Origin of the sequence: Dactylosporangium sp. CA-092794 (assembly GCF_050948465.1) — a bacterium.
In the GTDB taxonomy this organism is placed as follows: Bacteria; Actinomycetota; Actinomycetes; order Mycobacteriales; family Micromonosporaceae; genus Dactylosporangium.
In genome coordinates, this window is the sequence record NZ_CP192044.1 from 743,190 (window position 1) to 800,860 (window position 57,671).

The following is a 57,671-nucleotide window of genomic DNA, read 5'->3' on the forward strand; positions in this document are numbered from 1 at the left end:
TGTTCATGGTCTGCGCGGTCTCCGCCACGGAGAACCCGTGCAGGAACCGCAGCACGATGCACTCCTGCTGCTCGGGGTTGAGCTGTTTGACGGCCTTGAGCAGGTCCACGTTGGTGATGTGGTCGATGACCGCCGCTTCCGGGCTGCCCTCCGGCCCCCGGTCGGGGCGGTCGGCGTCGAGCACATCACCGGTGGTGACCTCCAGCCGGTACCGGCCGGACTTGAAGTGGTCGGCGACGAGGTTGCGGGCGATGGTGACCAGCCAGGCGCCGAGGTCGCGGCCCTGCCACGTGAAGCTGCCGATGCGCTTGAGCGCGCGCAGGAACGTGTCGGCGGTCAGGTCCTCGGCGAGCTGGCGGTTGCCGACCCGGAAGTACACGAAACGGAAGACCGTGTCGAAGTACCGGTCGTAGAGGAGCCCGAATGCCGCACCGTCTCCGGCCTGGGCGCGCTCGATGAGCGCCCAGACCTCCGAGGCCGGGTCGCCGCGCTCCGGGCGGGTCGGCTGCGGCGGGACGGGCTCGCGCGGGCCGGTGTCGGTCAGCGTGTCCGTGCCGCCGCGCAGCGCCTCGGTGTCCGTGCCGCCGCCGAGCACCTCGGCCAGCGGCGGGATCGGCACCGTCTCCTCGCCGAGCAGCCCCGCGCCGGCGCCGCCGGCGGGCTTGCCGTTCATCCCGGCGTTGGGTCTCGCGTTGGGCGCCGGGCCGGGTCGGGTCGGTGCCTCGTTGGTGTGGGGGCGTCCGCGCGTGCGCGGGACGCTGTTTCCCTCGCCACGGATCACCGTGCTGAACATGTCGCGCATCGAGTCGCGCAGCATCCCCAGCCCACCGGCGAGTGCGTGCTCGGCGTCGAACACGTGCTGGTAACCGCTCATATGTCGCAAACCACTACGGACACGGCGATCACGGGCACTTCGGCCTCCTCGGGGTGAGGGGTATCAACTCGCAACAAATGGGGTGAGTCGACTTCGGTGATAATAGGTCCGGCCTCACCCGCGTGTGAGCGGCTCTCGGCGTGAGGGCACATTCTCTCCACGGATCAGCGTCCGTCCGGCGCACATGCTGTCCGTCACCTCGCCGCAACACGCCGTACGACACGCCGGAAATCCGGACGAAATCGGACGTATTGGCAATGCTGTTGCTGAGGTGAGACACGGGCATTGCACACGAACGAGTGGACCATTACTCAGTCGGCGTGTCGGCCGGCGTGCACGCCCACGCCGACCGCAGGAGGCACCTTGCCACGCGACAGTGTGATTGGTGACGGGTGATATTTCCGGAGCCGCGTCCCCACCCGCGGGCGGTGCGTGCCGAGCGGGGCGCTGTGCGACACTCGGCGACCGTGCAGGAAGTTTCCAACGTCGCCGACCTGGTCCGGCGCGCCGCTTCCGACGGCGGCGCGCGCCCCGCCCTGCGATCGCACGACACCGTGCTCAGCTGGGCCGAGCTCGACCGCCAGGTCGACGCGGTCGCCGCCGGCCTGACCGCCCTCGGCCTGCCCGAAGACGGCCGCGGCCGGCCCCGGGTCGCGATCGCGCTGCCCAACGTGCCCGAGTTCGCCGCCGCCTACTTCGGGGTGCTGCGCGCCGGGCTGGTCGCCGTACCGGTCAATCCGGCCTATACCGCCCGCGAACTGAGCCACGTCCTCACCGACTCCGGCGCCGCCGTGCTGGTCGCGACCCGCCCGGTGCTGGACGCGCTCGGCGACGACGCGCCGGCGGTGCGGTACCAACTCGGCGAGAACCTCGGCGAATTACTCAATGGCGACGCGAAGGTACTTACGGTCGGCGGGGGCGAGGACCTCGCGGTGCTGCTGTACACGTCCGGGACGGCCGGCCCGCCGAAGGGTGCCATGCTGCCCCACCGGGCGCTGCTGGCCAACCACGAACAGCTCGCCGCGATCGACCCCGCGCCGGTCACCGGCGACGACGTGTTGCTGCTGGCCGTGCCGCTGTTCCACGCGTACGGCCTCAACTCCGGCCTCGGCGCCGTGGCCTACCACGGGGCGTGCGGGGTGCTGGTCGAGCGGTTCGACCCGGCCGACTCGCTGGAGGCGATCGAGCGGCACGGCGTGACCGCGGTCGTCGGCGTACCCCCGATGTTCATCGCCTGGTCGCTCATGGGGGAGCGGCTCGCCCGGGCGTGGGCCGGCGTGCGGCTCGCCGTGTGCGGCGCCTCGCCGCTGGACGCCGCGGCCGAGCGGCGCTTCGCCGAGACCACCGGCCGCCCGGTGCAGCAGGGCTACGGGCTGACGGAGGCCGCACCGGTGCTCACCAGCACTCTGGCCAGCCCGTCGGTGAAGCCGGGCTCGATCGGCCGGCCGATCCCGGGCGTGGAGGTGCGCCTGGTCGACGCCGACGGCGAGGACGTGGTGCCCGACGAGGAGGACGGCACGAGCGATCCCGGCGAGATCGTGGCGAGGGGTCGCAATTTCTTCCGGGGGTACTGGCCGGACGGCGCCTCGGGCCCGGGCCCCGACGGATGGTGGGCCACGGGCGACGTGGCCTACGCCGACGAGGACGGCGACCTGTTCATCGTGGACCGGCTCGGCGAGCTCATCCTGGTCAGCGGGTTCAACGTCTATCCGCACGAGGTCGAGTCCGTGCTCGCCGCGCACGAGGCGGTCGTGGAGGCGGCGGCACTGGGGGTACCACATCCATACACCGGGCAGACCGTGAAAGCCCTCGTGGTGCGTAAGCCGGGCTCGCACGTGACCGCCGAGGAGCTCATCGCGCACTGCGAGCGCAACCTCGCCCGCTTCAAGTGCCCGACGGCGGTCGAGTTCGTGGCGGAGCTGCCGCACTCGGCCACGGGCAAGGTCCGCAAGGGAGCGTTGCAGTGAGACTGGTGCTGTACACCCGGCCCGACTGCCACCTGTGCGAGGACGCCAAGGCGGCCCTGGCCCGGGTCGAGGCGGCGACCGGCGAGGCGTGGGCCGAGATCGACATCACCGGCGACGACGACCTCGAGGAGGAGTACGGCTTCCGCATCCCGGTGCTGCTCCTCGACGGCAAGGAGCACGGCTACTGGCGGGTCGAGGAGGAGCGGCTGCTGAACGATCTGCGGCTATCCTCACCCGGGTGAAGCACCTGGTTTGGGACTGGAACGGAACCCTCGTCGACGACCTGAAGCTGGTCGTCGACGCCACGAACGTCTGCCTGGCCACCGTCGGCGGCCCGGTCATCACCGCGGACGAGCACCGCCGCGACTTCCGCCGCCCGATCGCGGACTACTACGCGCACGTGCTGGAGCGCCCGGTCGACCAGGTCGAGTTCCAACTGCTCGACGACGCCTTCCACGACGCCTACCGGCGCGGCATCGCCGACCTGCGGCTGGCGCCGGACGCTCTCGAGGCGATGGGGAAGTGGCCCGGCACGCAGTCGCTGCTGTCCATGTTCTTCCACGACGAGCTCCTGGTGGAGGTCGAGCGGCACAGCCTCGGCGCCCACCTGGTGCGCGTCGACGGCCTCCCCGGCAAGATCGCCGGCCAGCGCAAGGGCGCCTACCTGGAGCGGCACCTGGCGGCCCTGTCGATCGACCCGACCGACGTGGTGCTGATCGGCGACTCGGTCGACGACGGTGACGCGGCCCGCTCGGTCGGCGCCTCGGCGGTGCTCTACGCGGGCGGCTTCACCGACATCGCCCTGCTCAAGGCCACCGGCCTGCCCGTCGCCCACTCCTTGGTCGAGGCCGTGGACTTCGCCCTCTCCGACTGACGCGATGGCCAGCCCCTGTTCCGATGGCGTTAAATCGTGAAATGTCCGATAAGTCCGGCGCCGGAGGTGCCGGACTTATCGCGGTCGCGGTCGCGGTCGCGGTCGCGGTCGCGGTCGCGGTCGCGGCGGTGGCCGGTGCCGGTGGTAGTGGTCGGGGTGGTCGGTGGCGGGTGGCGGGTGGCCAGCGGTGGTGGCCGGCGGCGGCGGGTGGCTGGCGGTAGTGGTGGCCGGTGGCCTGGGCCGCGGCCCGCGCCGCCGTCGCTGCCGGAGCGACCGCCGGTCGGGTCGCTCTGCGCATCCAGGGCGGGCCGGGCGCGGAGCGGTCCGCCGTCAGGTCCGCGAAAGTCACCGCCGGCAGTTCGCGGCGGCGGCGTGCCCGCGGCTTGACCGTCGGCATGCGCTGGGACGATCCGCCGGATGTTTCCGTGATCATGCTGGATCGGCCGCGTGCACCACGCGTTTTTCATGATCGCGGAAGATGGATGTACGCCTGGGTACCGTATGTCTCCGGGATCATGGCGAACCCGGGGTATCGGTGTGGCGGCGTGCATGATCGCGGAGAGTTGTCGTCGCCAAATCGGATATATGCCCTGTCAGGGTATAAATCCGAAAAGTCGTGGCGCGGAGCGCCCAACTTTTCGGGACCGCGGCGGGTGGCGGCGTGGGGCTGGCAGCTCGGGCGGTGGTGGAGGCGGCTCAGCCCTGGAGGTAGGTGAGGACGGCCAGGACGCGGCGGTGCTGTTCGTCGTCGGGGTGCAGGTCGAGCTTGGTGAAGATGTTCTTCACGTGCTTCTCGACCGCCCCGTCGGTGACGACCAGCTTGCGGGCGATCGCCGTGTTGGAGCGGCCCTCCGCCATCAGGCCCAGCACCTCGCGCTCGCGCGGGGTCAGGCTGCGCAGCGGGTCGTCCCGCCGGCGGCGGACCAGCAGCTGGCCGACCACCTCCGGGTCGAGCACGGTCGCCCCTTTCGCCACCCGCCGCACCGCGTCGAGGAAATCCGCGACGTCGGCGACGCGGTCCTTCAGCAGGTACCCCACCGCGCCGGCCCGGTCGGCGAGCAGATCGTCGGCGTAGGAGACCTCGACATACTGCGACAGCACCAGGATCGGCGTCTTCGGCACCAGCGCCCGCGCCTCGACGGCGGCGCGCAGGCCCTCGTCGGTGTGTGACGGTGGCATCCGCACGTCGACGATCGCGACGTCCGGCCGGTGCTCGACCACCGCCGCGACCAGGCTCGGCCCGTCTCCGACCGCGGCGACGACGGTGTGCCCGCTCTCGCCGAGCAGCCGCACCAGCCCCTCGCGCAGCAGTACCGCATCATCGGCCACGACAACCCGCACGCGCCGATCCTAGGCTAGCCGAGAACGGGTGCGAGGCGCAGAAAGGTGCCGCGCTTGCGCGGCATGGGGGGTGTGGGGTGGGAACCCCCCACCGCGCCGCGCCGAAAGGCGCCGCTAGCCAGGAATCGGCAGGATGGCGACGAGCCGGGTGCCGCCGTCGGCCGGGCTGGTGAGGGTCAGCTCGCCGCCCGCGGCGCGCACGCGGTCGGACAGCCCGGTCAGGCCGTGGCCCTTGGCCAGGCTGGCGCCGCCGACCCCGTCGTCCTCGACGGTGACCAGCATGCCGTAGGCGGAGCGCTGCAGCGTGACCTTGCATTCGCTCGCGTGGCTGTGCTTGGCCACGTTGGTGAGGGCCTCGGCGACCACGAAGTACGCGGTCGTCTCCGCGGTCGCCTCCAGCCGCTCCATCTCGGGCAGGTCCAGGTCGACCGGCACGATGGAGCGGGCCGCCAGCGCGGTCAGCGCCGCCCGCAGGCCGCGGTCGACGAGGATCGGCGGGGCGATGCCGCGCGACAGCGCGCGCAGCTCGTCGAGCGTCTCGCGGGTCTGGGCGAGCGCCTCGGCGACCGTCGCGCGGGCCGCCGTCGGGTCGTTGTCGAACTGCAGGTCGGCGCGGCCCAGGTCCATCGCCAGGCGGACCAGGCGCTGCTGCGGGCCGTCGTGGATGTCGCGCTCCAGCCGGCGCAGGGCGGTCGTCTCGGCCGAGACGGCGGCGGAGGTCTGCGCCCGGGCGCGGTCGCGGCTCGCCTCGGCCACGATGACCCGCTCGCGCAGCTCGCTGACGCCACTGAGCAGGGCGCGGGCGAACCACGCCTCCAGCAGGGCCACGCCGCGCACCACCGGGAGCAGCGTGAGGGCGAAGATCACGCCGATGCCGGTGTTGAACAGCACCCGCACGGTGTCGCTGGAGCCCAGGCCCAGCAGCTCCGGCAGGTCCTGGTCGTCCGGGCCGCGGGGGATGGCCCAGTCCCACAGCACCGTGGTGAGGCCGCCCAGCGTGCCCGCCCACCAGGTGACCACGAAGGCGAAGGCGATCGTGCTGGGGATGATCCGGAAGACCGCGTGCACCAGGTCGAGCCACGACTGCCCGTCGGTGAGCGGGACGAACGTGCGCCGCCAGAAGCCGGCGCCCCGCTCGGCCCGCTTGTAATACGGGTGCGGGAGCCGGACGCGCAGCACCGGGCCGATCCGGGCGCGCTCCAGGGTGGCGAAGCCGCGGGCCTGGTACACCGTGACGAAGAGGATCGGGAAGCCGACCACCGTCACCACGAGCCCGACGCCCAGCGCGAACCCGGTGACGCACAGCACCATGGTGATGATGCCGAGGGGGAACCCGAGCAGCGCGAACTGCGTGTCGATGCCCAGCTGGCGGAAGATGCGGGAGAACCGGCCCGGACCCAGCGGGGTGATGGTCGTCGTCATGTCATCGACGCTAGGCACGACGCCCGCCGCCTCCCATCCCGCGCTCCGGCCACTTGATGGTAGGGGCAGCCCTACCGGCAAAAACGGGTAGTGTCGCTACATAAAGCGTGTCGGGTGCGTGAAATGCCTGGATTGCGGTGATACTAGCCACAGCGCCCGCCCGCTGCCGACCGCGTCGGAGAAAGGGGGCACCACGTGCCGCGGGGGCTTTTCTCGCGAGCGCGATCCGCACGGGCGGGCGCTGACCTCCACCTGGTCGGTGCGGAGCCTTCAAGATCGCGATTTGTGCACGGCTTCACAAGCGCCTACTCTGTTGCAACGACGAACCCCGCTAGCACAGGCGGCAACCGGCCCCACCAGCGGCCCGGCCACCGGCCCGGCGAGCGGACTCGCAAACCGTCGTCGTCTCGGAGACTCATGAGCCAGCAGCGCACCGGCCCCACGGACGGACCGGAATTTCCGGACCTTCCGGAGGCGACCGTCGCCAGGCTTCCGGAGTACCTGCGCGCCCTGCACCACCTCTCCGAGGAAGGGCACGACACGGTCTCCTCGGAGGGTCTGGCCGCGGCCGCGGGCGTCAACTCCGCCAAGCTTCGCAAAGACCTGTCCCACCTCGGCCGCACCGGCACGCGCGGCGTCGGCTACGACGTCACGCTGCTGATCGACCAGATCGAGCAGGTGCTCGGCCTCACCCACCGGCGGGCCGTCGCGCTCGTCGGCGTCGGTAATCTCGGTCACGCCCTGGCCGGCTACGCCGGGTTCGGCAGCCGCGGGTTCCGCATCGCCGCCCTCTTCGACGCCGACCCGGGCCGGGTCGGCGAGCAGATCAACGGCCTGGTCGTGCGGCACGTCGACGAGCTGCCCGAGGTCGTCGACCAGGAGCAGATCTCGATCGCGGTCATCGCCACCCCGGCACACGCCGCCCAGCACGTGTGCGACCGGCTGGTGGCGGCCGGCGTCACGAGCGTCCTCAACTTCGCACCCTGCGTCTTGAGTGTCCCCGATGGCGTCGACGTGCGTAAGGTCGACCTGGCCATCGAGTTGCAGATCCTGTCCTTCCACGAGCACCGTAAGTCGGCGTTGACGGCGCTGCCGGCGGTGCAGAAGCCCGGGCGGGTCGGCCAGGATCTACAACGAGCCAACCGGCTCGGCGGGGAGGCGGTCGGATCATGAACCTGCTCGTCGTCGGACTCTCCCACCGCACGGCCGGCGTGCCCCTGCTGGAGCGGCTCGCCCTGACCAACGGCGAGGCGTCGGAGATGCTCGCCGACCTGATGGCCCAGCCGTATGTGGACGAGGCCGTGGTGCTCTCCACCTGCAACCGGGTCGAGGTCTACGCCGCCGTCACCGCGTTCCACGGCGGCCTGGCCGACATCGGCGGGGTGCTGGCCACGCGGGCCGAGCTGCCGGTCAACGAGCTCGCGCCCCAGCTCTACGTGCACTACGAGGTCGACGCGGTCCGCCACGCCTTCCGGGTCGCCGCCGGGCTGGACTCGATGGTGGTCGGCGAGGCGCAGATCCTGGGCCAGCTCCGCGACGCCTACGGCATCGCCGGCGAGCAGGGCAGCGCCGGCCGCGTGCTGCACGAGCTCATGCAGCAGGCCCTGCGGGTCGGTAAGCGGGTGCACGCCGAGACCGAGATCGACCGCGCCGGCCAGAGCGTGGTCAGCGCCGCGCTCGCCTACGGCCAGGGCGCGACCGCGCCGGTGGCCGGGCGGCCCGCGCTGGTCATCGGCGCCGGGGCGATGGGCGCGCTGTCGCTGGCGACGCTGCGCCGGGCCGGGGCGGCGCCGCTGTTCGTCACCAACCGCAGCCACGCCCGGGCCGAGCGTCTCGCCGAATTGCACGGGGCGGAAGCGGTACCGTTCGCCGAGCTGCCGTCGCTGCTCGAGCGGGTCGACGTGGTGGTGAGCGCGACCGCGTCGCCCGGGGCGGTGCTCGACGCGCCGCTGCTCGCCGGGGCCGGCCGCGACCTGCTCGTGCTCGACCTCGCGCTGCCCCGCGACGTCGCCCCCGAGGTGCACGACCTGCCCGGCGTGACGCTGGTCGACCTCGAGCTGCTGTCGGAGTCGCTGTCCACCACCGCCGAGGCGGAGGAGCGGGCCGGCGAGGAGATCGTCGCCGCCGAGGTCGAGGCGTTCCTGACCTGGCTGCGCGGCGCCGATGTGGCGCCGACGGTGGCCGCGCTGCGGGCCCGGGCCGACGAGGTCGTCGAGGCCGAGCTGCGCCGGCTCGCCCAGCGCTGCCCGGAGCTCAGCGACACGGCGCGGGCCGAGGTGTCGCACAGCATCCACCGCATCGTCCAGCGGCTGCTGCACCAACCGACCGTTCGCGTGCGGCAACTGGCCGCCTCGCCGGGTGGCGAGGCCTATGCTCAGGCGCTGCGTGAGCTGTTCGACCTGCAGATTCCGACTTCCGAGATCAATCCGGCCGACGCTTCCGAGGTGCACCCGTGACGCTGAGGCTGGGAACCCGCGGCAGCGCGCTGGCGATGGCGCAGTCGTCGATGGTCGCCGACGCCCTGCGCGAGCGCACCGGGCGCGACGTCGACCTGGTCGAGATCGTCACGACCGGCGACCGCTCGAGCGCGCCGATCCAGCAGCTCGGTGTGGGCGTGTTCGTCTCCGCCCTGCGCGACGCGCTGCTGGCCAAGGAGATCGACTTCGCCGTCCACTCCTACAAGGACCTGCCGACCGGGCCGGCCGAGGGGCTGGTGGTGGCCGCCGTCCCGCTGCGCGAGGACCCGCGCGACGCGCTGGTCGCCCGCGACGGGATGACGCTCAACGAGCTGCCCGACGACGCCCGGATCGGCACCGGGGCGCTGCGCCGGATCGCCCAGATCAACGCGCTGGGCCGGCGGCTTTCCGCGGTACCGTTGCGAGGGAACGTAGACACCCGTCTGCGCAAGCTGGCCGATGGCGAGTTCGACGCCATCGTGCTGGCCCACGCGGGCCTGTCCCGGCTCGGGCGCGGCGGGGAGGCGACCGAGGTGCTTGATCCGCTGCTGATGCTGCCCGCTCCGGCGCAGGGCGCGCTGGCGGTCGAGTGCCGCGAAGACGATGTCGAGCTGCGCGAGCTTCTCGCCGCGCTCGACGACGAATACACCCGCGCGGCGATCACCGCCGAGCGGGCGCTGTTGGCCGAGCTCGAGGCGGGCTGCTCCGCCCCGATCGCGGCGCTGGCCGAGGTCGCCGAGGGCGACGAAGGGCCGGAGATTTATCTGCGCGGTGCGGTGTTCAGCCCGGACGGCGGCTTCGCCCTCCGGCTCTCGCGCACCGGAACGCTCGCCGACGCCGCGGAGGTGGGCCGCGCCCTGGCCCGCGACCTGCGCGAAGAAGGCGCCGACAACGCACTGGGAGTGCACCATGACCCGCAGCCGTAAGGGCACCGGCCGGATCGCCTTCGTCGGGGCCGGCCCCGGCGATCCAGGCTTGCTGACCCGTCGCGCCCACGAGGCGCTTGTATCCGCCGACCACGTCGTCCACGACCGCAACGTCCCGGAGCCGCTGCTCACCGCGATCCGCGCCGAGGCTGACCCGGAGGCCCAGTTCAGCCCGGCCGAGGGGGCGCCGGGCGACGTGGCCAAGGTCCTGCTGTCGGCGGCCCGCTCCGGCCTGCGCGCCGTCCACCTCGTCGGCGGCGACCCGCTGGCCCACGAGACGGTGCTCAAGGAGGTGCAGGCGGTCGCCCGCACCGCCGTGCCGTTCGAGGTCGTGCCCGGCATCGGCCAGGCCGCCGGGGTGGCCACCTACGCCGGCGTGCCGCTGCCGGGCGTGCGGGTGACCGCCGACGTCGACGACGTGCAGTCCGTCGACTTCGACGCCATCGCCGCCGCCGTTTCCCGCGGCTCGTCCGCGCTCGCCGTCGACGCCGGCGACCTCGCCGCCGTCCGCGACGGGCTGCTGGCCGCCGGGCTCGACCCGGCCACGCCGGTGTCGATCACCGGTGACGGCACGGGCGAGACGCAGTACAGCTCCGCCTCCTCGGTGGAGAGCATGGTCGCCGCCGCGCTCGGCTTCGCCGGCCGGGTGGTGCTGTGCCTGGGCGCCGGCGTGGCGCAGCGCGAGAAGCTGGGCTGGTGGGAGAACCGCCCGCTGTACGGCTGGAAGGTCCTCGTCCCGCGCACCAAGGAGCAGGCCGGCGCGATGAGCGAGCGGCTGCGGGCCTACGGCGCGATCCCGTGCGAGGTGCCGACGATCGCGGTCGAGCCGCCGCGCACCCCGGCCCAGATGGAGCGCGCGATCAAGGGCCTGGTCGACGGCCGGTATGCCTGGACCGTCTTCACCTCGGTCAACGCCGTCCGCGCGGTGTGGGAGAAGTTCGCCGAGCACGGCCTCGACGCGCGCCACTTCGGCGGCGTCAAGGTCGCCTGCATCGGCGAGGCCACCGCCGAGGCGGTCCGCGGCTTCGGCATCGTGCCCGAGCTGGTCCCGGCCGGGGAGCAGTCCTCGGAGGGTCTGCTGGCCGAGTTCTCACCGCACGACGAGATCCTCGACCCGGTCGGCCGGGTGCTGCTGCCGCGCGCCGACATCGCCACCGAGACGCTCGCCGCCGGCCTCACCGAGCTGGGCTGGGAGGTCGACGACGTCACCGCCTACCGCACGGTCCGCGCCGCGCCGCCGCCGGCCGACATCCGCGACGCGATCAAGTCCGGCGGGTTCGACGCGGTGCTCTTCACGTCGTCCTCGACCGTGCGCAACCTGGTCGGCATCGCCGGCAAGCCGCACGCCCGCACCGTCGTCGCGGTCATCGGGCCGAAGACGGCGGACACCGCCGTCGAGTTCGGCCTGCGCGTCGACGTGCAGCCGCCGCACGCCTCGGTGACCGATCTGGTCGAGGCGCTCGCGGGCTACGCTGTGGAACTGCGCGAGAAGCTCGCCGCGATGCCCGCGAAGCAGCGCCGCGGCTCGAAGGTGCAGGGCCCAACCGCCCTGAGGTTTCGCTAGAGGGGGTCCCTCCCGTGGGTTTTCCTGAGGTCCGGCCGCGCCGGCTGCGTCGCACCCCCGCGATGCGCCGGCTCGTGGCGGAGACGCACGTGCAGCCGTCCAACCTGATCCTGCCGATGTTCGTGAAGGAGGGGCTGACCGAGCCGCGGCCGATCAGCTCCCTGCCGGGCGTCATGCAGCACTCTCGCGAGTCGCTGCGCAAGGCCGCCGCCGAGGCGGTCGCCGAGGGCGTCGGCGGCATCATGCTCTTCGGCGTGCCGGAGACCCGCGACGAGACCGGCTCGGGCGGCCTCGACCCGGACGGGATCCTCAACGTCGCCATCCGCGACGTGGTTTCCGAGGTCGGCGACGCGACCGTGGTCATGTCCGACCTCTGCCTCGACGAGTTCACCTCGCACGGGCACTGCGGCGTGCTGGGCGCCGACGGTTCCGTCGACAACGACGCCACGCTGCGGCAGTACGAGCTGATGGCGCTGGCCCAGGCCGACGCCGGCGCCCACGTGCTCGGCCCGTCCGGGATGATGGACGGCCAGGTCGGCGTGGTGCGCGCGGCGCTGGACCGGGCCGGCCACACCGACATCGCGCTGCTGGCCTACGCCGTGAAGTACGCCAGCGGCTTCTACGGCCCGTTCCGCGAGGCGGTCGAGTCGGCGCTGACCGGCGACCGCAAGACCTACCAGCAGGACCCGGCCAACCTGCGCGAGGCCCTGCGCGAGGTCGCCCTCGACATCGAGGAGGGCGCGGACATGGTCATGGTCAAGCCCGCGCTGCCGTATCTGGACGTGCTGACCCGCGTCGCCGAGTCGGTCGACGTGCCGGTCGCGGCCTACCAGGTCTCCGGCGAGTATGCGATGGTCGAGGCGGCGGTGGCCAACGGCTGGCTGGAGCGCGAGCGGGTGGTGCTGGAGACGCTCACCTCGATCCGCCGGGCCGGTGCGCAGCTGATCCTGACCTACTGGGCGAGTGACGCGGCTCGCCTGCTGCGCCGCCTCGCATAACCCCATCCGATTCGGTTGCCTGCCGACAAATAGTCGGGAGAACGAGCGATCGGACGGGGGGCACCTCATGGCGACGGCGCGGCTGCCGGTGCCCCTGTGGCCGTAACGAGCTGGCGCGGGGCCTGCGGGTGACGCTGCGCATGGGCGTGGGCCGCGCGGTCCGACGGCATGACCGGCCGCGACCTCTACGACCTCGCCGGCCGCCACCTCTACGCCGCCAAGCGCAACGGCCGCGACCGGTTGGCGGCGGCCGCCCGACGAATCGCCTAATTCGGGCATATTGGGCGTGTTGCGGCGATTCTGGCGCGGCGCTCGGGGGAGAATTGTTCCCGCAGCTCACCGCCCCGGTTACGGCACCGCGCGGGGGAATCCGCGCGCGCCGGAACTGTCAGGAAAATGACAGTTCCCTGATCGGGTGCGGGGGCCGTCGTTGCCCCCACCGTGAGATGGCTCGTCACCGGAGGCGCCGGATACATCGGCGCGCACGTCGTCGCCGCGCTCAGTGAGGCGGGCGTCGAGACCGTCGTCCTCGACGACCTTTCCACCGGCCGCGCCGCCCGGGTGCCGCTCGGCGTGCCGCTGGTGCGGGCCGACGTGCGCGACGCCGCGCTCGTGCGCGAGGTGGTCCGCCGGCACCGCCCGGACGGCGTGATCCACCTGGCCGCCCGCAAGGACGTGGCCGAGTCCCACGCCCACCCGCTGCGGTACTACCGGGACAACCTCGACGGCCTGCGCGCGGTGCTGGCGGCGGCCGCGTCCGGTCGTACCCCATCGGTGCTCTTCTCCTCCAGCGCCGCCGTCTACGGCACGCCGCGCCGCTCGCCGGTCCGCGAGGACGACCCGGCCGAACCGGAGAACGCCTACGGGCGCACGAAGCTCGTCGGCGAGTGGATGCTGCGCGACGCCGCGACCGGCGGCGGCTTCCGCTGGGCCGCGCTGCGCTACTTCAACGTCGCCGGCGCCGCCGCCGCGCACCTGCGCGACGAGGGCGGCACGAACCTCGTTCCCCGGCTGCTGCGCGCCGCGGCGCTGGGCATCCCGGCCACCGTCTACGGCACCGACTACCCGACCCCCGACGGCACCGCGGTCCGCGACTACGTGCACGTGTGCGATGTCGCCGACGCGCACGTCCGCGCCGCCCTCGCGCTGCACGAGCGGGAGCTCGACGGCGAGGTGCTCAACGTCGGCCGCGGCGAGGGCGCGTCGGTGCTGCAGATGATCGCCGCGGTCTCCGCCGCCGTCCGCCGCCCGCTGCCCTACGCCGCCGCGCCGCGCCGCCCCGGCGACCCCGCCGCGGTGGTCGCCAGCCCCGCCCGCATCCTTGCCCGCCTCGGCTGGCGCGCCCGCCACGACCTGCCCGACATCGTCCACAGCTCGCTCGCCGAACCCGCGCAAGCCGCGTGAGGTCCGGCGGCGATGCCGAACCCGTGCAAGCCGCGTGAGTTGCGGCGGGGACGCCGAACCCGTGCAAGCCGCGTGAGTTGCGGCGGGGACGCCGAACCCGCGTAAGCCGCGTGGGGTGCGGCGGGGACGCCGAACCCGCGTAAGCCGCGTGGGGTGCGGCGGGGACGCCGAACCCGCCAAGGCCGCCTGAATCCCTCCACCCGAAGGAGCGCAGCCCCGTGAAGTCCCGGATCGTCGCCGCTGCCGTCGCCACCGCCCTGCTGGGCCTCGCCGGCATCTTCGCACCGCCCGCGCTCGCCGCGACCGCCGCCAAGCAGCGCATCGACCTGCGGGTGCTCGTCCTCGACGACGGCACCACCGGCGTCGACACGCTCCGCGCCCAGCTCGACCGCGAGGGCGTGCCCTACGACGCGCTCACGCTCGGCGCCGACACACGCCCGGCCATCACCCCGGCCTTCCTCGCCGACACCGCCGGCGGCGTGCGCCGGGCCAAGTACCAGGGCGTCATCCTGCCCAACGAGGGCTCGGTGACCGGCGCCGAGGCGACCGCGCTGGCCGACTTCGAGCGCGAGTTCAAGGTGCGCCAGATCGACGCGTACACCTGGGCCAACCCGAACGTCGGTGAGAGCACCGGGTGGAGCGGGGTGCTCGACGGCGCCACGATGCGGGTGACCGACGCGGGCAAGGCCGCCGGCTTCGGCTACCTCACCGGCGCGGTGCCGATCGACGACCGCGACCCGGCGACGCCGGAGTCCTTCGGGTACCTCGGCGCCTCCGCCCCGGCCGCCGGCGCGACGTTCACGCCGCTGGTGACCGCGACCCCGCCCGGCGGCGGCGTGACCGGCTCGCTGATGGGCGTCTACAGCCACGACGGGCGCGAGGAACTGGCCATCACGCTGGCCGCCAACCGCTACCAGACGCACGCCCTGGAGCTCGGCCACGGCCTGATCACCTGGCTCACCCGGGGGGTCCACCTCGGCTACACGCGCAACTGGCTCAGCGTGCACGTCGACGACGTCTTCCTGCCCGACGACCGCTGGGACACCGTGCACAACTGCACCGTCGGCGACGACTGCAACCCGCAGCGGGACCCCGCCGTCCAGCCCTTCAACACCACTATCCGCATGACGAAGGACGACGTGAGCGCCCTCGTCGCGTGGCAGAACTCCCGCGGCATCAAGCTCGACATGGTGTTCAACGGCGGCGGCAGCGTGGAAGCCGGCGCGGGCGATCCGCTCACCGCCGCGTACCTCGCCGCCAAGGGCCAGTTCCGCTGGATCAACCACACCTACGACCACGCGTACCTCGGCTGCGTCCAGGACTTCTCGGTCACCCCCTGGCGCTGCACCACCGACGCCCGCGGCGCCACGCAGTGGGTGTCGCAGGCCGACATTTCCGCGCAGATCAAGCAGAACGTCGACTGGGCCCGGTCCAAGGGCATCCCGCTGGACGCGGGCGAGCTCGTCACCGGCGAGCACTCGGGCCTCAAGACGCTGCCCCAGATGCCCGCCGACAACCCGAACCTCGCGCCGGCGCTCGCCGCCAACAAGGTGCAGGACGTCGCCTCCGACGCCTCGCGCGAGCCGGCCGCCCGGCCGGTCGGCGCCGCCACGACCGTGCCCCGGCACCCGATGAACATCTACTACAACGTCGCCACCGTCGCCGAAGAGGTCGACGAGTACAACTGGCTTTACACCAGCACGGCCAACGGCGGCAGCGGCCTCTGCGCAGACAACCCGGCCTCCACCTGCATCGCGCCGCTGGCCGCCAGCGGGTTCGCCGGATACATCGTGCCGCTGGAGTCGCGCATCGCCTACGACCACGTGGTCTCCGCCGACCCCGCCCCGCACTACGCGCACCAGTCCAACCTCGCCGAGGACCGCATCCTCTACCCGGTGCTCGACTCGGTGCTGGCCCGCTACCGCGCCACCTACACCACCGCCACGCCGGTGCTGAACCCGAAGTTCGCCGAGGTCGCCCAGCAGAACCGGCGCCAGGCGGCGTGGAGCGCGGCGGTGCGCGCCCGCACGGTCGAGGCCTACCTGCTCGACGGCAAGGTGACGGTCACCAACCGGGGCACCGCCGCGCTCGACGTACCCCTCACCGCGCCCAACGGCACCAAGCTCGTCTCGGCCTCGCTGCTCGGCGTCGAGGTGACCGGCGCCGCGTTCGGCGACGCCTACGGCGGCGAGCGCTCCGCCTGGCGCTCCGTGGGCAAGGGCGGCCAGCAGCAGCTGCGCGTCGCGAACTGAGCGGGCCCGGGCCGTGCGCGTCGTCCTGGTCAACGAAGGCACCTATCCGTACGCCACCGGCGGGGTCAGCACCTGGTGCGACCAGCTGGTGCGCGGACTGTCCGAAGTGGAGTGGGACCTGGTGTCCATCGTCGGCACCGAGCCCGACCGGCCCGCGCTGGCGCTGCCCGGCAACGTCCGGTCGCTGCGCGCGGTGCCGATCTGGGGCCCCGCACGCCCGGCCCGGGGCCACCCCGAGCGCGCCGCGGCCCTGCTGTGCCGCGGCATGCTCGGCGACACGCCGGCGGACCTGGTGGTCTTCGCCGAGGGCCTGCGGTCGCTGGCCGGCCTCGCGGCCGGCCGGGCCCGCTTCGGCCGGCGCGCGGGCCGCCACCCGCTCGCCGGCGCCGGCCTCGCCGACGTGCTGCTGGACGCCTGGGCCCGGGCCGGCGCGGAGGGCATCCGGCTGCCGAGACTCACCCTGCGCGAGGCGGACGAGGCGGCGGTACTGCTGGAGCACGCCCTCCGCCCGCTCGCCGCGCCGCTGCCCGAGGACGCGGATCTGGTCCACGCCAACGCCAACGGCCTCTCGGCGATGGTCGCGCTCGCCGCGAAGTGGCGCCTCGGCGTGCCGTTCGTCATGACCGAGCACGGGGTGTACCTGCGGGAGCGCTACCTCGCCGCCGGCACCCAGTCGCCCGGTGTCAAGACCGCGCTACTGCGCTTCCACCGCGCGCTGGCTCGGCTGGCCTACTGGGAGGCCGCCCAGGTCACGCCGGTCAGCGGCTTCAACGCCCGCTGGGCGGTGCGCCACGGCGCCGACCCGGCCAAGCTCACCGTCATCGCCAACGGCGTCGACCCGTCGCGGTTCCCGCCGCTCACCGCGGAGCCCGACGAGCCGGTCATCTCCTGGGTCGGCCGGATCGACCCGCTCAAGGACCTCGAGACGCTCATCCGGGCCCTGGCCCTGGTGCGCCGCTCGATCCCCGGCGCGCGCCTGCACCTGGCCGGCCCGGTCCCGCCCGGCAACGAGTCCTACGCCGCCGACTGCCGCCGCGCCGCCGCCGAGGCGGGCGTGGCCGACGCGGTCACCTGGGCCGGCCCGTGCGCGTCGAGCCGCGACGCGTTCGCCGCGGGCCAGCTGACGGCGCTGTCGAGCATCTCCGAGGGCATGCCGTACACCGTGCTGGAGGCGATGATGTGCGGCCGACCGACGGTCAGCACGGACGTCGGCGGCGTGGCCGAGGCGGTCGGCTGCGCGGGTCTGGTGGTACCGCCCCGCGACCCGCAGGCGTTCGCCGCCGCGTGCGTGGCGTTCCTGTCCTCGGCCCAGTTCCGCCGCGCGATCGGCCGCAGCGCCCGGGAGCGCGCCCTCGCCGAGTACACATTGGACCGTTGCGTATCGGCCTACCGCGCCCGCTACCGCACGCTGACCGGCGCGCGCGCCCTGGTGCCGGCATGAGCCCGGAGACCGCGCGGTGAGCGGGGACTCGCTGGTCGTCGTGCCGGCGCAGCGGCGGGCCCGGCCGAGCGAGCTCGATCGGCCCGGTTCGCTGCGCTACGTCGGCCGGGTGGACACCGATCCCGTCGCCGCGCTGGCCGAGAAGCTGCGCGAGGACTGCCTCGGCGCGGTGGACATCGACGAGATCGCGGCCATCCTCGAGGCCAACGGGATCAACGACCGGGTGGCCGACCGCGAATACGGCGCGCCGTCGGTGTTTGTGCTCGCCGGGCGGGTCGTCGCCCGCACGCTGACCGACGCCGACACCCAGCAGCTGCGCGCCGTGCCCGCCGAGGGCCCGGGCGCCGGCCGGGCGGTCGCCGACACGCTGCTGCGCGCGGTCGTCTATCTCACCCCGCTCGCGATCGGGCTCGGCGCCGCGTCCGAAGTGGACGGCGTGCCGCGGCTGGCCACCACCGGCACGCTGGTCGTGGGCTGGGGCTGCGGGCAGGCGCTGTCGTACCTCGGCTACCGCGCCCTGGCCGAGCGCGGCCGCGCGGCCGCCGCCCGGCTGATCGGCGCCGGCTACCTCGTGGTCGGCGCCCTGTGGTCGCTCGCGCTGCTGGGCGCGGGCGGGCGGGCGTACCTGGTCGCGGCCGTGCAGCTGGCCCTGTTCGCGGTCGCCGGGGTCACCCTGGTCACCAACCGGGAGCGCGAAGTCATCGGCGCCGTCGTGCCGTGCTGGCTCGCGACCGCGGGGCTGCGGTTCGGCCTCAGCCCGCTGATGCTGCTCGGGTGCGTCGCCGGGCTCGTCGCGGTGGCGTACCGGCCGGTGCTGCGGCGAAACCTCCGGGCCGCCCGCCGGCCCTGGCGGTCGCTGCGGCCCGACCTGCGCTACGCCGCGCTCTACGGGCTGGTCGGCGCCGGCCAGGCCGCGTTACTGCACAGCGTCGCCCTCGACGGCATCGCCCCGCACCGGGTGCCGGTCGAGGCGATGCCGCTGCTGCTCGGAGTACCACTCATCGAACTGACGCTGGTGTGGCACCGGCGGCGGATCGCGTCCGCGCGGGCGCACCTCGCCGACCGGTTCGCCTTCGACCGGCGGCTGGCCCGGATCAGCGCCGGCACCGTCGCGGTGCTCGCCGCGCCCGTGGCGGCCGGCGCCGCGATCGCCGGCGCCGTGTGGCTCGGCGCGGTGCGGGGTGGCCAGCCCCTCGCCGCGGCCGTGCTGCTCACCGGCGTCTACGCACTGTGCCTGGTGCTGGCCGCGCACGGGCGGGCCGGCACCGCCGCGATCGTCGTGTGGTGGCCGACGCTGCTCATCGCGGGCGTCGGGCACTGGGCGCCCGCGCTGGTCCACGTGGCGCCCACGTTTGCCGAAACCCTCGCCGTGGCGACCCTGCTCGGAGCCGGCCTGCCGGGCCTGGCCGTCGCCGCGCTCGTCCTGCGCGATCCGGAGAGTTACCGATAATGATGCTGCTGCCGTTGTACGTCCACCCGCTCGACGACCCCGAGGCGTGGGACGCCCTGCCGCGCGGTGGCGCGTGCCTGACGATCGTGAACGTCCATAATGGACCGGGCGCGGGCCGGGACGAGGTCTACGCCGCCGCGACCGCCCGGCTGCACGCGGCCGGGGTGCGCATGCTCGGGTACGTCGACCTCGGCTACGGCGCGCGCGCCAACGGCGAGGTGTGGTGCGACATCGTGGGCTGGTCGCAGTACCCGGTCGGCGGCATCTTCTTCGACCAGGTGCCCGCCGACGCGGCCGGGCTCGCCTACGTCGCCCAGGTCGTGCGCGCCGTACGCGGCTCGGTCGTGCTCAACCCCGGCACCCGCTGCCTGCCCGGGTACGCCTCCCTCGCCGACGTGGTGTGCACCTTCGAGGGGCCGTGGACCTCCTACGCCGCCCTGCCGGACCTGGGCCGCGACTGGCCGAACGCCGCGCACCTCGTCTACGGCGTGCCGGCGGCGCGGCTGGGCGAGGCGTCCGCGCTGCTGCTGTCCCGCGCGGCGCACGGGCTGGTGACCGACCTGGCGGCGCCGCTGCCGTACCGCGGCGTGCCGAGCTCGCTGCGGGCCCGGGCGGCCGCGCGGTGACCCCGCGCGGGCTGCGCGCGCTGCTGTGCGGCCTCCTCGCGCTGACCGTGCTCTCCGCCGCCGCCTGCACCGGCGGCGGCTCGGGCCGGGACATCCGCGGCGACGGCTCGCGCGCCCCGCAGACCGGCGCCGTCGTTCCGTCCTCCGCGGATGGTCTGGGCTCGGTGCCGCCATCGCCGTCGCCACCGGCCTCGCCGGCCGCCGCGGCGGGCTGGTGGCATCCGGCGGTCGGCTTGAGCTGGCAGTGGCAGCTGAGCGGCCCGCTGGACAAGGCCGTCGCCGCGGACGTCTACGACGTGGACGGCGCGAACACCTCGGCCGCCGACGTGGCCGCGCTCAAGGCCGCCGGCCGGCACGTCATCTGCTACGTCAACGCCGGCGCGCACGAGGACTTCCGCGCCGACGCGAAGAACTACCCGGAGTCGGTGCGGGGCAAGGCGCTGGACGGCTGGCCGGGGGAGCAGTGGCTGGACGTGCGGCGCTGGGACGTGCTGGAGCCGCTGCTGGCGGCGCGCTTCAAGACCTGCCGGGACAAGGGCTTCGACGCGGTCGAGCCGGACAACGTCGACGGCTACAGCAACAACAGCGGCTTCCCGCTCACCGCCGACGACCAGCTGAAGTTCAACCGCCGCGTGGCCGACCTGGCGCACCGCACCGGCCTGGCGGTCGGCCTCAAGAACGATGTCGAGCAGGCGGCGGTACTCGCACCGGCCTTCGACTTCGCGGTCAACGAGGAGTGCGCGCACTACGACGAGTGCGATGCGCTGAAGGTCTTCATCGACGCGGGCAAGCCGGTGTTCCACGTGGAGTACGAGGGCTCCACGTCCGCGTTCTGCGCCAAGACCCGGTCGCTGCGCTTCTCCTCGATGAAGAAGAAGCTCGACCTGGACGCCTGGCGCGAGCCCTGCTAGCTCCCGGCCGGCACCGGCCCGTCGGGGCCTTCGGGGCCGTCAGGGCGGTCGGGGCCTTCGGGGTCTTCGGGGCGGTCGGGGCGGTCGCCTTCGGCGTCGAGCGCGGTGAGGCCGTTGCGCTCCGCGATCGCGTGCATCGCCTGCCGGATCCCGGCGTCGTCCGGCTCCGGCCCGGGCGGCTCCGGCCCGGGCGGAGTGCCGGCCGGCGCCCGCAGCCCGGCGAGGATGAAGGCGAGCTGCCGCCGCCACGCCGTGGGCGCCGTCGGGCAGGTGCGCTCGACCAGGCCGGCGTTGGCCATCAGGACCGGGATCAGGTCCTCCGGCCGGAAGTCGGCCCGCACCACCCCGGCCGTCCGCGCCCGCTCGGCGAGCGCGGCCAGCCCGCCGAACGCGGCGGTGCGCAGCCGCTCCAGCTCGGGCACGGCGGACACGGTCGCGGTGAGCAGGTCCGCGAACGCCCGGTTCTGCGCCTGCCGCTCGCACAGCAACGTCAGGTGCCCGGCGAACGCGGCCCACGGGTCCTCGATCGCGAGCGCCCGCTCGGTCGCCGCCACCACGTCGCGCAGCGCCTCGCCGAACACGGCGGCAACGAGCTCACCGCGCGTGCGGAAGCGCCGGTACAGCGTGGCGTTGCCCACCCCGGCCCGCCGCGCGATCTCGTCGAGCGGCGCCTCCAACCCCCGTTCGCCGAACACGGCGCGTGCCGCTTCGACCAGCTGCCGCCGATTCCGGGCGGCGTCTCTCCGCAAAACCCCCTGCGCCCCCATGGCCACACAGCATATGCAATGCATTGAATGCTTCTTACTGTCCGATGTCGCGTTTTGCTTATGGCGAGCGGTTCTTCTCTACCCCTTTTGAGGGGATAAGTCGGGCGACTCCGTCACCCGACTTATCCCCTATATCACCATTTTTCATCCTTCTAGTTCCCAGCATCCCCACGAGCCTCGTGAATACGGTCCGTGCTCGCACCCACTCACGTTCGGTTGAACATGCTTGGCCGTGCGTGTCCGGCTCCAGGATGCGACCGACAAATCGCCCCCCGTCGGTCCACTACCGGAAGTCTCCGTGATCATGCCGGATCCGCTCCGGCACCACCGGTTTCTCATGATCACGGAGTAATCGTGTACACCCGTGTACCACAAGTCTCCGTGATCATGGCGAACCCGCGGTGCGGCCGTGGCGCCACGCATGATCACGGAGACATTCGTCCGCTCCGGCGGCCGGCGAAAGCGGATAGAGGCTGACAAATCCCCTGTCAGGGTATAAGTCGGATAAGTCCGGACACGAAGTGTCTGGACTTATCTGTTCCCGAAACCGGCCAGGGGAGCTGTAGGGTCTTTCGGCTGGGCCAGCAAAAGTTTGTGGGGTGGCGACGGAAAGTATGGACAGTCTCAGCCAAAGACCCTAGTGTGTCCCACACGACACTAGGGTGTTTCATCAATGTATCCGGCTCGGCGCCGGACACGGCGATGCCCACCCGGAGGTCGACCGCACCCCCGGCTACGGCATCCGGCGCGGCGGCGCGCGCCCTGCCTGGCACGTCACGTCAGGAAGGGACCCAGTGAACCAGCAGCCCTCAAGGCATCGATGGCGGCCAATTGCTGCCACGCTCCTGCTCGCCTCCTCCAGCCTCGTCGCCACCACTGCCGCCGTCCTCGCTGGCGCCGCGCCCGCCGCGGCGGCCATCAACGCGGCCGACTTCCAGCAGGTCACGCTGGCCAAGGGGGAGCCGGAGGTGGGCGAGCCGCTCACCATCTCGGTGCTGCCCGACCGGTCCGTGCTGCACACCGCCCGCGGCGGCACCCTGCGGCGCACCGACGCGAGCGGCAACACGAGCGTCATCGCCAACATCCCGGTGTACACGCACGACGAGGAGGGGCTGCAGGGCGTCGCCGCGGACCCGAACTTCGCCGGCAACCGCTACATCTACCTGTACTACGCGCCGCCGCTGAGCACCCCGGCGGGCGACGCGCCGGCCAGCGGTACCGCCGCCGACTGGACCACCTGGACGGGAGTCAACCGCCTGTCCCGGTTCACGCTCAACGCCGACTACACCGTCAACCTGGCCAGCCAGGTCAACATCCTCGACGTGCCGGCCAACCGGGGCATCTGCTGCCACGTCGGCGGCGACATCGACTTCGACGCGGCCGGCAACCTGTACCTGTCGACCGGCGACGACTCCAACCCGTTCGACTCCGCCGGGTTCTCGCCGATCGACGAGCGCACCGACCGCAACCCGGCGTACGACGCGCAGCGCTCCGCCGGCAACACCAACGACCTGCGCGGCAAGATCCTGCGGATCAAGGTCAACGCCGACGGGTCGTACTCCGTCCCGGCCGGCAACCTGTTCGCGCCCGGGACCGCCGGCACCCGGCCCGAGATCTACGCCATGGGCTTCCGCAACCCGTACCGGATGACCGTCGACAAGGCCACCGGCATCGTCTACGTCGGCGACTACGGCCCGGACGCCGGCACCAGCGACCCCAACCGCGGCCCGTCCGGCCAGGTCGAGTTCGACCGGATCACCGCGCCGGGCAACTTCGGCTGGCCGTACTGCACCGGCACCAACACCACCGCCGAGACCTACAACGAGTGGAACTTCGCGACCAACGCGACGGGCCCGAAGTTCAACTGCGCGGGCGGCCCGACGAACAACTCGTTCCGCAACACCGGCCTGACGACGTTGCCGCCGGCTAAGCCGGCCTGGATCCGCTACGGCGGCGACGCCGGCAGCCCGCCGGAGTTCGGCAGCGGCTCGGAGTCGCCGATGGGCGGCCCGGTGTACCACTACGACGCCGCCAACGCCTCGACCACGAAGTTCCCGGCGGCGCTGGACGGCATGTTCTTCGCCGGCGAGTTCGGCCGCGGCTGGATCAAGCCGATCAAGATCAACGCGGATGGCTCGCCGGGCGCGATCGACAACTTCCCGTGGAACGGGAAACAGGTCATGGACATGCAGTTCGGTCCGGACGGGTCGCTCTACGTGCTGGACTACGGCACCGGGTACTTCAACGGCGACATCAACTCGGCGCTGTACCGCTACGACTACGTCGGCGCCGGCGGCAACCGCGCCCCGACCGCCGTGGCCGGTGCCAACGTCACCTCGGGCGCGGCGCCGCTCGCGGTGACCTTCTCCTCGGCCGGCTCCAGCGACCCCGAGGGCGGCGCGCTGACCTACTCGTGGACGTTCGGCGACGGCGGCAGCTCGACCGCGACGAACCCGTCGCACACCTACACGACCAACGGCACCTACTCCGTCACCCTGACCGTCAAGGACACCCAGGGCGCGATCGGTACCGCCAACGTGCTGATCAGCGTCGGCAACACCGCGCCGACGGTGACGATCCAGGGCCCGGCGCCCGGCCGGCTCACGTCGTTCGGCGACGCGGTGCCGTGGAGCGTCACGGTCACCGACCCCGAGGACGGCGCGATCGACTGCGGCAAGGTCACGATGACCTACGTGCTCGGCCACGACCAGCACGCGCACCAGATCACCTCGCAGACCGGCTGCGCGGGCACGATCACCATCCCGGTCGACGGCGAGCACGACTCGGCGTCGAACATCTTCCCGATCTTCGACGCGCAGTACACCGACAAGGGCGGCCTCACCACGCACGCGCAGAGCATCCTCGCCCCGCGGTACCGCCAGGCGGAGTTCTTCAAGACCTCCTCCGGCGTCGACCAGATCACCAAGCCCGCGGCCGAGGGCGGCAAGACGGTCGGCAACATCAACAACGGTGACTGGATCGGCTTCGAGCCGTACAAGCTCAACAACGCCACCGCGTTCACCGCCCGGGTCTCCTCCGGTGGTACCGGCGGCACGCTGCAGCTGCGCACCGGGTCGCCGACCGGCACGGTGATCGGCTCGGCGACGGTGCCGGTGACCGGGTCGTGGGAGACGTTCACCACGGTCGGCGGCCCGATCAGCGCTGCGCCGGCCGGGACGACCTCGCTGTATCTGACCTTCTCCGGCAGTACCACCGCCGCGCTGTTCGACCTCGACAGCTTCACGTTCACCACGAGCGCGACCGGCAACGGCGTCGGCCCCGTGACGGGCCTTTCGGGCAAGTGCCTCGACGTGCGCGGCGCGGCGAGCGCCGACGGCACCCAGATGCAGCTCTACACCTGCAACGGCACCGGCGCGCAGGTGTTCGTGGTCTCCGGCCAGCAGCTGAAGGTGCTCGGCAAGTGCGTGGACATCGCCGGCGGCGCCACCGCCGACGGCACCAAGATCCAGCTCTACACGTGCAACGGCACGGGCGCGCAGAACTGGGCCGCCCAGGCCGACGGCTCGCTGCGCAACCCGCAGTCGGGCAAGTGCCTCGACGTGGCCGGCGCCAACACCGCCGACAGCACGGTCGTCCAGCTCTACACCTGTAACGGCACCGCCGCGCAGAAGTGGACCCTGCCATGAGGATGCGAACCCTGTTCGCGGCCGCGGTGATCGCCGCCGCGGCCGCCCTGCCCGCCACCCCGGCGCTCGCCGCCGACGCGTCCTACGACGTGCTGGTCTTCTCCAAGACGGCGGGCTTCCGCCACGACTCGATCCCGGCCGGCATCCAGGCCGTCCGGGACCTGGGCGCGGCGAACGGCTTCACCGTGACCGCGACCGAGGACGCGGCCGCGTTCACCGCCGCCAACCTGGCGCAGTACGAGGCGGTGGTGTTCCTGAGCACCACCGGTGACGTGCTCGACGACACCCAGCAGGCCGCGTTCGAGGCCTACATCCGCGGCGGCGGCGGATACGTCGGCGTGCACGCCGCCGCCGACACCGAGTACTCGTGGCCCTTCTACGGCCAGCTCGTCGGGGCCTGGTTCGCCAGCCACCCGGCGATCCAGTCGGTCAACTCGCGCACCGAGGACCGGGCCAACCCGGCCACCGCGCACCTGCCGCAGGTCTGGACCCGCACCGACGAGCTGTACAACTACCAGACCAACCCGCGCTCGAGCGCGAAGGTGCTCGCCACGCTCGACGAGTCGTCGTACTCCGGCGGCACCATGGGCGCCGATCACCCGATCACCTGGTGCAAGACGATCGACAGCGGCCGGTCGTTCTACACCGGTTTCGGGCACACCCAGGAGTCGTACGCCGACGCCAACTTCCGGGCCGAACTGCTCGGCGGCATCCGGTACGCGGCCCGGCGGGCGCAGGCCGACTGCCGGCCCGAGACCGGCTACACGGCCCTCTACAACGGCTCCACCGCGGGCTGGTCGCAGTCCGGGCCGGGCGGCTTCACCGAGTCCGACGCGACGCTGAGCTCGACCGGCGGCATGGGGCTGTTCTGGTACAGCGCGAAGCAGTACACCAGCTTCTCGCTCAAGGCCGACTTCCGCATCACCGGGGACAGCAACTCCGGGGTGTACGTCGGCTTCCCGAACCCGGGCAACGACCCCAACATCGCGGTGAACCAGGGCTACGAGATCCAGATCGACGCCACCGACACGCCCGACCACACCACGGGCGCGATCTACGGCTTCCAGTCGGCCAACCTCGCCGCCCGCGACGCCGCGCTCAACCCGCCCGGCGCGTGGAACACCTACGAGATCCTCGTCGAGGGCCAGCGGATCCGGGTGTACCTCAACGGCTCCGGAATCAACGACTTCACCAACACCGATCCGAACCGCAACCTCGACGGCTACGTGGGCATCCAGAACCACGGCGCCGGCGACCAGGTCTCGTTCCGCAACGTCCGGATCAAGGAGCTGACCGGCTCCGTGCAGGCCGAGTCGTACTCGGCGGCCAGCGGCGTGCAGCCCTACACCAAGGCCGGCGCCAACAACGGCCAGACGCTGGGCTTCGTCGACCCGGGTGACTGGGCGCGGTACGACAACGTCACCGTCGGCGGCGCCACCACCTTCCGGGCCCGCGTGGTCTCCGGCGGCCCGGGCGGGCAGATCCAGGTCCGCACCGGCTCGACGACCGGCCCGATCCTGGGCACGGTGACGGTGCCCAACACCGGCGGCTGGGAGACCTACGCCGACGTGTCCGCCCCGCTCACCGGCGTCCCGGCGGGCAGCGCCACGGTGTTCCTGACCTTCACCGGCACCGGGACCGGGCTGTTCGACGTGGACGACTTCACGTTCGTGCGGCCGGCCGGCACGGGCACCGGCCCGGTCACCGGCCTGGCCGGCAAGTGCCTGGACGTGCGCGGCGCGACCGGCGCCGACGGGACGCAGATCCAGCTGTACTCCTGCAACGGCTCGGCCGCGCAGAGCTGGACGGTCAGCGGCCAGACACTGCGGGCGCTGGGCAAGTGCCTCGACATCTCCGGCGGCGGCACCGCGGACGGCACCAAGATCCAGCTGTACACGTGCAACGGCACGGGCGCGCAGAACTGGGCCGCCCAGGCCGACGGCTCGCTGCGCAACCCGCAGTCGGGCAAGTGCCTCGACGTGGCCGGCGCCAACACCGCCGACAGCACCGTCGTGCAGCTCTACACCTGCAACGGCACCGCCGCGCAGAAGTGGACACTGCCGGCATAACGGTCGGCCGCCGTGCGCCGGGACCAAGCAAAGACGGATGGTCCCGGCGCACGGTTGCACACAGTGACGGATCCGACGGCGGGGCAGCGATCCTGGCCCCCATCGCCTAGGCTCGGCCGAGTGCTGGGGACTCGAACGGTGCGAATACTGCTGGCCGGTCTGCTGGTGACGGGGTTGGCCGCGTGCGGTCAGCACGCCGAGTCGGCGCCACCGCCGGCCGACGTCGCCATCGACCCTCCGTCGAGCACCGACCCGTTCCCGACGGGTGAGCTGGAGGGTGACAGCGGCCTGGCCGCGGCGCCGCCGAAGTCCCCGTCCCCGTCCGCGTCGAAGAAGCCGAGCGTCAAGGCGACGGTGAAGCAGGTCAACCCGGGCGGCGACACCGGCGGGGCCAAGCCGGTCAGCACCAACGACGGCGTGCCGCAGCTGGGCAGCGGCACGTTCACCGTCGCGCAGGGCGGCACCGACGTGGTCGGGTCACCCGATGCGGCCACCCTGGTGAAATACCGTGTCGAGCTGGAGAACGGCATCCAGTGGGGCGGCAACCAGGTGTGGACGACGTCCTCGCTCGCCACCGAGGTCGACCGCGCCGTCGCGAGCCCGCTGGGCTGGACGAAGTCCGCCGAGCAGCACGTCACCTACGCGCCCAACAAGATCAGCGACGCGAGCTGGAAGTTCCAGCGGGTCAGCGGCGACGACTACAACGTGGTGCTGCGCCTGGCCACCCCCGGCACCGTCGACAAGCTGTGCAAGGCCGTCGGCGTCTCCACCCAGGGCATCTACTCCTGCCGCTACGGCAAGACGATCCTGCTCAACCTGCGCCGCTGGCTCAAGGGCATCGACGGCTTCCCGGCCGGCATCGACTTCCACGCCATGACCGTGCTGCACGAGATGGGCCACTTCCTCGGTTTCGACCACATGAAGTGCCCCGGCGCCGGCCAGGTCGCCCCGGTCATGCAGACGCAGACGATCGCGCTCAACGGCTGCAAGCCCAACGCCTACCCGTTCACCGAGGACGGCACGTTCGTGCAGGGCCCCTGGGCGGCTAGCTAGCCTTCAGCCGGCGCAGCAGGTCCGGCACGCCGGCCTCGTATTCGCGCCACTCCCGGTCGGGCTTGAACCCGAGCTCGGCGTTGACCTTGAGCAGCGGCTCGTTCTCCAGCGCGTTCCAGGTCTGCACGTCCACCAGGTGCGGCTCGGCGGCGCGCAGCTCGAACAGCATCCGGGCCTTGATCGCCCGGCTGATGCCGTAGCCGCGGTGGCTCGGCACCTCGATGGTGTCGTACTGGTCGGCCCGGGTGGGCCGCTGCGCGGGCACGACGACCTCGGTGAGCCCGGCGATGGTGTCGGTCTGCTCGTGCACGGCGAGGACGATGTACGGCTTGAGGCCGCGCCCGTGCAGCGTGCGCAGGCTCGCCGCGAGCCGCTCCGCGTCGTAGGAGCTGGGCCGCAGCTCGAGGTCCTCGACCACGGCCGCGCGGGCCGCCTCCTTGGCCGCCGCGTAACCGGCGTAGAGCTCCGGCGGCGGGCCGCCGGGGTAGTACTCGATGCGGTACCCGGCGCTGATGCCGGCCGCCATCTCACCCAGCCGCAGCCAGTCGACGCCGCCCAGGTCGAGCACGTTGCGCATCTCGATGAACGCGCACTCGAAGCCGTGCGCCTCGAAGAACTTGATGGCCGGGGTCCCGCCGATGACCTCGACACCGACCGACTCGAAGCCCTCCTCGGCGGCCCGGCGGGCCACGGCGGCCAGCAGCGCCGTGCCGACCCGCCCGCGCCGCGCACCCGGCACGACCGACAGCTCCAGGACGCCGATCTCCTCCAGCGCCAGCAGGCTCGCGTGGCCGAGGATCTCACCCGCGTCGGAGGTGGCCAGCCAGGACGTGCGCCGCTCACCCGGCATGGTGACGGCAAGGTACTCGCGGAACATCGTCTCGCGCCACGGCGGATCCTCGGGCACGTCGGACGCGACGATGTCGTTGAGCGCCCGCAGTACTGCCTCGAGCTCGTCCGCGGGCGCGGTACCTGGGTCCCACTCGCGCACCTTCACGCCATAAGCCTGCCCTTGTTTGTGGCTGAGCGGAAGTACCAGCGCGCAGAGCGTGGCATTGATCTACTCGCGGGTGGTTTGCTCGCGGTCGGTGCTCAGCTCTGCCGGTCGCGCCGGCCGTAGTCGTTGGTGGCGTTGAACACCGCCGCGCGGTACTCCTCCGGCACGTTGTAGGCGTGGATGGCGGCGTTCCAGCCGTCCAACGTGGACAGGTCGCGGCCGCCCTCGCACAGGTAGGCGGCGGCGGTCAGCGCCGCGTCGTCGATGTCGTTGACGTCGGCCGTGCCGTCGCCGTCGGCGTCCAGGCCATACTGCTTCCAGGTCGCGGGCAGGAACTGCATCGGCCCGACGGCCCGGTCCCAGCTGCGGTCGCCGTCGAGGGCGCCCTGGTCGGTGTCGGCGACCGCCTGGCGGTTGTTCTGCCCGTCCAGCGGCGGCCCGACGATCGGCGGGACCGAGCGGCCGTCGTCCTGCAGGACCGAGCCGCCGGTCCGGCCGTGGTTCGACTCGACCTTGGCGATGCCGGCCAGGGTGGTCCACGTCAGTTTGCATTTGGGAGTGGTACGGGCGGTGACGGCCTCCGCGTACCCGTACGCCTGCAGCGCCACCACCGGGATGTCCAGGCGCACCGAGCGGGCGCCCGCCCACGCGCCGTAGACGTCGGCCGGGCGCTGCCTCGTGCCGGGCGGCGGGCTGTAGGAGCTCGAGCCCGACGGGGTCTCCGGCCGGGGCGCCTCGCCGGTGGCCGGGGCGTCGGTGGCCGGGGGAGCGCCGTTGGTGCCCTCGGGCGGCGGCGCGGAGAACGACGGGTCGGCCTGCGGGCGGGACGCGGCCGGGACGACGACGGCGCCGGCCACGCCGGCCGCGGCCAGCACGACGGCGATGAGCAGGCCGGGCAGCAGGAACCGTGCGCCCGGGCGGGACCGGGCGCGGTTGAACCGCTCCCGGCGCTCGTCGAGCGCCCGCCGCCGCGACTCCATCACGTCGACGGCCGGCGGGTCGGGCACGGCGTGCTTGGGCTGGTGCGGGGTCTGCGGCCCCGCCGTGGCCGCCAGCTGCGTCTGCGTCTGCGTCTGCGTCTGCGTCTGCGGTTTCGGCTGCGGTTGCGGTTTCGGCGCGATGATCTCCACCGGCAGGCGCTGCTCGTCCGCGGCGTGCCGGGGGACCGGCGGGCGGATCACCGTCGCCGCCGGATCGTCCACAGTGGCCGGTCGGTCCGCCTCCGGCACCTCGTCGTCGCTCGCCACGATGCTGAGTATTCCGCAATTCCCGCGAGCGTGTCACCGTGACCTAACCTGTTCCAATGCCACGTTACGAGTACCGCTGCCGCGCCTGCGGCGACACCTTCGAAGTGCAACGCCCGATGAGTGAAGCGAACGTGAAGACCGCCTGTCCGGCCGGCCACGACGACACCGTGAAGCTGCTGTCCACGATCGCCGTCGGCGGCTCCGCCCTGAACGCCCCGCGCGGCGTTCCGGCCGGCCCGTCGGGTGGGGGCTGCTGCGGCGGCGCGTGCGGCTGTTGAGATATTGTTACGAGTCGGTCTCGTAATACGTGCGGTAAAACCGCAGTGATGTTGTGGCCGGTCGTCCCACAACCGCCACTGGAGTGTTGTCGTTACGTCACGCGAAAACCACTCAAGGTTTGCCCCCCACCCTGCTGACCAGCCGGGATCGCCCTTGAGGGTTGCCGGTGGGGACCGTTTTAACGATGTGCGCACCAACCGGGTGGGGAAATATGGGGCACGCCTGAAAAAAGGAGGCGGAGGTTTCACGTGTCGGGGCGGACGCACCTGCCCAGCGGGCTGGTGACATTCCTCTTCACTGACATCGAGGGCTCGACCCGGTTGGCCCAGATGCTCGGTGCAGGATACCGTCCGGTGCTCCACGAGCACCGGGAGGTCATTCGCCGCGCGCTGTCCAAAGCGGACGGTGTGGAGCTGTTCACGGAGGGTGACTCGCTCTTCGTCGCCTTCCCGGACGCGGCCGCCGCCCTCGAGGCCTGCGCCGAGGCGCAACGCGCCCTCGCCGCGCACGAGTGGCCCAGCCCCGAGGCTCGCCCCCGGGTCCGGATGGGCCTGCACACGGGCTTCGCCGAGCCGTACGGCGGGGAGTACACCTCGCCGGAGGTCCACCGCGCCGCCCGGGTCGCCGCCGCCGCGCACGGCGGCCAGGTGCTCTGCTCCGCCGCCACCGCCGCCCGCGCCTTCCCGACCGGCCCGTTCCCGGCCGGCGCCGGCCCCGGCGAAGGCTCGCCCGACACCGAGACCTGGCTGCTCGACCTCGGCCTGCACCGGCTGCGCGGCTTCGACGGCTCCGAGCGGATCTTCCAGCTCGTCGCGCCCGGCCTCGACCGGCAGTTCCCGCGCCCGCGCACCATCGACGCCCCCGCCCACAACCTGCCGGTCCAGACCACCCGCTTCATCGGCCGCGCCGCCGAGCGCGCTGCGGTCCGCGACCTGATCAACCGCCACCGCCTGGTCACCGTCGTCGGCACCGGCGGCGCCGGCAAGACCCGGGTCGCCGTCGAGGCCGCGGGCGAGCTCGTCGAGCAGTTCCGCGACGGTGTGTGGTTCGCCGACCTCAGCGCGGTGGCCAACGGAGACCTCGTCGACGTGGCCGTCGCCGCCGCCCTGGGCCTGCGCCCGGAGCCGGGCCGCGCGGTGATCCAGACGATCGCCGACCACGTCCGCGACCGCCGCCTGCTCATCGTGCTGGACACGTCCGACGCGCAGCTGCCCGCGGCCCGCCGCCTCGTCGGCCGCCTGCTGACCGCCGGCCCGGACGTCGCCGTGCTGGCCACCAGCCGGGAGCCGCTGGGCCTGGCCGGCGAGGTCGTGTGGCGCATCCCGCCGCTGTCGGTCGAGGCCGCGGTCGGTGGCGGCTTCAGCGACGCGGTGGCCCTGCTGGTCGACCGCGCCTCGGCCGCCCGCGGTGGCCGCCCGGTCGAGCCGGGCGACATCGTCCACCTGACCCGAGTCGCCGAGGCCCTCGAAGGCCTGCCCCTGGCCCTCGAACTGGCCGCCGCCCGCCTGCGCCTGCTCTCCGCCGCCCAGCTCGCCGACCGCATCAGCGACGTCCTGGGCACTCTGGACGCCGGCTCCTCGGCGCCGCGTTCCCTCGCCACCCCCTCGGCCGCCACCCCCTCGGCCGCCTCCGCCTCGGTCCCTGGCGGCCCGGCCTCTGCTCTTGGCGGCTCGGCCTACGCCTCCGTCCCCAACGGCTCGGCCTCCGTCTCTGCTCCTGGTGGCTCGGCCTCCGCTCCTGGCGGTTCTGCCTCCGCGGCCGGCGGCGCTACTCCTGGCGGCATTGTTTCCGGCACTTCCGGGATCGTGTCCGACATTTCGGATGTGTCCGTTTCTTCGGGTATCGCCGCTTCGGCCGGCGCGGATGCCTCCGACCGGCATCGCACCATGCAGGCGGCGGTCGGCTGGTCGTACCGCACCCTCGACCCGCGCTCGGCCCGACTCCTGCGCTGGCTGTCGGTGTTCGCCAGCCCCGTCGACCTGCCCGCCATCGAGTGGCTGCACGACGGCGACCCGCTCGACCCGCTGGCCACCCTCGTCGACAAGTCCCTGCTGCAGGCCGAAGCCGGCGCCACCAACGCGACGTACCGCATGCTCGACCCGATCCGCGCCTACGCCGCCCGCCTGCTGGTCGAGGCCGGCGAGGAGGAGTCGGCCCGCGAACGGCACGTCGCCTGGTGCCTGCAGGCCGCCCACGACGCCTACCTCGACGCCGACGGCCGCCCCGTGACGCTGTCGCTCTACACCCTCGACCCGCTCGCCGACGAACTGCGCGCCGCCCTGCACTGGACCGTCACCCGCGGCAGCGCCCGCCAGGGCCTGGCGCTGGCCGGCTCGCTCGACCAGTGGTGGCGCGAGCGCGGCCTCATGCGCGAGGGCCGGATGTGGCTCTTCCGGCTGTACGAGCGGGTCAGCGCCACCGGCGAGCCGGTCCCCGACGCGGAGCTCGCCGCCGCCTACCACATGCACTCCCTGCACGCCGGCGCCGACGGCGAGACGGTCGAAGAGCTGCGGTTCTCCCAGCGCGCCGAGGCGGCCGCCCGCCGCGCCGGCGATCCGGGCCTGATCGCCCGCATCCTGTCCGCCCGCGGCGCCCCGCTGCTGGACATGGGCCGCACCGACGAGGCCGAACGCCTCACCCGCGACGTCATCACCTGGGCCGAGGAACAGGGCGTGGCCGGCGAGGCCCTGTCAGCCGTCTATGCCCAGGCCCAGCTCCTGTGGCGGCACGGCGCCCTGGACGAGGCCGCCGACCTGCTGGCCAGCGCCCGCCCCCTGGAGAACAGCCGCCCCCTGGAGCGCGGCCGCCGCACGGTCGACATGCTGCTGGGCATGGTCGCCCTGGCCCGCGGCGACCTGGTCGCCGCACACGACCACCTGATCGTCGCCTTGCGCTCCCGCATGACCCACGGCTTCCACCTGCGCGTCTGCGAGACCCTCAACGCGGTCGCGGTCCGCTGCGCGCTGGCCGACGACGCCCAGACCGCCGCCCGCCTGTTCGGCGCCGCCCAGGCCGCCCGCATCCGCCTGCGCTGCTCGGCGGGCGGCTTCGCCGCCTACTGGACCGAACAGCAGGCCACCCTCCGCACCAACATGGGCGACGCCGACTTCGACGCGGCCTACGCCACCGGCGGCACGCTGTCGCTGGAGGAGTCGGTAGCGCTGGCCCTGACGATCGAACACCCGGACCTCATGGCCGGCTCGATCCGCTTCTCCACCGTCGAGTAGCCCGCCGACCTCACTCCTCCTCGGGGTCCTGGTTGGCCTCGGCCCCCAGCACGAACGCCTGCATCGCCAGCTCATCCCCGGCCGGCCAGACAAACGCCGGCAGCTCCGCCGGCCCGAGCTCCCGCACGTAGTTCCAGAACACCCGCACGGCTTCGCCGGGCGACCCAGCCTCGATCGGCATGTCCACGCTGACCAGCCAGGTCCGCTTGGCCACCGGCCCCTGCCGCACCCGCTCAACGGCCAGGGAGTACGCCGCCTGGTCAACGGCCCGCACCCCAGGCGAGCCGTCACCCCCCAAACCCCCCGCCGCCAACGGCGAGTCGAGCAGATTCACCGTGTACTGCAACCGCCCCGCCCCATCGACCCGAGCCACCCCGAACACCACGTCGTCGTCCCCACCGACCACAAGCAGCGCCTCATCCCCAACTCCCAGCACCCCCGGCTGGACGGAGATGTCGAGCGTCCCATAGACCCGCTCCGCCGCGTACTCCTCGGAAGACACAACCACGACCCACTTCGCCATGCGGTCATTGCATCACGCCGCCCACCCGCCCCTACGCCCCGCACCAACCCAGCTCCGACACCCACGGCTCCCCAAAACCGCTCCCGCCGGAACACCAGCACTTTCGCCCCGCCTCCGCCGCCGTGCCCCGCCTCAAGACGCAGCGCCGCCGTGCCCCGCCTCAAGACGCAGCGCCGCCGTGCCCCGCCTCAAGACGCAGCGCCGCCGTGCCCCGCCTCAAGACGCAGCGCCGCCGTGCCCCGCCTCAAGACGCAGCGCCGCCGTGCCCCGCCTCAAGACGCAGCGCCACCGCGCCCCGCCTCAAGACGCAGCGCCGCCGTTCGGCCGCCGTAACCGCGCCCCGCGCCGGACGCCGCACCCGCTCGGATCGGTCGCCGCGCTCCGCGCCGGACCCCGCCGGAAGCGCTGGCGCCTTCGTCCGGACGCCGCCACCGGGTGGTGGTCGGTGAGCGGCTTGCCGAGGCGCTCCTCCAGGCGCGGACGCGATCGGCAACCCAGCGGCGCGCGCCACCCTTGCCCAGGCCGTCGATCGGCGCTCGATTCAGCGTGGCCGCCAGCCCGGGTTGGCCCCCTTGGCCCCCTTGGCCCCCTTGGCCCCCTTGGCCCCCTTGGCCCCCTTGGCCCCCTTGGTCCGACGCCGAGCCGGGCACCGTCTGGGCGCGACTTGGCCCGCGCTCGCTCATCGACTTCGACCGGCCCCGGCGTCGCTGCGGACCCTCACGCCGAACGGCCCGCAGTGGGCGCGCCGCATTGGGCATCGCGACCAGAACTCTCCGCGATCATGCCAACGTCGCTACCCGTACCACGCGTTTTTCGTGATCACGGAAGGATGTTGTACTCATAGGTACCTTAAGGTTCCGCGATCATGAAAAACTCGCCGCGCGCCAGCGGGAGCTGCATGATCACGGAGAGATTCGCTCGCTCCAGCCGCCGCCGGCAAGCCCCGACGCCTGGCGACGTCATGACTTCGAGAGTCAGATCGTGGGCGAATGCGATCAAATGGGACGTGTTGGTCACGGGGGCCGGCACGGACGCCATCGATCATGCGAGTAATCAACACTCCGTGATCGATCGGCCGCATTGCGCCCGCCCCCATCATCGCTGCTGGAACCGAGCTGGCAGGAACTCGTCGCGCTGCCACCCGACCGCGGCGATCTAGGTCATTCGAGGGCGAGTCCCCCGGGGCCCCTCCCCCCCACCCCCGCCGCCCTCGTCGTTCGTGTCTTGCCCGGGGACTCACAGCGACACGAAGCACCCCACCACGTGGTCATTGACCATCCCGGTGGCCTGCATCAGTGCATACGCCGTCGTTGGTCCCACGAACCGGAAGCCGCGCCGCTTCAGCTCCTTCGCCATCGCCCGCGACTCCTCCGTCACCGCCGGCACCATCGAGAAGTCCGCCGGGCGGGGTGGCGCCGGGTCGGGGGCGAACGACCACAGCAGCTGGGCGAGGCCGTCCGGGAGGTCGGCCGCCGCCCGCGCGTTGGCGATGGCCGCCTCGATCTTCGAGCGGTTTCGCACGATGCCCACGTCGCTGAGTAATCGCTCGACGTCGGACTCGTCGAACGCGGCCACCTTCTCGAGGTCGAAGCCGGCGAACGCGATCCGGAACGCCGGTCGCTTGCGCAGGATCGTGATCCACGACAGGCCGGACTGGAAGGCCTCCAGCGTCATGCGCTCGTAGAGCCCGACGTCGTCGCGGACCGGCCGGCCCCACTCGTTGTCGTGATACTCCACGTAGTCCGGCGTCGAACCGCCCCAGCGGCACCGGGCCAGCCCGTCGTCTCCTATTAGCACGTCGACCATGGGTGGGAAGGTACTCCGGGGGTACGACAAAAATGGGCTCAGGCGAGCCCGCCCGACTCCACCTGCCGGGCGAACCTGCGCAGCGCCGTGGTCAGACCCGCCTTCGAACCCGGCCAGAGCAGCGGCCAGGCGAACCGCCCCGCCGAGCCGGCCGGCAGGTGGAACCACTCGTGCCACACCACCTGGGTGCGGTCGGTGCCCAGCTGGGTGCAGCGCAGCACGCCCGGCCCGCGCAGTACCTTGCCGTAGTGGACCACGCGCACCTCGAACGGCGGGTCGATCTTCACCACGCGCATCAGGTCGCGCACGACCGCCGGGCCGACCTGGGTCACCGCCTCGATCTGACTGCCCTCGCCGCCGTCGCCCTCCAGCACCCGGACCGTGGTGAACGGGATCCATTCGCCCTGCCGGGCCCAGTCGGTGAGCGCGGCGAACACCCGACCGGCCGGCGCGGCCACGATCACGGTGGCCGTGACCTCGCCCGGCCCGGGACGTTCCGCCTCGGTGAAGTCGGCGGAGGTCACTTCACCACCGGCGATGGGCGGCCCCAGGAGTCGTCCGCGGCGGTGCCCCAGTTGGTGTCGTCGGGCTTCTCGTCCAGGTCGATCACCGACTCCTCGGGCTTGTCGGCACCCTCGGCGGTCTCGCCGTCCTCGGGCGTCTCGGCCGAGGCGGGCGAGGTGGGATCGGGGGTGATCGTGCCGGCGCCGGCGGCCGCGGCCAGGCGCGCGTCGCGCAGGGCGTCGGCGTCCTCCTGACGGCCCTCGCGGAGCGCCTTGATCTCGGCCTCGAGGACCTGGATCAGCTCCTCTTTGTATCCGATGTCGTAGCCGGCGCGCCGCAGCGCGGTGTCGACCTGATTCATCCGGTACCCCCGGACAACCGTGTCGAACCGCAGCTGGTTCACGTCGCCCTCGACCAGCGGCCGCGACGACGGCAGCGGCACGGAGCGCCCGTCGGGTTCGTGTCCTTCGATCCCCGGGTCATCACCGGTGATCAACAACGACACGCCGAACCCGATGGCCCCGACAACCACAGCGGCGATCAACACCAGGAGGAACTCAGCCATAGGGGGAATCGTGGCACGCTGAGTACGCCTGGGCGAGCCCGGCACACCCATCTGAAGGAAACGCGGAGGTCAAGCAATGTTCCGTCTGGGCGCCCGGCAGTTTGCCGAGGGCGAGTACGCGGTGATGGCCATCATCAACCGGACCCCGGACTCCTTCTTCGACAAGGGTGCGACATTCATGGAGGACGCTGCCCTGCGCGCCGTTGAGACGGCGGTCGCGGAGGGAGCGGACATTATCGACATCGGCGGCGTGAAGGCCGGACCGGGCGAGACCGTGGACGCCGCCGAGGAACTGCGGCGCACCCTGCCTACCGTCGAGAAGATCCGGGCAATGTTCCCCGAGGTGGTCATTTCGATCGATACCTGGCGGGCGGAAGTGGCCCGCGAGGTGGTCGCGGCCGGCGCCGACCTCATCAACGACACGTGGGCGGGCGCCGACCCGGCCCTGGCCGAGGTGGCCGCCGAGACCGGAGCGGGCCTGGTCTGCTCGCACGCGGGCGGCCTGACCCCCCGCACCCGCCCGCACCGGACGGCATTTCAAGATCCAGTTGCCGATGTGGTACGAACTGTGTCCGCCCTGGCAAATCGCGCCCTCGCCCTCGGAGTGCGCCGCGACGGCATTCTCATCGACCCGGCCCACGACTTCGGCAAGAACACCCGCCACTCGCTGGCCATCACCAACCGCCTCGGCGAGCTGGTCGCCACCGGCTGGCCGGTCCTGGTCGCGCTGTCGAACAAGGACTTCATCGGCGAGACCCTCGACCTGCCGGTGGGGGAGCGCCTCGAGGGCACCCTGGCCGCGACCACCGTGTCGGCCTGGCTGGGCGCCCGGGTGTTCCGCGCCCACCAGGTACGCGCCACCCGCCGCGTCCTCGACACCGTCGCCGCCATCCGCGGCGAGCGCCAGCCCGCGGTGGCCCGCCGCGGCCTGGCCTGACCGGCGCACTCCTCGACCCGCGGCGTGCACCAGCCCGCCGTGCCCGGAGCCGCGCGGAGCGCGGTCGAGGGCCGGCGGTGCGCTGCGGGCGGCCTGCGTCGACCCCCGGGGCGGCGCGGCGCGCCGGCCCGGTGCGGATGTCGCACCCGCCGGGCGCAACCTCGCGATCTGCGCGTCCGCGCCGGCGGACGAAAGTCTCCGTGATCATGCTGCCCGCGCTGACCGCACCACGGGTTTGCCATGATCCCGGAGACTTTCGGTACACGGGGGTACATCACCGCTCCACGATCATGAAAGAGCGTTGGTGTCGATGCCGGTTGCGCATGATCACGGAGACTTCCGGTCGCTGCGCCATGCCCCGCGGCGAGCAGCGGTGGCCTGGCGCGATCGGCACAACCTCGCATATATGAAATGTCGGATAAATCCGGCTGCGGAGCGGCTGGATTTATCCGGACAAAGACCAGCAAACGAGCCTCAGGTCCAGCGCAGGATGTTCTTGCGCCAGGCGTACAAGATCCCCAGGAACAACACGGCCACGAAGATCGCCATCTCGACGACGGCCGCCCCGCCGTATCCCGGCAGATCGAAGACGACCGCCCAGGGAAACAGGAACACACTCTCGACCGCGAACAATGCGTACAAATACGCGTACACATAGTAACGAATCTGTGCCTGCGCCCAGTCCCCGCCGACCGGGTCCAGGCCGCACTCGTATGTCTCGTACTTCGCGCCGCCAGCCGGAGTCGCGTCGGCCGATCGGCGGGGGCCCAGCAGCCGGTTGGCCGTAAACGCGGCGACGAAAACCCCGCCTCCGACCAGCAGGAGGAGGCCGAGCGTCGCATATCCGCCCAGATAACCGCTCATCGCACGCACCGTACCCGCTTCGTCACCATCTCCGACATGCCGAAACGTGAAACTCTTTGGATAATGGGCCGCCGGACCGCAACCAAGCCGTCATCCGGCTCGCTCCAGGACCAGCCTAGAAGGACACCCCTCATGGAAGCACCCACCGGCCGCCGAACCAGTTGGCGGCTGCGGGCCGGCTCCTTCGTCATCTTGGCCGCCATCGGCTCGGTGCTGTTCGCCCCACCGGCGTTCGCCGGGCCGGAGGAGGGTGAGACCAGTTCGGCGCCCGTGGAGGTGCCTCCCACCACCGAGGTACCGACGCGGGAACCGACGACCGACGCCCCGACCCAGGCACCGCCGACCACGCACGCGCAGATCCCGCCGCCGACCACGCACGCCCCGCCTCCGCCGCCCCCGCCCGTGCACCGGTTCCGCATGACCGTGAGCACCGTGTCGCTGGGCGACGAGTACTGGCAGGGCGACGGCTCCGCCGAGATGGTCATCTCGATCAAGAATGCCGGCGACCACGTGGGCCGGGACGCCATTACCGGCTTCTACGCGTTCCCCAGCGGCGCGCAGGCGACCAGCGCCTACGGTACCGGGGGCTGCAGCGTCGCCAACGGGTCGCTGAGCTTCAGCTGCACGCTGCCGGAGGCGGCGCTGGGGCAGGTCGTGGTCAAGGTCAACGTGGACCCGGGGGCCTGGAAGATCATCACGACCGGGCTGGTCACGGCGGCGATCGGGGCGCAGCAGCGGACCGCGCCGATCGCGTTCGCCTTCACCAGGCCGCCCACGCCCGGCATCGACCTGAGCGCGTCCGCGCCGCAGCTGCCGCCCGCCGCGGCGGCGGAGGACGAGCCGGCCCAGCTCTCGGTGCGGCTGCGCAACACCGGCGGGGCCAAGGCGGCCGGTGCCGTCGAGGTGGTCACGCCGCCCGGGGTCGACCTGGTCGCGTTCCCGCCGGTCTGCCGCTCGCACCGGCGCGTCGCGGCCGATCGGGACCGCTGCGAGCTCGGCGACATCGCCGGCGGCCGGGACGTCTCGGCCGTGTTCGGCCTCACGGTGAGCGCCGCCGCCCGCGGCGAGCTGCCGCTGACCGGCGCCGTGCACGGGTACCTCACGCCCTCCGGGCTGGCCACCGTCGAGACCCGCTACGACTTCCAGCTCACCGCACCGCCGCTGACCAGCGCGGACGCGCCGCTGCCGACCTCGGCGCCGGCGTCGCCGGCCCCGCCGCCGAGCATCGGCACCGGGCTGAGCCTGCGCCGGCCGGGAAGTGGCAGCGATCAGCTGTCCAGCGTGCCGTACCTCGCCGCCGTCATCGGCCTGGTCACCGTGCTCGGCGTCCTGGCCGTGCTCTCGCTGCGCCGCCGCCTGCGCGACGACGACGACGCGCTGGGCCCCGACGAGGTGGAGGACGTCGTGCTCGTGCCGGCCCTGGGCGCCGATATGCTGCCGCGGTTGCCCACCGGGCCCGTGGCCGGTTCTACGTTCCGTGACCGCGACGACGAGTAGAGCCACCTGCACACACCGCCGCGGCCGCGCAATGACAAATCTCGCATGCCCGCGACCGTTGAACACCGATATGCGCCGCAGATCGTCAGCCCCCTGCGACGTACCCTCAGGGAGTAAGCACATCACGCCCGCCGCTTAGGAGGTCAGCTCACGTGACCAAGCAGGTCCGCCAGCTGGATCGGGTGGTCATCAGGTTCGCTGGCGATTCCGGCGACGGCATGCAGCTCACCGGTGACCGGTTCACTTCCGAGACCGCACAGCTCGGAAACGACATATCCACCCTGCCCAACTTCCCCGCCGAGATCCGCGCTCCCGCCGGCACCCTGCCCGGCGTGTCGAGCTTCCAGGTGCACTTCGCCGACTTCGATATCCTGACGCCGGGTGACGCCCCGAACGTGCTGGTTGCGATGAATCCCGCCGCGCTGAAGGCGAACCTCGCCGACCTGCCCAAGGGCGCCTCGATCATCGTGAACACCGACGAGTTCACCAGCCGCAACCTGACCAAGGTGGGGTATTCGGCCAACCCGCTCGAGGACGGCTCGCTGGTCGGGTGGAACGTCGCCCCGGTCGGCCTCACCTCGATGACGGTCAAGGCGCTCGAGTCGTTCGACATCTCCAAGAAGGATGCCGAGCGGGCGAAGAACATGTTCGCGCTCGGCCTGCTCTCGTGGATGTACTCGCGACCCTACGACTCCACGATCGCCTTCCTGGAGCGCAAGTTCGCCGCCCGCCCCGAGCTCGTCGCGGCGAACATCGCCGCGTTCAAGGCCGGGTGGAACTTCGGCGAGACGACGGAGAACTTCGCCGTCCGCTACGAGGTCAAGCCGGCCCGGATGGTGCCGGGCAACTATCGCAACATCACCGGCAACGTCGCGCTCGCCCTGGGCATTGTCGCGGCGGGGGTACGGTCCGGTCTGCCGGTCTTCCTGGGCGCGTATCCGATCACCCCGGCCTCCGACATCCTGCACGAGCTGAGCAAGCACAAGAAGTTCGGCGTGACCACGGTGCAGGCCGAGGACGAGATCGCCGCCATCGGCGTGGCGCTGGGCGCCTCCTACGGCGGCGCGCTCGGCGTGACCACCACCTCCGGGCCGGGCGTCGCGCTCAAGGGCGAGACGATCTCGCTCGCGGTCGCGCTCGAGCTGCCCCTGCTGATCATCGACGTGCAGCGGGCCGGCCCGTCCACCGGCATGCCGACCAAGACCGAGCAGGCCGACCTCAACATGGCCCTGTTCGGCCGGCACGGCGAGGCCCCGGTGGCGGTGCTCGCACCCCGCTCGCCCGCCGACTGCTTCACCGCCGCGCTGGAGGCGGCGCACATCGCGCTGACCTACCGCACCCCGGTCATCCTGCTCTCCGACGGCTACATCGCCAACGGCTCCGAGCCCTGGCGGCTGCCCGAGGTCGCCGACCTGCCCGACCTGCGGGTGCGGTTCGCCACCGAGCCCAACGGCGAGGACGGCAAGAGCTTCCTGCCGTATCTGCGCGACCCGCAGACCCTGGCCCGCCCGTGGGCCGTGCCCGGCACCCCGGGCCTGGAGCACCGCATCGGCGGCCTGGAGAAGGCCGACAAGACGGGCGACATCTCCTACGACCCCGCCAACCACGACTTCATGGTGCGCACCCGGGCCGCGCGCATCGAGGGCATCGAGGTGCCCGACATCGAGGTCGAGGACCCGGACGGCACCGCCCGCGTGCTGGTGCTCGGCTGGGGCTCCACCTACGGCCCGATCGGCGCCGCCGCCCGTGCGCTGCGTCAGCGCGGCCTGGCGATCGCGCAGGCGCACCTGCGTCACCTCTCGCCCATGCCGAAGAACCTCGGCGAGGTGCTCAAGTCCTACGACAAGGTGGTCATCCCGGAGATGAACCTCGGCCAGCTCGCCGGGGTCATCCGGTCGCGGTACCTCGTCGACGCCATCGCCTACAACCAGGTCCGCGGCCTGCCGTTCACCGCGGCCGAGCTGGAGGGCGTGCTCGAGGAAGTGGTCAAGAATGCCTGAGGCCCTGAAGCTGACGATCAAGGACTTCAAGTCCGACCAGGAGGTGCGCTGGTGCCCCGGCTGCGGGGACTACGCGATCCTGGCCGCGGTCCAGTCGTTCATGCCGGAGCTCAACATCCCGCGCGAGCGGATGGTCTTCGTCTCCGGCATCGGCTGCTCCTCCCGGTTCCCGTACTACATGAACACCTACGGCATCCACTCGATCCACGGCCGCGCGCCGGCGATCGCGTCCGGCCTGTCGGTGTCCCGCCCCGACCTGTCCGTGTGGGTCGTCACCGGCGACGGTGACGCGCTGTCCATCGGCGGCAACCACCTGATCCACGCGCTGCGCCGCAACGTCAACCTCAAGATCCTGCTGTTCAACAACCGGATCTACGGCCTGACCAAGGGGCAGTACTCGCCGACCTCGGAGCTGGGCAAGATCACGAAGTCGACGCCGGCCGGCTCGGCCGACTCGCCGTTCAACCCGATCTCGCTCGCGCTCGGCGCCGAGGCGAGCTTCGTGGCCCGGACCATCGACTCGGACCGCAAGCACCTGCAGTCGGTCCTGCGCGCCGCCGCCGAGCACCGCGGCTCCGCGTTCGTCGAGATCTACCAGAACTGCAACATCTTCAACGACGGCGCGTTCGACGTGCTGAAGGACCCGGGCACCCGCGACGACTTCCTGATCCGGCTGGAGCACGGGCGCCCGATCACCTTCGGCAAGGACGGCGAGTGGGCGGTCACCCACCCGCCCGGCGGCTTCGGCCTGTCCGTCGTGCCGACCGCCTCGGTGGCCCCCGAGGAGATCGTGGTCCACGACGAGACCGTGGCCGAGCCGGCCTACGCGTTCGCGCTGTCCCGGCTGCCCGGCCTCGACCTGCGCAACACCCCGATCGGTGTGTTCCGCTCGGTCGACCGGGCCGCCTACGACGACATCGTGCGCGACCAGCTCGCCACGGCGAAGGCCAAGGCGAAGGGCACGCCCGAGGAAGAGCTCGGCGCCCTGCTCAACAGCGGCGACACCTGGACGATCCTGTAACTGGGCCGCGGCTACGCCTGCACGGGGACCGCCGCCGCCGTCTCGGCGGTGGTGGTCTCCAGCCAGCGGATGAGCGTGCGCACACCCCAGCCGGTCGCGCCCTTGGTGAGCTCGCCGTCGTTGCTGTCGGACCAGGCGGGCGAGGACATGTCGAAGTGGGCCCAGCTGGCGCGCAGCGGGCCGGTGAACTCGCGCAGGTAGAGCGCGGCGAGCAGGGAGCCGGCGCCGATGTCGGTGGAGTTGATCAGGTCGGTCAGCTCGCCGTCGATCTCCTGGGCGTAGTCCTCGCTGAGCGGCATGCGCCAGACCGACTCCCCGGCCGTGGCCGCCGCCTCGGCGAGCGCGCCGGCCAGGGTGTCGCTGTGGCTGTACAGGGCGGCGGTCCGCTTGCCCAGCGCGACGCCCTGCGCGCCGGTGAGCGTGGCCAGGTCGACGAGCACGTCGGGGCGCAGGCGGCGCACCGCGTAGGCCATCGCGTCGCCGAGCACCAGCCGGCCCTCGGCGTCGGTGTTGAGGATCTCCGAGGTGATGCCGCCGTAGTGGGTGACGACGTCGCCGGGGCGCATGGCGTCGGCGCCCAGCGCGTTCTCGGCCAGCGGGGCCAGCGCGGTGATGCGCACCGGCAGGCGCAGCGCGGCGGCGGCGAGGGTCGCGCCGACCACCGCGGCCGCGCCGCCCATGTCCTTGCGCATGAGCTTCATGCCGCTCACCGGCTTGATGCAGATGCCGCCGGTGTCGAACGTGATGCCCTTGCCGATCAGCACCACGTGCCGCCGCGCGCCGCGCGGCCGCCAGGACAGCTCCACCAGCCGGGGACCCCGCTCGGCCCGGTCGGCGCCGGCGCCACGGCCCACGGCCAGGATCGCGTTGAAGCCCTGTGCGGCGAGGTACGCCGGCTCGCGCACCTCGACCGTCAGGCCCGGCACGCCGGTGGCGGCCTTGACCACCTGCCGGGCGAACCAGGCCGGCGTCTTGCGATCGCTGGGCATGTTGGTCAGGTCGCGGGCCAGGATCGTGGCGGTGACGACCGCGCGGGCCTGCTCCAGCGCCTCGGCGTGCTCGCCGGTGGCGGTCAGCGACACCGTCACGCGGCGCAGCGGGTCGGGCTCGTCCTCGCCGAGACGGAACCGGTACGACGCCAGCCAGAGGCCCTCGGCCACACCGCGGACCGCTTCGGGGGGTGTTTCCGGCGGTACCGCCACCCGCAACGACGTCTCGGAGCGCGCCGAGCGGGCCAGTGCCGCGCCGGCGGCCCGCCAGCCGGCCTCGTCCCCGTCGCCGATGCCCACGAACAGCAGCCGCGACGGCCTGCGCCCGGGCCGTGGCAGGCTGTGCACGGTGCCGGCCGACCCGGAGTGCTCGACGTCCTCCAGGAACGCCGCGCACTCGGCGAGGTCGGCCGGTCCCAGCTTCAACAGGTCGAGCGCGGCGGAGGGGGCGCCGGACGGCACGACGACGGCCACCGCACCGGAGGCGCCGCGGCCTGTGGCGAACCTGATGTCCAGCACGAAGACACTCCCTATTCCCGCGCACACCGAAGAGAGCGACCACGCGCGGCCACCCAGATCAACCGAAAGCAGAGCCGATTGCCGGAAGACTCAGCCTGTGGCGGTCTTCAGTGCCTCACTGAGCTCGTTGGCCTCGTCCTTGGTCATCTCGACGACGAGCCGCCCACCACCTTCGAGTGGGACGCGCATGACGATGCCGCGGCCCTCCTTGGTGACCTCCAGCGGACCGTCGCCTGTCCGCGGCTTCATGGCCGCCATGTTGTCTCCCTTCGCTTCCTGATGTCCCAGACACCAGGTGGCACAGCCGTCCCCGCATGCCCGGCGCGCCTGCTCACGGGGCCTCGACCGGACCTTCCGGCTCCGTGACGTACGCGCCAACCGATGATTTTCCCTGATGATGGCCCCAAGACCCAAACCGGGACGCGAACCCGATCGCAACTGCCGGCCCGCACATGTGACAACTCCTAGCCATAACTGCTGGTCAACTGTCACAATAAGCGGCCATGCAGGCACGGTCCGCCCTCTTTGATCTCTACGGCGACCATCTTCGCCCGCGCGGTGGGCGGGCCGCGGTCGCGGCTCTCGTGCGCCTGCTCGCTCCCCTCGGCATCGCCGCGCCCGCTGTGCGCACCGCGGTGTCGCGGATGGTCCGGCAGGGTTGGCTCCATCCTCTACGCTTACCGACCGGCCCGGGCTACGGCATCACCCCCAAGGCGGCACGCCGCCTCGACGCCGCGGGCGCCCGCATCTACCGCACGCGGGGCCCCGAAGGTCCCGGCGGCGCCCCCGGACAGGCATGGACCGGCCGATTCGATCTCATCACGCTGGAGCCGCCCGCGCACCGCGGCGCGCGGGCGAGGCTGGTGGCGAACCTGGGATTCCTCGGCTACGGCGCGATCGACGGCTCGACCTGGATCGCACCGCGCCCCGGCGACGGCGTCGACGCGCTGCTCACCGAGGCCGGGGTCCGCTACGAACGGTTCCGGGCCGAGCACTGCGGCGGTACCGATGGCGCGATCAACCTCGTCGCGAGAGCCTGGGACCTCGCCGGGATCGCCGCGGCCTACGGCGAGTTCGTCGACCGCCTCACGCCCCTGGTCGACGGCGTCGGCCCGGACACCCCGGACGAGCAGGCGTATGCGGTGCGGTGCACGCTGGTGCACGCGTGGCGCACATTCCTGTTCCGCGACCCGCAGCTGCCGCCGGCGCTGCTGCCCGAGCGCTGGGCCGGCACCACGGCCGCGGCCTTCTTCGACCACCACGCCGCCCGGCTCCGCCCCGCCGCGGACCGGTTCGTGGATGCCTGCCTTTGATTGGGAGTACCGATGGATGTGCTTGTCGAACGCACCGAGACCGGCGTCGCGATCGTCACCCTCAACCGGCCGGAGGCGCTGAACTCGCTGACCGACTCGCTGAAGGTGGCCCTGCGGGACACGCTGGAGCAGTTGGGGGCCGATGATTCGGTACGCGCGGTGCTGCTCACCGGCGCCGGCCGGGCCTTCTGCGCCGGTCAGGACCTGCGCGAGCACGCGGCCTCGCTGGCGACCGGGTCCGAGGCCCCGCTGTCGACCGTCACCGAGCACTACAACCCGATCGCGACGCTGCTCGCCGGCATGCCCAAGCCGGTCGTCGCCGCGGTGCGCGGGATGGCCGCCGGCGCCGGCGCGTCGCTCGCCCTGCTCGCCGACTTCCGCGTCGGCGGCCCGAAGACCGCGTTCCTGATGGCGTTCGCCAACGTCGGCCTGGCCGGCGACACCGGCATCTCCTGGTCGCTGCCCCGCATCGTCGGCCACGCGAAGGCCGTCGAGCTGCTCCTGCTGGCCGAGCCCGTCGACGCGCGGACCGCCTTCGGCCTGGGCATGCTCACCCGGCTCACCGACACCGACGAGGACGTGCTGCCCGCCGCCCGGGAACTGGCCGACCGCCTCGCCGCCGGCCCGACCGTCGCCTACGGCCAGATCAAGCGCGAGCTGGCGGCCGGCGGCTCCGGCTCGCTCGCCGACGCCCTCGCGGTCGAGGCCGCCGCCCAGAACCTCAGCGGCGCGACCGAGGACCACCGCAACGCCACCGCCGCCTTCGTACAGAAGCAGCGCCCCGTCTTCAAGGGAGCCTGAACTCCGCTTTACCCGCCCCGAACAATCCCGGCATAGTCTGAGGTCCATGGCCGATCGGGAGAAGGTTGCGCATCTGCTGCGCCGGGCGACGTTCGGGCCCACCGCGGAGGAGGTCGACGCCGCCGAGTCCCGGGGCCCGGCGGCGACCCTCGACGCGCTGTTCGACCCGCCGTCCCCCGACGCGGGCGCCGCCCGCACCCCGCCGCCCAAGCTCGGCCCGGTCATCAACGAGAAGACCGACCGCACCGAGCAGGTCCGCGTCGTCGGCGCCTGGTGGCTGGACCGGATGGTGCAGGCCGACCACCAGGTGCACGAGAAGCTCACGTTCTTCTGGCACGGCCACTGGGCCACCTCCGCCGACAAAGTGAGGTCGGGCCCGCTGATGCTCGCCCAGCAGCAGACCCTGTTCAGCACCGCCCTGGACGACTTCGCCACCCAGGTCCACACGATGCTGCGCGACCCGGCCCTCATCCTGTGGCTCGACGGCGACAAGAACACCGTCAAGGCCCCCAACGAAAACCTCGCCCGCGAGCTCATGGAGCTGTTCACCCTGGGCGTGGGCCACTACACCGAGCAGGACGTCCGCGCCGGCGCCCGGGCCCTGACCGGCTGGGTCGTCGACACCAAGTCCGGCACCGCCACGGTCAACCCGAAGCGCCACGACGACGGCCCCAAGACCATCCTGGGCAAGACGGCCAACTTCGATGCTGATACCTACGCCGACCTCCTGCTGGCCCAGCCCGCCAGCCCGGAGTTCATCGTCCGGAGGCTCTGGCTGCGGTACTGCAGCGACGCCCCGATTCCCCAGGACGTCCTCGACCGCGCCAAGACGCGGACCACGACCGCGGCGATGCTGCGCGAGCTGCTGTCCGCCGACGGCCACGCAGAATTGGTCAAGCAGCCCGTCGAGTGGCTGGTCGGCGCGCTGCGCCAGCTGCGGATCCGCCCCGGCGAGCTGCCCGACGCGCAACGCCGGCAGCTCACCAACGTCCTCGCCCAGCTCGGCCAGCAGCCGCTGCACCCGCCGAGCGTCGGCGGCTGGCCCGCGGGCGCCGCCTGGCTGACCACCGCGGCCACCCAGGCCCGGCTCAAGGTCGCCCAGACCCTGGCCGCCCGCGCGCCGAAGTCGCTCCTGGACCGCCTGACCGCCGTGCCGCCGGCCCAGCGCCCCACGGCCCTCGCCCGCCTGCTCGTCGTGGACCGGTTCACCGACCGCACCCTGGCGGCATTGACTCCGGTCGCCGGGGACGTCCGCCGCCTGCTCGCCTTAGGCCTGGTCAGCCCCGAGTACGCCGTCAACTGACGGCTCTGCCTGCCTGTTCTACGTCTTACCTGTTCACGCGGCTTGTTCATCTGGAAGTTCGCCCGGAAGGAGGCGCCATGGACGCCCTCACCCGCCGGAGGTTCCTGCTCGCCAGCGGCGTGGTCGGCGGCACGGCCCTGGTCGCCGGCGCGTCCTGGACCATCCGCGACCTCCTCGAAACCGCCGGCTGGGACGACCGCCCCGGCGACGCCAGGACGCTCGTGCTCGTCACCCTGTACGGGGGCAACGACGGCCTGGCCAACGTCATCCCCTTCGCCGACCCGGCCTACGCCCCGGCCCGCAAGGAGCTCGCCTACAAGCCCGACGAGGTCCTGCGCCTCGACGACACCCTGGGCCTGAACCCGGGCCTCGCCGGCCTCAAGCGCATGTACGACGCGAAGAAGCTCGCCATCGTCCGCGGCGTCGGCTACCCCAAGCCCGACCACAGCCACTTCCGGTCCATGGACATTTGGCAGACCGCCCAGCCCGACCGCCCCGGCAATACCGGCTGGCTGGGCCGCTGGCTGGACACCTTCGGCGGCGACCCCCGCCACGCGGTCTCCTTCGAACCGGTCCTCCCTCCGCTCCTGGCCGGCGCCACCACGGCCGGCGCCGCGATCCCGGTCTCCGGCCTTTCCCTCCCCAGCGGCGTCAAGCCAGAGGCCCTGACCGCCTTCGGCAAGCCGTCCACCGGCGAGTCCCCGCTGCAGGCCCGCGCCGCCCGCGCCTTCGCCGACCTGGTCGAGGTCGACGCCCTCATCCACAGCGTCGACACCCACGACACCGACGGCACACCGTCGACCTCCTCCGGCACCGGCACCGGCGGCCGCTCCGACCTCAAGACCCAGCTGGACCTGGTCGCCCGCTGCGTCGAGGCCGGCGTGGCCACCAGGGTATTTTCGGTGTCGCTGGGCGGCTTCGACCTGCACGCCGACGAACGCAACTCCCAGCAGATCCTCCTCAAGATCCTCGACGACGCCCTCACCACCTTCGCCGACCGCATGGCCAAGACCGAGCCCGGCCGCAAGGTCGTCACAGCGGTCTACTCGGAGTTCGGCCGCCGCGTGGCCGCCAACGGCTCCGACGGCACCGACCACGGCACGGCCTCGAACATGTTCATCCTGGGCAGCCCGGTCAAGGGCGGCCTCTACGGCGAACAACCCACCCTCTCCGACCTGGACAACGGCGACCTGAAATTCACCACCGACTTCCGCGCCGTCTACGCCACCCTCCTGAGCGACGTCCTCGCCGCCGACCCGGAACAGATCCTCGGCTACAAGACCCCCCTAGAAGGCATCCTGTAGCCCACCGAAGCAAGCCGCGGTCGCGCAACCAAAAGCCTCCGTGATCATGCCGAACCCCCACCCTGCACCACAGGTTTCCCATGACCACGGAGTATTTATGTACCCATAGGTACCATATGTATCCATGATCATGAAAAACCGTGATGTCCGAACGCCCACGCGCATGATCGTGGAGAGTTCCGTCCGCCGCGACGTCCTCCCGTCGCTCGGACCGTGCCCGCAGTAGGTGGTAAGCCCGCGACGGCCGCGGTGCTGCGTCGGTCGGGGTGCCGCGTCCGCCACCGGCTGGGTGTGCGACTGGGTGATTTGGGCTCCCCGATCGGGTCGGGGCTGAAGCCGGGAGAGGCAAGGCCTGCGGCCGCACCGGCTCGCCGCCCGGTCCAGGCCGCTGGCCGCCGCCTGCCGGGGCCCGCCCGCCGCCGCGGCCCGTCCGCCCGCCCACCGCCGCGGCCCCGCCAGCCGCGCGCCGGCTGTGGGCCGGCCGCGCGGTGAACGCCGCGCGGTGAACGCCGCGCGGTGAACGCCGCGCGGTGAACCCCGCGCGGTGAACCCCGCGCGGTGAACCCCGCACGGTGAACCCCGCACGGTGAACGCCGCGCGGCGCGGGCGCGGCGTGCGCTCGGCGTCCGCGCACGTGCCGACGGCACGCGTCGCGGCCGCTGCGGGCGCTGCGTGCGCGGGTCCGGCACGGGCGGGCGCGGGTGTGGGTGCAGGAAGTAGGCGCCCTTGGAGTTGCCGCCGCGCAGTTGCATGCAACGGCGTGGGCGGGTGCGGCGGTGGGGTCGGCGGGTGATGGCGTGCGGGCCGAGTTGGGCCGCGGGGCCGCGGGGCTGCGGGGCCGCGGGGCTGCGGGGCCGCGGGGCCGCGCCCGCTGGAGGCGGGCGCGGCGGGCGGCGGGCGGCGGGTCAGGTGGTGGCGGCTGGGGTTGCGGTTGGGTCGGACGGGGTCCACGGGGCCGACTGGCGGTCGCGGGCCGTCGTGCGGGGGCGGGTTGAGGCGGCCGGCTGGCGTGGGCGGCGGGTGGCCGGGGGACGTTGCCGGGCGCGGTCGGCTCGTTCTTGGGACTTCCTGTCCTGGTTCTGCCAGGACAGGGCGGTGCGGCAGGTGTAGGCCCACCAGCCGATCCACGGGCCGTAGCGCGCCCGCAGGTCGGCCGGGGATGGGGGCGGGGCGCCGTAGACGGTGGTTGTCAGGTTGGCGAACTGCTCCAGCTCCAGCGGCACCGCGTCCGGGCGGCCCAGGGCGCGCAGGAGCAGGGCGTGGGCGGTGAAGGTGCCGATGCCGCGGACCGCGAGCAGGTCGGCGCGGGCCTCGTCATACGGGCCGGTGCGCAGGAACTCCTCGTCGAGGGCGGCGACGCCGGACAGCATCGCGGCCAGGCGGGCGGCTCGGTGCGGGCCGCCGGTGAAGGGCAGCAGTTGCTCGGCGGTCAGCGTGGACAGCGTGGGCAGGTCGGGCAGCGCGACGTAGTCGACGCCCTCGACGCTGGCCGTCGGGCCCAGGTGCAGGGTGAGGCGGCGTTTGCGCTGGGTGGCATACCACTGGGCCGAGTTCTGCACGAGCGCGTAGTAGACGACGGCCTCGGACAGGCTCGCGAAGCGCACCTGGTGCAGGCCCGAGGCCGCGGCGGCGAGCGGGCTGACGGCGGCGTCGGTCTCGGCGATGCGCAGGAACTCCGACCGGTCGTCGTCGAGGCCCAGCCAGGCCGTGACCCGTGCGCAGATGTCGGCGAGCTCGCCGCCGGTGAGCGGCTCCTCGCTGAACACGGTGAGCCGTGCGCCGGGCGCGCCGTCGTCGCGGTCGGTGACCTCCGTCACCACGGCGGCCGACGGGTCGCCGGGGTGGGTGAAGGCTCTTCGGACCCCGCGCTCCTCCAGCACGACGTCACGGAGGCCGGGCTGGAAGCCGGCGATCGCGCGCAGCGTGCAGCCGAGGTCGAACGGGGCCGTGGCGGTCAGCAGGGTCTGGGTGGTGGTGATGAGTTCGGTCATGGGGGGAATTTTCGAACGGGGGTACGACAGTTTTTGGCGGCGGTCACTGTGCGCGAGCGGCGAGCAGCAGCCCGTCGTCGAGGGGGAGTAGCGCCGGGATCCACGCCTCGCTGTCGCGGAGGGACTTGACGGCCTCACGGAGCAGTACCGTCTCCGCATCTCTCATCGTGGGATCGGAAACCCTTCCGCCGGCCAGGGCGTCGGCCAGGACGAGCGTGCCGCCGGGGCGCAGCAGCCGCTCGGCCGCGGCGACCACCGGCCCGTATTCGCTCGGGTCATGATCGACGAAGATCAGGTCGTAGGCGCGGTCGGCCAGGCGCGGCAGCACGTCGAGGGCCCGGCCGGTGATGATCCGGGTGCGCGAGGGCGGGTTGCCGGCGGCCGAGAACACCCGCCGGGCGACGCGCTGGTGCTCAGCCTCCAGGTCGATCGTGGTGAGCACGCCGTCGCGGCGCATCCCGCGCAGCAACCACCCGCCGCTCACCCCGGTGCCGGTGCCGACCTCCACCACCGCCTTGGCGTTGCTCGCCGCCGCGATCACCCGCAGTGCCGCGCCGCAGCCCCGGCTCACCGCGCTGATGCCCAGCTCGTATGCCTGCTCCCGAGCGGCCGTCAGGACCGGGTCCTCGGCCACATACCCGTCGATGAAATCAGCGGTCCGAGCGGAAGCGGTAATGGGACACCCCTTTAGAAGAATCGATCGACCGCAAGCCTAGGAGACCTCGCCCCCGCATGCTTCATGCCGGGGCGTGTAATGCTGGATGCGAAACGGACGGAGGAGCCGATCGTGACAGACGGTCCGGCCTGGCGTCAGCCGGGCCCAGGCGTGCCGGCCAGCAACAGCGGCTGGGGAGCACGCCCCGCATGGGCGGCGCCGGGTTCGCCCCAGGCGGCGCCGCAGCCGGCGCCGAACAGCTGGTGGTCCGACGCTCTGGCCGACCCCTGGCGCGACCCCGACGCGCCCGTCGTCGTGGTCAAGGCGCCGGAGGAGGAGCCGCCGGAGCTGGAGAAGCCGCCGCCGCCGTCGAACGGCCCGCGGGTCGGCATCGGGCTGGTCCTGGTCGTCTCGATCGTCACCGCGCTGCTGGCCGGCGCGCTGGGCGGCACTCTCGGGTTTGTCTTCGCCGGCGGCGGTGGCGGCACCATCCTCGGCGGCGGCCAGGTCGGCAACGCGCCCCTGAACAACCGCGCCCCCGACTCGATCGCCGCCCTCGTCAAGAAGGTCCTCCCGAGCGTCGTCACGATCAGCATCCGGGTCGGCAACGGCACGTCACTGGGTTCGGGCTTCGTGGTCTCGGCCGACGGCCATGTCATCACCAACAATCACGTTGTCGAAAATGGCGCGGGTACCGCGACGATCCGCTTCAGCGACGCCACCGTGGCCACGGCGACGGTCGTGGGCACCGACGAGGAGTCCGACATCGCGGTGCTCAAGATCGACACGAACGGGCTGCCGGACGGTGAGCTCGCGCCCGTCCAGTTCGGTAACTCCGACCAGGTGCAGGTCGGGGACCCGGTCGTGGCCATCGGCGCACCGCTGGGCCTGACCAGCACCGTCACCTACGGCGTGGTCAGCTACCTGGACCGGCCGATCCGCACCAGCGAGGGCGGCACGGCGCGCTACTACGCGGCCATCCAGACCGACGCCGCCGTCAACCAGGGCAACTCCGGCGGCCCGCTGTTCGACGCCGCCGGCCGCGTGATCGGCATCAACTCGGTCATCGGCACACTGTCGGAGGACCAGGCCAGCGCCGGCAACGTGGGCCTCGCGTTCGCGATCCCGATCAACCACGCCCGGCGCATCGCCACCGACATCATCAACACCGGCAAGGCCCGCCGGACCGTGATGGGCGTGCAGGTCGACACGTCGTACCAGAACCCGCTCGGCGGCGCCCGGCTGTCCACCGTCGAGCCCAACGGCCCGGCGGAGGCCGGCGGCCTGAAGGCGGGCGACGTGGTCATGGCGGTGAACGGCAAACCGATCGAGGAGTCCTGGGACCTCACCGCGCTGGTGCGCAAATACGCGCCCGGTGACACGGTCGAAATTCAATATCTGAGGGGTACCTCACGAGCCAAGGCCTCCGTCACGCTGGTCGCCGACGCGAAGTGACCTGACGGACCCTCCCGGAACCGCCCGGTAGGTGCGTAGTCTTGCGCGTGAGAGCAGGGGAGGGCCGGCACATGGGCTTGGAGAACATCGGCGGCTGGGAGTTCATCGTGATCATCCTGGTCGGGCTGTTCATCTTCGGCCCCGACCGCTTGCCGAAGGCGATCAGCGACGGCGTCAAGATGCTGCGGCAGGTCCGCGAGATGGCCCGCAACGCGACCGGCGACCTCAGCAAGGAGCTGGGCACCGACATCCAGCTCGAGGACCTGCACCCGAAGACCTTCCTGCGCAAGCACCTGCTGAGCGAGGAGGACGAGGCCGCGCTCCGCAAGCCCCTGCAGGGCATCTACGACGACGTGCGCGGCGTCGCCGACCAGGTCAAGCGCGACGCCCAGTCGGCCGCCTCCGCCGCCAACGCGGCCACCACCCCGACCCCGGCCCAGCCCAAACAGCCCCCGGCGATCAGCGCCTCCTGGGACGACGTCACCTGACGCCCCGTCCCCGGCAGCTGCCTCATTCGAGCCGCCAGATTGCGTCCCATCGGCAGTGCGGCCGCGCGGGTGTGCTCGATCGGCTTGACTCGCGTTTGACTCGCATGGGCATCGGGACTCGCGACCAGAACTCTCCGTGATCATGCCGTAGTCGCTGCCCGTATCATGCGTTTTCCATGATCACGGATGGATTATGTACACATAGGTACCATATGTCTCCGCGATCATGAGAAACCCGCTGCACGGTAGCGGGAGTCGCATGATCGCGGAGCGATTCGTCCGCTCCGGCCGCTGCGCTGAGAAGCCTGGACGTCTCTGCGGCCCGATTCACCCGAAATTTCCCTCGGCGGGTGATATTTCGGATATTGACGCTGAGGCGCGGGCCGCCGGCTAAGAGGCCGGCCCGCCGACCGATGGCGCGCCAGGGGCGAGTTATCAGGTCGGCCAACAGAGTGTCGGCTGGCAGAGCGGCGGTCGGCTCGCGTCTGCCGCCGGCGGGCGCTTGAGCCGCCTGGCGGTGGCGAGCGGTCGAGCCGCGTGGTGGTGGGTGGTCGAGCCGCGTGGTGGTGGGTGGTCGAGCCGCGTGGTGGTGGGTGGTCGAGCCGCCTGGCGGTGGGGGCGGTCGAGGCGCGTGGTGGCGGCGGGCGGAAGGCGTCCGTGGTGGTGGCGGGCGGGTGGGCGAGGCGTTGGTGGTGGCCACTCGGCGTGGTCGGTGGCCGGCGACGGTCAGCGGCCGGCGGGCTTCAGGCCCAGCGGCTTGCCGACCAGGCTCTCGCGGCGCAGGGCCAGCTTGTTGGCGACCGACGTAAGAGCCGCCGCCGCCGGGGCGTCCGGGGTGGCCAGGACCAGGGGGAGGCCCGAGTCGCCGGCCTCGCGCAGGCGGGTGTCGAGCGGGATCTGGCCCAGCAGCGGCACCTTCGCGCCGACCATGCGGGTCAGCGAATCCGCCACGGTCTGCCCGCCGCCGGCGCCGAAGATCTCCATGCGCTGGCCGTCCGGCAGCTCCAGCCACGACATGTTCTCCACCACGCCCACGATGCGCTGGTGGGTCTGCAGGGCGATGGAGCCGGCCCGCTCCGCCACCTCCGCCGCGGCGGCCTGCGGGGTGGTCACGACCAGGATCTCGGCCGAGGGCAGCAGCTGCGCGAGCGAGATGGCCACGTCGCCGGTGCCCGGTGGCAGGTCGAGGAGCAGGACGTCGAGCTCGCCCCAGTAGACGTCGGCGAGGAACTGCTGCAGGGCCCGGTGCAGCATCGGGCCGCGCCAGACGACGGCGGTGTTGCCGGGGGTGAACATGCCGATCGAGATGACCTTCACGCCGTGGGCGGAGGGGGGCATGATCATGGACTCGACCTGGGTCGGGCGGCCGTCGGCGCCGAGCATGCGGGGGACCGAGTGGCCGTAGATGTCGGCGTCGACGACGCCGACGGAGAGGCCGCGGGCGGCCAGGGCGGCGGCCAGGTTGACCGTGACGCTGGACTTGCCGACGCCGCCCTTGCCGCTGGCCACCGCGTAGACGCGGGTGCGCGAGCCGGGCTGGGCGAACGGGATCACCGGCTCCTGCACGTCGCCGCGCAGGCTGGTCTGCAGGTCCTTGCGCTGCTCGGGGGTCATCACGCCGAAGTCGATCTCGACCGCGGTGACGCCGGCGACGGCGGCGACCGCCCTGGTGATGTCGGTGCGCAGCTTGTCGCGCAGCGGGCAGCCGGCCACCGTGAGCAGGATGCCGATCGCGGCGACGCCGCCGGGGCGCAGCGTGACGTCGCGGACCATGCCCAGCTCGGTGATGGGCCGGCGGATCTCAGGGTCGTCGACGGTTGCGAGCGCGGCGGCGATCGCGTCCTCGACGGTGGTGGCCGGGGCTGACATGGGTGCCATGGTACGTCGGGCGAAGCGCGCGCCCGCCAGGCAACGGCCGCGCGGAGGAACGCGTCACACGGCCGGGATCGCTCAACGGCGGCGTAGTCCCGGATTATCGGTATCGACCGAATCATCCGGTTCATCCTGAGCGGGGTCGGACAGCGAGCCGAGCGCCTTGCGGACCTTCTTGCGCTCCGCCTTGGCCCGCCGGTCGGCCGCCTCGTCCAGTTCCTCGGCCACCCGGGCCAGCTCGGAGCGCAGGAAGTCGCGGGTCGCCACCTCGCCGAGCGCGATGCGCAGCGCGGCGATCTCGCGGGCCAGATACTCCGTGTCCGCCTTCTGCGCGGCCGCCCGCCGCCGGTCCTCCTCGGAAGCCAGGCGGTCCCGGTCGGCCTGCCGGTTCTGCGCGAGCAGGATCAGCGGCGCCGCGTAGGAGGCCTGCAGGGAGAGGATCAGGGTCAGGAACGTGAAGGTGTACGGGTCGAACTGCCAGCTTCGGGGCGTCAACGTGTTCCACGCGATCCAGGCCAGGATCACGATCGTCATGTAGACGAGGAACTTCGCTGTGCCCATGAACCGGGCGATGCCTTCCGACCACTGCCCGAAGGCCTCGGGGTCGAAGCGCGGCAGCGTGATCCGGCTCTCGCGCGGCTGGTCCAGGCGCCGCCGCTCAGCCACGGCCACCGCCGCCAGCCGAGTCGGGAACGGCGATGGTCAGCGGCTCGGCGTGGTCCCGGTCACGCCAGTCCTCGGGCAGCAGGTGGTCGAGCACGTCGTCGACGGTGACGGCGCCGACCAGCTTGTCGTTGTCGTCGACCACGGGCATCACCACCAGGTTGTAGGTCGCCATGCGGCGAGTGATCTCGGCCAGCGTCGTGTCCGGCGCCAGCGGGTCGATGCCGTTGTCCACGACCCCGCCCAGCAACGCCGACGGGGCCTCGCGCAGGAGCCGCTGGAAGTGCACCACGCCGAGGTACCGCCCGGTCGGCGTGGCCATCGGCGGCCGGGTCACGAAGACGCCCGCGGCCACGGCCGGGGACAGCTGCGGCTCACGGATGCGGGCCAGCGCCTCGGCGACCGTGGCGTCGGGCGCCATCACGATCGGCTCGGAGGTCATGACGGCGCCGGCGGTGCCCGGGGCGTACTCCAGCAGGGCCCGCACCGGCGAGGCCTCGTCGGGCTCCATGAGGTCGAGCAGGACCTCCTGCTCGGGCTTGGGCATCTCGGCGAGCAGGTCGGCGGCGTCGTCCGGGTCCATCTCCTCCAGCACGTCGGCCGCCCGCTGCGGCTCCAGCGCCGCGATGATCTCCAGCTGGTCGTGCTCGGGCAGCTCCTCCAGCACGTCCGCGAGGCGCTCGTCGTCCAGCGCCGCGGCCACCTCGACGCGCCGGCTCTCCGACAGATCCTGCAGCACGTTGGCGAGGTCCGCGGCCCGCATGTTGTCCAGCACGGCCAGGATGCCGGCGGTGCCCTGGCTCTGCGGG

The 57,671-nt window shown here is 72.5% G+C and carries 47 protein-coding genes (2 of these 47 cut by a window edge); 29 read left to right on the plus strand and 18 right to left on the minus strand.

What is annotated here, in order from left to right; all coding sequences use genetic code 11:
* Positions 1–874: the 5' portion of a sigma-70 family RNA polymerase sigma factor gene (locus ACQPXD_RS03210; protein WP_432834614.1), read on the minus strand. The gene continues 83 nt to the left of window position 1, outside the view; the window shows 874 of its 957 coding nt (coding positions 1–874); its start codon is at positions 872–874; its stop codon lies beyond the left edge, outside the window.
* A 467-nt stretch (positions 875–1,341) separates the two neighbouring features.
* Between ACQPXD_RS03210 and ACQPXD_RS03215 the strand changes: the two genes are divergently transcribed.
* From ACQPXD_RS03215 to ACQPXD_RS03225, 3 genes are read left to right on the plus strand one after another with little or no spacing between them, the layout of a single operon-like run.
* The gene (locus tag ACQPXD_RS03215) at positions 1,342–2,841 is read left to right on the plus strand and encodes an AMP-binding protein (RefSeq protein WP_432834616.1); all 1,500 of its coding nucleotides are present in this window, start codon (positions 1,342–1,344) and stop codon (positions 2,839–2,841) included.
* Complete coding sequence (locus ACQPXD_RS03220) at positions 2,838–3,083, plus strand: glutaredoxin family protein (RefSeq protein ID WP_432834618.1); 246 nt, start codon at positions 2,838–2,840, stop codon at positions 3,081–3,083. The genes ACQPXD_RS03215 and ACQPXD_RS03220 overlap by 4 nt, the downstream gene beginning before the upstream one ends.
* Positions 3,080–3,715, plus strand: coding sequence for an HAD family hydrolase (locus ACQPXD_RS03225; protein WP_432834620.1), 636 nt, complete (start codon positions 3,080–3,082; stop codon positions 3,713–3,715). Before ACQPXD_RS03220 ends, ACQPXD_RS03225 begins: the two co-directional genes overlap by 4 nt.
* 696 nt (positions 3,716–4,411) lie before the next feature.
* Here the strand turns inward: ACQPXD_RS03225 and ACQPXD_RS03230 are convergent.
* A complete protein-coding gene (locus ACQPXD_RS03230; RefSeq protein WP_432834622.1) occupies positions 4,412–5,056 on the minus strand; it encodes a response regulator in 645 nt (214 codons plus the stop codon).
* A 114-nt stretch (positions 5,057–5,170) separates the two neighbouring features.
* Positions 5,171–6,478, minus strand: coding sequence for a sensor histidine kinase (locus tag ACQPXD_RS03235; protein ID WP_432834624.1), 1,308 nt, complete (start codon positions 6,476–6,478; stop codon positions 5,171–5,173).
* Between the two features lie 417 nt (positions 6,479–6,895).
* Between ACQPXD_RS03235 and ACQPXD_RS03240 the strand changes: the two genes are divergently transcribed.
* The 11 genes from ACQPXD_RS03240 (at position 6,896) to ACQPXD_RS03290 (ending at position 20,506) form a co-directional block, all read left to right on the plus strand.
* Positions 6,896–7,651 (plus strand): redox-sensing transcriptional repressor Rex, encoded by a 756-nt coding sequence (locus ACQPXD_RS03240; protein WP_432834626.1) that lies wholly within the window; start codon positions 6,896–6,898, stop codon positions 7,649–7,651.
* Entirely contained in the window at positions 7,648–8,934 is a 1,287-nt protein-coding gene (locus tag ACQPXD_RS03245) for a glutamyl-tRNA reductase (RefSeq protein WP_432834628.1), read from the plus strand. The genes ACQPXD_RS03240 and ACQPXD_RS03245 overlap by 4 nt, the downstream gene beginning before the upstream one ends.
* A 35-nt stretch (positions 8,935–8,969) precedes the next feature.
* Positions 8,970–9,860, plus strand: a complete 891-nt coding sequence (gene hemC / locus ACQPXD_RS03250; RefSeq protein ID WP_432843608.1) for a hydroxymethylbilane synthase — start codon at positions 8,970–8,972, stop codon at positions 9,858–9,860.
* Positions 9,844–11,424 (plus strand): uroporphyrinogen-III synthase, encoded by a 1,581-nt coding sequence (locus ACQPXD_RS03255; protein ID WP_432834630.1) that lies wholly within the window; start codon positions 9,844–9,846, stop codon positions 11,422–11,424. Before hemC ends, ACQPXD_RS03255 begins: the two co-directional genes overlap by 17 nt.
* Before the next feature lie 62 nt (positions 11,425–11,486).
* Complete coding sequence (gene hemB, locus ACQPXD_RS03260) at positions 11,487–12,422, plus strand: porphobilinogen synthase (RefSeq protein ID WP_432843610.1); 936 nt, start codon at positions 11,487–11,489, stop codon at positions 12,420–12,422.
* 441 nt (positions 12,423–12,863) lie between these two features.
* Complete coding sequence (gene galE / locus ACQPXD_RS03265) at positions 12,864–13,826, plus strand: UDP-glucose 4-epimerase GalE (RefSeq protein WP_432834632.1); 963 nt, start codon at positions 12,864–12,866, stop codon at positions 13,824–13,826.
* A gap of 218 nt (positions 13,827–14,044) precedes the next feature.
* A complete protein-coding gene (locus ACQPXD_RS03270) occupies positions 14,045–16,078 on the plus strand; it encodes a hypothetical protein (protein ID WP_432834634.1) in 2,034 nt (677 codons plus the stop codon).
* Between the two features lie 13 nt (positions 16,079–16,091).
* Entirely contained in the window at positions 16,092–17,519 is a 1,428-nt protein-coding gene (pelF, locus tag ACQPXD_RS03275; protein ID WP_432834636.1) for a GT4 family glycosyltransferase PelF, read from the plus strand.
* A gap of 16 nt (positions 17,520–17,535) precedes the next feature.
* The gene (locus tag ACQPXD_RS03280; protein WP_432834638.1) at positions 17,536–18,969 is read left to right on the plus strand and encodes a hypothetical protein; all 1,434 of its coding nucleotides are present in this window, start codon (positions 17,536–17,538) and stop codon (positions 18,967–18,969) included.
* Positions 18,969–19,595 (plus strand): spherulation-specific family 4 protein, encoded by a 627-nt coding sequence (locus ACQPXD_RS03285; RefSeq protein WP_432834640.1) that lies wholly within the window; start codon positions 18,969–18,971, stop codon positions 19,593–19,595. Before ACQPXD_RS03280 ends, ACQPXD_RS03285 begins: the two co-directional genes overlap by 1 nt.
* The gene (locus ACQPXD_RS03290; RefSeq protein ID WP_432834642.1) at positions 19,592–20,506 is read left to right on the plus strand and encodes an endo alpha-1,4 polygalactosaminidase; all 915 of its coding nucleotides are present in this window, start codon (positions 19,592–19,594) and stop codon (positions 20,504–20,506) included. The genes ACQPXD_RS03285 and ACQPXD_RS03290 overlap by 4 nt, the downstream gene beginning before the upstream one ends.
* On the opposite strand, the gene ACQPXD_RS03295 is transcribed toward ACQPXD_RS03290, so the two are convergent.
* Positions 20,503–21,201: a TetR/AcrR family transcriptional regulator gene (locus tag ACQPXD_RS03295; protein ID WP_432834644.1), complete on the minus strand. Its 699-nt coding sequence runs from the start codon at positions 21,199–21,201 to the stop codon at positions 20,503–20,505. The genes ACQPXD_RS03290 and ACQPXD_RS03295 overlap by 4 nt on opposite strands.
* Positions 21,202–22,067: 866 nt before the next feature.
* On the opposite strand from ACQPXD_RS03295, the gene ACQPXD_RS03300 reads away from it, so the two are divergent.
* The 3 genes from ACQPXD_RS03300 to ACQPXD_RS03310 all read left to right on the plus strand — a co-directional run bounded on the left by ACQPXD_RS03300 (position 22,068) and on the right by ACQPXD_RS03310 (position 28,042).
* Positions 22,068–24,920, plus strand: coding sequence for a PQQ-dependent sugar dehydrogenase (locus ACQPXD_RS03300; RefSeq protein ID WP_432834646.1), 2,853 nt, complete (start codon positions 22,068–22,070; stop codon positions 24,918–24,920).
* Between the two features lie 2 nt (positions 24,921–24,922).
* Complete coding sequence (locus ACQPXD_RS03305) at positions 24,923–26,989, plus strand: ThuA domain-containing protein (RefSeq protein ID WP_432843612.1); 2,067 nt, start codon at positions 24,923–24,925, stop codon at positions 26,987–26,989.
* A gap of 120 nt (positions 26,990–27,109) precedes the next feature.
* Positions 27,110–28,042 (plus strand): DUF3152 domain-containing protein, encoded by a 933-nt coding sequence (locus ACQPXD_RS03310; protein ID WP_432834648.1) that lies wholly within the window; start codon positions 27,110–27,112, stop codon positions 28,040–28,042.
* On the opposite strand, the gene ACQPXD_RS03315 is transcribed toward ACQPXD_RS03310, so the two are convergent.
* Together ACQPXD_RS03315 and ACQPXD_RS03320 are read right to left on the minus strand one after the other, a co-directional pair.
* A complete protein-coding gene (locus tag ACQPXD_RS03315) occupies positions 28,035–29,039 on the minus strand; it encodes a GNAT family N-acetyltransferase (protein WP_432834650.1) in 1,005 nt (334 codons plus the stop codon). The two genes, ACQPXD_RS03310 and ACQPXD_RS03315, sit on opposite strands and share 8 nt — an antisense overlap.
* 95 nt (positions 29,040–29,134) lie before the next feature.
* Positions 29,135–30,286, minus strand: coding sequence for a lytic transglycosylase domain-containing protein (locus tag ACQPXD_RS03320; RefSeq protein WP_432834652.1), 1,152 nt, complete (start codon positions 30,284–30,286; stop codon positions 29,135–29,137).
* Positions 30,287–30,342: 56 nt separating this feature from the next.
* Between ACQPXD_RS03320 and ACQPXD_RS03325 the strand changes: the two genes are divergently transcribed.
* A complete protein-coding gene (locus ACQPXD_RS03325) occupies positions 30,343–30,564 on the plus strand; it encodes an FmdB family zinc ribbon protein (RefSeq protein ID WP_432834654.1) in 222 nt (73 codons plus the stop codon).
* Between the two features lie 249 nt (positions 30,565–30,813).
* Entirely contained in the window at positions 30,814–33,792 is a 2,979-nt protein-coding gene (locus ACQPXD_RS03330; RefSeq protein WP_432834656.1) for an adenylate/guanylate cyclase domain-containing protein, read from the plus strand.
* A gap of 10 nt (positions 33,793–33,802) precedes the next feature.
* Here ACQPXD_RS03330 and ACQPXD_RS03335 read toward each other — a convergent pair whose 3' ends face one another.
* The 4 genes from ACQPXD_RS03335 to ACQPXD_RS03350 form a co-directional block, all read right to left on the minus strand.
* On the minus strand, positions 33,803–34,315 hold the full coding sequence (locus ACQPXD_RS03335; protein ID WP_432834658.1) for a hypothetical protein: 513 nt from the start codon (positions 34,313–34,315) through the stop codon (positions 33,803–33,805).
* 1,236 nt (positions 34,316–35,551) lie between these two features.
* The gene (locus ACQPXD_RS03340) at positions 35,552–36,121 is read right to left on the minus strand and encodes a DNA-3-methyladenine glycosylase I (protein ID WP_432834660.1); all 570 of its coding nucleotides are present in this window, start codon (positions 36,119–36,121) and stop codon (positions 35,552–35,554) included.
* Between the two features lie 38 nt (positions 36,122–36,159).
* Complete coding sequence (locus ACQPXD_RS03345) at positions 36,160–36,645, minus strand: SRPBCC family protein (protein ID WP_432834662.1); 486 nt, start codon at positions 36,643–36,645, stop codon at positions 36,160–36,162.
* Positions 36,642–37,190 (minus strand): DivIVA domain-containing protein, encoded by a 549-nt coding sequence (locus ACQPXD_RS03350; protein ID WP_432834664.1) that lies wholly within the window; start codon positions 37,188–37,190, stop codon positions 36,642–36,644. The genes ACQPXD_RS03345 and ACQPXD_RS03350 overlap by 4 nt, the downstream gene beginning before the upstream one ends.
* Before the next feature lie 76 nt (positions 37,191–37,266).
* On the opposite strand from ACQPXD_RS03350, the gene folP reads away from it, so the two are divergent.
* The gene (gene folP, locus ACQPXD_RS03355; RefSeq protein WP_432834666.1) at positions 37,267–38,127 is read left to right on the plus strand and encodes a dihydropteroate synthase; all 861 of its coding nucleotides are present in this window, start codon (positions 37,267–37,269) and stop codon (positions 38,125–38,127) included.
* A gap of 474 nt (positions 38,128–38,601) precedes the next feature.
* Here the strand turns inward: folP and ndhC are convergent, their stop codons facing one another.
* A complete protein-coding gene (gene ndhC, locus ACQPXD_RS03360; protein ID WP_432834668.1) occupies positions 38,602–38,991 on the minus strand; it encodes an NADH-quinone oxidoreductase subunit A in 390 nt (129 codons plus the stop codon).
* Positions 38,992–39,123: 132 nt separating this feature from the next.
* On the opposite strand from ndhC, the gene ACQPXD_RS03365 reads away from it, so the two are divergent.
* From ACQPXD_RS03365 to ACQPXD_RS03375, 3 genes are all read left to right on the plus strand, one after another.
* Positions 39,124–40,488, plus strand: coding sequence for a hypothetical protein (locus ACQPXD_RS03365; protein ID WP_432834670.1), 1,365 nt, complete (start codon positions 39,124–39,126; stop codon positions 40,486–40,488).
* Positions 40,489–40,640: 152 nt separating this feature from the next.
* Entirely contained in the window at positions 40,641–42,488 is a 1,848-nt protein-coding gene (locus ACQPXD_RS03370; protein ID WP_432834672.1) for a 2-oxoacid:acceptor oxidoreductase subunit alpha, read from the plus strand.
* A complete protein-coding gene (locus tag ACQPXD_RS03375; protein ID WP_432834674.1) occupies positions 42,481–43,509 on the plus strand; it encodes a 2-oxoacid:ferredoxin oxidoreductase subunit beta in 1,029 nt (342 codons plus the stop codon). The genes ACQPXD_RS03370 and ACQPXD_RS03375 overlap by 8 nt, the downstream gene beginning before the upstream one ends.
* Positions 43,510–43,520: 11 nt before the next feature.
* On the opposite strand, the gene ACQPXD_RS03380 is transcribed toward ACQPXD_RS03375, so the two are convergent.
* The gene (locus ACQPXD_RS03380) at positions 43,521–45,017 is read right to left on the minus strand and encodes a leucyl aminopeptidase family protein (protein WP_432834676.1); all 1,497 of its coding nucleotides are present in this window, start codon (positions 45,015–45,017) and stop codon (positions 43,521–43,523) included.
* A gap of 90 nt (positions 45,018–45,107) precedes the next feature.
* Positions 45,108–45,275 (minus strand): DUF3117 domain-containing protein, encoded by a 168-nt coding sequence (locus ACQPXD_RS03385; RefSeq protein WP_081971220.1) that lies wholly within the window; start codon positions 45,273–45,275, stop codon positions 45,108–45,110.
* 245 nt (positions 45,276–45,520) lie between these two features.
* Between ACQPXD_RS03385 and ACQPXD_RS03390 the strand changes: the two genes are divergently transcribed.
* The 4 genes from ACQPXD_RS03390 (at position 45,521) to ACQPXD_RS03405 (ending at position 49,738) form a co-directional block, all read left to right on the plus strand.
* Positions 45,521–46,330 carry a PaaX family transcriptional regulator gene (locus ACQPXD_RS03390; RefSeq protein ID WP_432834678.1) on the plus strand — a complete coding sequence of 270 codons (810 nt, stop codon included), beginning with the start codon at positions 45,521–45,523 and terminating at the stop codon, positions 46,328–46,330.
* A gap of 12 nt (positions 46,331–46,342) precedes the next feature.
* Positions 46,343–47,131 carry an enoyl-CoA hydratase-related protein gene (locus tag ACQPXD_RS03395; RefSeq protein WP_432834680.1) on the plus strand — a complete coding sequence of 263 codons (789 nt, stop codon included), beginning with the start codon at positions 46,343–46,345 and terminating at the stop codon, positions 47,129–47,131.
* A 46-nt stretch (positions 47,132–47,177) separates the two neighbouring features.
* Positions 47,178–48,434, plus strand: coding sequence for a DUF1800 domain-containing protein (locus ACQPXD_RS03400; protein ID WP_432834682.1), 1,257 nt, complete (start codon positions 47,178–47,180; stop codon positions 48,432–48,434).
* Between the two features lie 77 nt (positions 48,435–48,511).
* Positions 48,512–49,738: a DUF1501 domain-containing protein gene (locus ACQPXD_RS03405; protein WP_432834684.1), complete on the plus strand. Its 1,227-nt coding sequence runs from the start codon at positions 48,512–48,514 to the stop codon at positions 49,736–49,738.
* Between the two features lie 905 nt (positions 49,739–50,643).
* Here the strand turns inward: ACQPXD_RS03405 and ACQPXD_RS03410 are convergent.
* Both ACQPXD_RS03410 and ACQPXD_RS03415 read right to left on the minus strand, forming a co-directional pair.
* Positions 50,644–51,729 carry a hypothetical protein gene (locus ACQPXD_RS03410; RefSeq protein ID WP_432834686.1) on the minus strand — a complete coding sequence of 362 codons (1,086 nt, stop codon included), beginning with the start codon at positions 51,727–51,729 and terminating at the stop codon, positions 50,644–50,646.
* A 43-nt stretch (positions 51,730–51,772) separates the two neighbouring features.
* Entirely contained in the window at positions 51,773–52,363 is a 591-nt protein-coding gene (locus ACQPXD_RS03415) for an O-methyltransferase (RefSeq protein WP_432834688.1), read from the minus strand.
* Positions 52,364–52,516: 153 nt separating this feature from the next.
* Between ACQPXD_RS03415 and ACQPXD_RS03420 the strand changes: the two genes are divergently transcribed.
* Complete coding sequence (locus tag ACQPXD_RS03420) at positions 52,517–53,839, plus strand: S1C family serine protease (protein WP_432834690.1); 1,323 nt, start codon at positions 52,517–52,519, stop codon at positions 53,837–53,839.
* Positions 53,840–53,910: 71 nt separating this feature from the next.
* Positions 53,911–54,327 (plus strand): Sec-independent protein translocase subunit TatB, encoded by a 417-nt coding sequence (locus tag ACQPXD_RS03425; RefSeq protein WP_432843614.1) that lies wholly within the window; start codon positions 53,911–53,913, stop codon positions 54,325–54,327.
* A gap of 726 nt (positions 54,328–55,053) precedes the next feature.
* Here the strand turns inward: ACQPXD_RS03425 and ACQPXD_RS03430 are convergent.
* The 3 genes from ACQPXD_RS03430 to ACQPXD_RS03440 all read right to left on the minus strand — a co-directional run.
* Positions 55,054–56,196 (minus strand): P-loop NTPase, encoded by a 1,143-nt coding sequence (locus ACQPXD_RS03430; protein WP_432834692.1) that lies wholly within the window; start codon positions 56,194–56,196, stop codon positions 55,054–55,056.
* 81 nt (positions 56,197–56,277) lie between these two features.
* Entirely contained in the window at positions 56,278–56,865 is a 588-nt protein-coding gene (locus ACQPXD_RS03435; protein WP_432843616.1) for a DUF1003 domain-containing protein, read from the minus strand.
* A protein-coding gene (locus tag ACQPXD_RS03440; RefSeq protein WP_432834694.1) for a magnesium transporter MgtE N-terminal domain-containing protein crosses the window boundary here: on the minus strand, positions 56,858–57,671 show its 3' portion. 479 nt of this gene lie beyond the right edge of the window; the window shows 814 of its 1,293 coding nt (coding positions 480–1,293); its start codon lies beyond the right edge, outside the window; it ends in the stop codon at positions 56,858–56,860. Before ACQPXD_RS03440 ends, ACQPXD_RS03435 begins: the two co-directional genes overlap by 8 nt.

What these genes read in the sequence shown, in the direction of transcription:
- ACQPXD_RS03405 (WP_432834684.1), top strand. Translation starts at nt 48,512, where the DNA reads ATGGACGCCCTCACCCGCCGGAGGTTCCTGCTCGCCAGCGGCGTGGTC.
- ACQPXD_RS03285 (WP_432834640.1), top strand. Translation starts at nt 18,969, where the DNA reads ATGATGCTGCTGCCGTTGTACGTCCACCCGCTCGACGACCCCGAGGCG.
- ndhC (WP_432834668.1), bottom strand. Translation starts at nt 38,991, where the DNA reads ATGAGCGGTTATCTGGGCGGATATGCGACGCTCGGCCTCCTCCTGCTG.
- ACQPXD_RS03340 (WP_432834660.1), bottom strand. Translation starts at nt 36,121, where the DNA reads ATGGTCGACGTGCTAATAGGAGACGACGGGCTGGCCCGGTGCCGCTGG.
- ACQPXD_RS03335 (WP_432834658.1), bottom strand. Translation starts at nt 34,315, where the DNA reads ATGGCGAAGTGGGTCGTGGTTGTGTCTTCCGAGGAGTACGCGGCGGAG.
- ACQPXD_RS03325 (WP_432834654.1), top strand. Translation starts at nt 30,343, where the DNA reads ATGCCACGTTACGAGTACCGCTGCCGCGCCTGCGGCGACACCTTCGAA.
- ACQPXD_RS03305 (WP_432843612.1), top strand. Translation starts at nt 24,923, where the DNA reads ATGCGAACCCTGTTCGCGGCCGCGGTGATCGCCGCCGCGGCCGCCCTG.
- ACQPXD_RS03255 (WP_432834630.1), top strand. Translation starts at nt 9,844, where the DNA reads ATGACCCGCAGCCGTAAGGGCACCGGCCGGATCGCCTTCGTCGGGGCC.
- ACQPXD_RS03235 (WP_432834624.1), bottom strand. Translation starts at nt 6,478, where the DNA reads ATGACGACGACCATCACCCCGCTGGGTCCGGGCCGGTTCTCCCGCATC.
- ACQPXD_RS03350 (WP_432834664.1), bottom strand. Translation starts at nt 37,190, where the DNA reads ATGGCTGAGTTCCTCCTGGTGTTGATCGCCGCTGTGGTTGTCGGGGCC.
- folP (WP_432834666.1), top strand. Translation starts at nt 37,267, where the DNA reads ATGTTCCGTCTGGGCGCCCGGCAGTTTGCCGAGGGCGAGTACGCGGTG.
- ACQPXD_RS03410 (WP_432834686.1), bottom strand. Translation starts at nt 51,729, where the DNA reads ATGACCGAACTCATCACCACCACCCAGACCCTGCTGACCGCCACGGCC.
- ACQPXD_RS03395 (WP_432834680.1), top strand. Translation starts at nt 46,343, where the DNA reads ATGGATGTGCTTGTCGAACGCACCGAGACCGGCGTCGCGATCGTCACC.
- hemC (WP_432843608.1), top strand. Translation starts at nt 8,970, where the DNA reads ATGGCGCAGTCGTCGATGGTCGCCGACGCCCTGCGCGAGCGCACCGGG.
- ACQPXD_RS03240 (WP_432834626.1), top strand. Translation starts at nt 6,896, where the DNA reads ATGAGCCAGCAGCGCACCGGCCCCACGGACGGACCGGAATTTCCGGAC.
- hemB (WP_432843610.1), top strand. Translation starts at nt 11,487, where the DNA reads ATGCGCCGGCTCGTGGCGGAGACGCACGTGCAGCCGTCCAACCTGATC.
- ACQPXD_RS03385 (WP_081971220.1), bottom strand. Translation starts at nt 45,275, where the DNA reads ATGGCGGCCATGAAGCCGCGGACAGGCGACGGTCCGCTGGAGGTCACC.
- ACQPXD_RS03425 (WP_432843614.1), top strand. Translation starts at nt 53,911, where the DNA reads ATGGGCTTGGAGAACATCGGCGGCTGGGAGTTCATCGTGATCATCCTG.
- ACQPXD_RS03400 (WP_432834682.1), top strand. Translation starts at nt 47,178, where the DNA reads ATGGCCGATCGGGAGAAGGTTGCGCATCTGCTGCGCCGGGCGACGTTC.
- ACQPXD_RS03245 (WP_432834628.1), top strand. Translation starts at nt 7,648, where the DNA reads ATGAACCTGCTCGTCGTCGGACTCTCCCACCGCACGGCCGGCGTGCCC.
- ACQPXD_RS03430 (WP_432834692.1), bottom strand. Translation starts at nt 56,196, where the DNA reads ATGTCAGCCCCGGCCACCACCGTCGAGGACGCGATCGCCGCCGCGCTC.
- ACQPXD_RS03390 (WP_432834678.1), top strand. Translation starts at nt 45,521, where the DNA reads ATGCAGGCACGGTCCGCCCTCTTTGATCTCTACGGCGACCATCTTCGC.
- ACQPXD_RS03365 (WP_432834670.1), top strand. Translation starts at nt 39,124, where the DNA reads ATGGAAGCACCCACCGGCCGCCGAACCAGTTGGCGGCTGCGGGCCGGC.
- ACQPXD_RS03375 (WP_432834674.1), top strand. Translation starts at nt 42,481, where the DNA reads ATGCCTGAGGCCCTGAAGCTGACGATCAAGGACTTCAAGTCCGACCAG.